Below are 57,671 nucleotides of genomic sequence, written 5' to 3' on the forward strand. Positions count from 1 at the left end.
CCTTCAGTGTCATTGCTGCCGACCGCCATCCCTGCGCGCTTGGCACCTCGCTCGACAAGGCTTTCCCTGAACTCAATGACTGGACGAGACCCGTTCTCGAATCGGGGCTGCGCGGAGAAGCTGCCAGTTTTCTCAACCGAAAGGTCAGGCTCAACCGCAAGGATCAGGTCGAGACGCTGATCCTCGATTTCTACTTCACCCCTGTCTATGAAACGGGTGAGACGCCCGGGGGCGTGCTCTGCACGATTGTCAACAACACCGAGCGCGTCCATGCCGAGACGCGCCTTGCCTCAAGCGAATCCGAATTGCGACGCGTCACTGACGCGACGCCCATGCTCGTCTCCTATGTCGATCAGGCGCATGTCTATCGCTTTGCCAATGCCGCTTATGAAACCTGGCTTGGCCTGCCGCTGGAGCGCATCGTCAACCGCCCCGTCACTGAGGTGCTGGGCGCACGCGTCTATGAAGACCGGCGCTCCGATCTCGAAGCCGCACTCTCGGGTCGATCGATCACGGCTGAAACGCTTCAGCCGCAGCCTGACGGTACGGAGCGACATACAGAGTTCCGCTATGTGCCGCATATCGATGATGACGGCCTGGTGCATGGCGTGCATATTCTTGGCATCGATATTGAAGACCGGGCACGGCGTATCGCCGAGGTTGCAGCGAGCGACCTGCGTTTTCGCACTGCCATGCAGGCGGTTCATGGTGTGCTCTGGACCAATAGCGCTGATGGCCGCATGACTGGCGAGCAGCCCGGCTGGGCGGCACTGACGGGACAGACCTACGAGGAATATCAGGGTTTCGGCTGGGCCAATGCTGTCCACCCTGACGATGCCGCCGCCACTGTTGTCGCATGGAACGCCTCTGTGAGGGCGCGCAGCATGTTTGTGCATGAACATCGCGTTCTGAGCCGTGATGGCGCCTGGCGCAATTTTGCCATTCGGGCGCTGCCGATCCTGAATGAAAAGAACGAGATCACCGAGTGGGTGGGGGTGCATACCGACATCACCCATCAGCGCGCTGCCGAGGCTGCCCTGCGCGAGCGCGCCGATGATCTGGCCCGTCAGGTGCGCCATCGCCAGCGTGCAGAGGAACAGCTTCGCGCGCTCAACGAGACGCTCGAAAACCGTGTGATCGAAGAGATCACTGAGAGACGCGCTGCCGAAACACGTCTGGCTCAGGCGCAGAAAATGGAGTCGATCGGCAAACTCACAGGCGGCGTCGCCCATGACTTCAACAATCTGCTTCAGGTCATCAGCGGCAATCTGCAATTGCTGGGCAAGGATGTGGCAGGCAATGCCCGTGCCGAGCGCCATGTCGCCAGCGCCATGGGGGGCGTGCAGCGCGGCTCGCGTCTCGCCAGCCAGCTGCTCGCCTTCGGGCGCCGCCAGGCGCTTGAGCCCAAGATCGTCAATGTCACGCGCTTCGTACGCGGCATGGATGACATGCTGCGCCGTGCCATAGGCGAAGGGATCGAGATCGAAACCATCGTTTCAGCGGGGCTGTGGAACACCTTCATCGATCCGGCCCAGATCGAGAATGCCCTGCTCAATCTCGCCATCAACGCGCGCGATGCCATGGACGGTCACGGCAAACTCACGATCGAACTCGGCAATGCCCAGCTCGACGATGCCTATGTGCGTCAGCATGACGACGTGAAAGCCGGTCAGTATGTCCTGCTTGCCGTTTCGGATACCGGCATGGGCATGACCCCGGAAATCCTCTCGAAAGTCTTCGAGCCCTTCTTCTCGACCAAGGCCGAGGGCAAGGGATCGGGGCTTGGCCTGTCGATGGTCTACGGCTTCGTCAAACAGTCGAACGGCCATATCAATATCTACTCGGAACCCGGTGAGGGTACGACCATCAAGCTCTACCTGCCCCGCGCCATGGATGCCGAGGATGTGGAGATCGATCTGAACATGGCCCCCGTCACCGGCGGGACCGAAACAGTGCTCGTGGTGGAAGACGATGACGAAGTGCGTGCGATCGTGGTCGAGATGCTGTCAGATCTCGGCTATCAGGTACTCAAGGCCACAGACGCTGCCAATGCGCTTGTCGTGATCGAAAGCGGCATGCCTATCGACATTCTGTTCACAGACGTGGTGATGCCCGGCACGCTGAAAAGCCCCGAACTTGCGCGCCGCGCCAAGGAACGCCTGCCCGATATCGCGGTCCTGTTCACCTCCGGCTACACCGAAAATTCAATCGTGCATGGTGGCCGGCTCGATGCCGGGGTCGAGCTGCTTTCAAAGCCCTATACGCGCGACGCGCTCGCCCGGAAGTTCCGGCACGTGCTCGCCAACCGCCAGCAGCGCCAGCAATCCGCCGCGTCGATCACCCACACCGCCGTAATGCCGCCCGTCAATAACGTAACGGTCTCGACACCCCCGTCACAATCGCTGTGCATGACGATTCTGCTGGTGGAAGATGATCGGCTGATCCGTCAGGCCACATCGGAAATGCTGAAGGAGTCGGGATATTTGACAGTCGAGGCCGCAGATTATGATGAAGCCCTGATTGTGCTTCAGACCATGCCTGTGGATGTGCTGCTCACTGACGTGAACCTGCCCGGCCTCTCAGGCAAGGATCTGGCAGAACAGGCGCGCAGCCTGAAACCCGATATCGGGGTGGTGTTCGCCACAGGCGACAGCCACGCGATACAGGGAGATAGCTCGGTCGAGATACTGCCCAAACCCTACGACCTCGCCCAGATGCGTGCAGCCATTGCGCGAAGCCTGCCGCGCCTTGCTGCCGAGCCTGAGAAGAGCGAGACGTCGCTGGCCACACCGGACCGACCGGCAACCGTTTGAACTTCTGCCGCGCGTCATGCTACCGATAGGCCATGGCATTCTGGGGCAAGATGTTCGGCGGCGTGGCCGGTTTCGCTGTAGGCGGACCGATGGGCGCTCTCATGGGGGCAGCACTCGGTCATGCGGCCGATCGCGGGTCGCTGCTTGAAACACCCGCAGGGGGCTGGCACGAACACTGGCGCACCAAGGGGCAGCCCGACCCCAACGGTGCGGCCTTCATGGCGGCCGCCAAGATGTCGACCCTGCTTGGCAAGACAGATCAGCTTTATGCCATCGGTTTGGTCGCCCTTTGCGCCAAGATGGCCAAGATCGACGGCCCGGTGAACAAGGCCGAAATCTCGACCTTCAAATCGCTCTTCCAGTTTCCTGCCGATAACAGCCGCGAAGTGGGTATGCTCTTCGATCGGGCACGCGACCGCACAGATGATTTCGAGATGTATGCGCGTGAACTGGGCAAAGGCTTTGCCAAGGATCGCGCACCGCTCGAAAACCTGCTCATGGCCCTGTTCGTCATCGCACGGGCTGACCTGCCCCCCGGTGCGGCACTCCACCCTGCGGAAACCGCTTTCCTGAGGAAGGTGCACGCTGCCTTCGGCCTGCCCCCCGGCGCATGGGACCGTGCAGAGACGGGGCGCTCCGGCTCGGCGAGCAATGAAAACGACGCCTATATCGAGCTTGGTCTGGCACGCTCTGCAAGCGATCAGGAAGTTCGGACACGCTGGCGCGTGCTGATCAGGGAGCATCATCCGGACGTGCTGGGACAGAAAAATCTCAGCCCCGAAGCGATGGCCAAGGCCGCTGACCGCGTGGCCCGAATCAACGCCGCCTGGGACCGTATCAAGCGCGACCGCAAGCTCTGAGAGCTGCGACAAACTGACATGATTTGATATCTATATGAGAATTGTTCTCATGTAGACTGCTGGCCAGCCCTCCTCCTTTCCTGCCCGAAGCCGGGCGGTCGATACGGGATGCACCGGTCATGCTGGTTTTTCTGCTGCTGTTCTGCCTGTCCTGCGCTGCTTTCACCATTTCCTCGGTCGCGGGCGGTGGCGCGGGTCTGGTCATCATGCCGGTTCTGGGCCTGATACTGGCAGCGCCTCAAATACCGGCTGCGCTTTCCATCGGCACGATGTGCAGCACTGTCGGCAGGATTGCGACCTTCCGGCGCGCCATAGACAGGCGCGTCGTGCTCTTTTTCCTTCCCGCGGCTCTGCCCGGCGCGGCGCTTGGCGTGTTCTGCCTGCGGCTCATGCCCCCGGTCTATCTTGAATTGCTTCTGGGCCTGTTTCTGAGCGGCAATGTGGTGCTTCTGCTCCGTCCCGCCGCCCCGATTGCGCTTGATGAGGGCGCCTGGAAGCGCCTTCCGGCTATCGGTTTTGCCGCTGGTTTCATTTCAGGCTTTACCGGCGCGACGGGCCTCTTGTTCAACCGGTTCTATCAGAAACTCGGCCTGCAGAAGGAAGCCATCATTGCAACACGTGCGGCCAATGAGGTGCTGCTTCACGCCCTCAAACTGATACTCTACGCACAGTTTGGCCTCTTCAACCGCTCGGTTCTCATCGCCGGGCTTTGCGTCGGCGCGTCGGCAGTTGCTGCGCTCAAGGTCACCAGACTGGTCCTTCCCCTCCTCACCCACGCCCAGTTCTGCCGCATCGGCCATGCCGCTGCCGCCCTTGCCGGAGTGTTCATGCTCGTCTCAGCGTCCAGACAGATCGTACAGAGAGACGCCATGTCGCTGCATTATGGGCAGTTTCATGGTGAGACGGAGCTTGCCATGACTTGGCGCAGCCATCGTCTGGCGCTGGAGATCGAACATCCGCTCGAGATTGAAGTAAAGCATCGCGTCGCTGCCTCGATCGACCCTGATACCGGGGTGAGAAGCGAGCATCTGACCGTACTGCATCTCGCAGCCGATCGCAGCGTGTTTGTCACGCATCGGGCCTTCGGGCCCGAGCATGGCCACCGGCACAAACACCGGGAGGCCTAGTGGCCTGCCCACCCTGAGCGGGTGGGCAGAAACCAGCTCAGCGCGTACCGAGCTTGAAGATGGTCGTATAGTCGAACTTCTGACCCGGACGCAGTTCCGTCGTCGGGAAGGACGGATGGTTCGGGCTGTCAGGATAGTGCTCGGCCTCGATGGCCAGCGCATCCGTCTGACGGTAGGTACGATGCGAGATGCCCGCATATTTTCCCGTCAGGGAGTTCGAGGTGTAAACCTGAACACCGGGCTGGTTTGTCGAAACCTCTAGCGTGCGGCCTGAGGCAGGGTCGTAGACCGTCACAGCCGAACGCGCGGCCTTGCCATAGGAGCCATCGACGACCCAGTTATGGTCGTAACCACGCGCATAGACCATCTGGGCGAAATCGCTGCGCAGACGGTCACCAATACGCGTCGGCTTGCGGAAATCGAGCGGCGTGCCTTCGACAAGAGCCAGCTCACCCGTCGGGATCGAGGTCGGATCTGTCGGCGTGTAACGCTCGGCGTTCACCTGCAGGATCTCGTTCTCGATGGTGCCCGAACCCTCGTCATTGAGGTTCCAGTAGCTGTGATTGGTCAGGTTGAGCACAGTCGGCGCATCTGTCGTCGCCTGATAATGCAGGCTCAGCGCGTTGTTCTCGTCAAGCGTATAGGTGATATCGGTCGTCAGCTTGCCCGGGAACCCCTGATCGCCATTCGGGCTGACCAGACGCAGTGTGACCGAAACCCCTTTTTCCGTCTTCCTGGTTCCAACCAGCGTCCAGACATGCTTGTCAAAGCCGATCTTGCCGCCATGCAGGGCATTCGGCGGATCGGTCAGATCGGTATGGTAGCTCTTGCCATCAATGGTGAAGGTGCCATGGGCGAGACGATTGGCATAACGGCCGATCATGGCGCCGAAAAACAGCCCGCCTTCAGCCGAGTCCTTTGTGTAGCCATCAAGCGTACCAAAGCCCAGAACCAGATCCTGAACATGACCGGCACGATCGGGTGCCTCGACGGACTGGATGATGCCGCCATAGGTGATGACCCGCACGGTCATGGCATGGTCATTGGTCAGGGTGACGATTTTCACGTCCTGCCCGGCAGGGGTCTTGCCCCAGGGCTGGACCGTTACAGCGGGCGCTGCCTGCGCCGCACCATCAGCCATACCGGCAAGCGCCGCCAGACAAACGGCGCTCTTAACAATTGCTCTCATGGACAAGGTGCTTCCATCTGTTGATTTGACGCCACACTGGTCAGGGAAATGATCTGTGTCAAACTACATAAAATCCATCTTCCCCAACCCTGGCCCCGCTCAAACGCTATGCTGGCAGCGTGAGTTTTTATCTACAGTCTGGCGTCTGGCGGACATCATGTTAGAAAACGACAATGCTGCGTCTCCCGGGAGACAGCGTCGGCCACTCCCCCAGCGAGGGGGAAGACGTCACGCTGCGTCTCTGGTTACGCTTTTGAGTGAGTGAGACCGGGGCTGTTCTGCAGCCTGCAACAAAACGATCGTGGGCTTGTGCGCGACTTCTGGCGCCGCCAGGCGCGCTGACACGACTTGGGGACTGCGATGACCGCACCGCTAGGTGATTCCGATAACCGGCCTGAAACCGGATCTGCCGTCGAGAGCCGGACGCAACGGCGTGGACAGCGCAAGGGCGGCCGTCTTCTTGTCGGTCTGACCGCTCTGCTTTCCCTGAGCGCCTGTGCAAGCTGGCGCAACCCGCCGCCGAAGGACCCCGAGGCGCTCGCGGACTACAAGGAAGCCAACGATCCGTACGAACCGGTCAATCGCAAGATGTATAATGTCCAGATGTGGGCCTATCATCATGCGCTGCGTCCGGTCGGCAAGGCCTGGGCCTGGGCCATTCCCAAGCCGATCCGCAACTCGATCGATAACCTGAACCAGACCTGGTACATGCCTACGGTCTTCTTCAGCGATGTCGGCGCAGGCAAGCCCCGCCGCGCCGGTGACGATTTCATGCGCTACATCATCAACATGACCCTTGGCGCTGCCGGGTTCATCGATGTGGCAACGTCACTCGGCTATCCGCATCATGACAGCGACCCAGGCCTGACGCTGGCCACCTGGGGCGTGCCGAGCGGGCCTTACATGTTCCTGCCCGGCCTTGGTCCGAACACCCTGCGCGATGCAGGCGGTTATGCGATTGCACAGGGGCTTTCCCCCATCAACTATGTGCCGCGCGGCTATGGCCTGCTGACCTTCAACTGGGCCTATAATATCGCGGGCGTTCTGGGCGGCTTCTCCTCTCATATTGACGAGATCGACCAGGTCGAGCAGGATTCGCTCGATCCCTACGCGTTCATCCGAAGCGCCTGGCAGCAGAACCGTCAAAGCCAGGTTGACGCCATACGTAATGACCACCGGGCGACCGTGCCGGACTGGTACAATTAAGGACCTCCCGACATGCTCAAAACCTGCCTTTCCTTTTCCCGCCGTACAGCCCTTGGGCTGATGACCACGGCTCTTGTCTCCGTTGCTGCGCTGAGCACAGCTGCTCATGCTGAAGATGCCCAGGGCTTTGTCACTGCTTTCGGTGGCAAGCTGGTTGGCATCATCAACAGCGACAAATCCCTCAGCGAAAAGCGTCAGGAAGTGCTGCCGCTGCTTCAGGACAATGTCGACATCGCCACGATCGGCAAATTCTGCCTTGGTCGCTACTGGCGTTCGGCAACGCCTGAGCAGCAGGCTGAATATCTGAAGCTGTTCCATCAGGTTCTGGTCAATGCGGTGACCGACAAGATTGGCGACTACAAGGGCGTCAGCTTTCGCGTGACCGGCGCCACCAACACGCCCAATGGCGAGCTTGTCAGCGCACAGATCATGCGCCCCGGCCAGCCCACGGCGGATATGGGTCTTCTGATCGCCAAGGACGGCGGGATGAAGATTGTCGACATGATTGGTGAAGGCACAAGCCTACGTCTGACCCAGCGTCAGGATTACAGCTCCTACCTTGCCCGCAATGGCGGCAATGTCGCGACACTCATCAGCGCGCTGGAGCGTCAGCTCTCGCATCGTCACTGACGACACATCCTTTTTCGTCGGGAGTTGTGACGCTCCCGACGAAAAGACCTGCTTAATGAAAATAGCCGTCCTTGCGGACATACACGGCAATCTCACGGCACTTGATGCCGTCCTGGCAGATTGCGCCCGGCACGGCGTCGACCAGCTGGTCATTCTGGGCGATCATTTCTCCGGTCCGCTTCTGCCCTTCGAAACAGCCGAAAGGCTGATCTCCCTCGCCCCGACTGCCATTGCCGGCAATCACGAGCGGCAGCTTCTCTCGCAATCATTTCATGAGATGGGGGAGTCCGACCGCTTTACCTGTCGGGCCCTCGCCCCTCATCATTTCGACTGGATGACAAGGCTCCCGGCAACGCTTCGGCTGGAGAACGATATCCTTCTCGTTCATGGCCCCCCCACCAGCGACACCGCCTATTTCCTTGAAACTGTCTCGGCTGAAGGCCTGCGTCCCGCCACGCAGGCAGAAATCGTTACCCGCGCCGAGGGCACGGACGCCCGCCTCATCCTGTGCGGTCATACCCATATCCAGCGCACGGTGGCATTCGGAGGAGGGAGACTGGCACTCAATCCCGGCAGCGTTGGCCTACCTGCCTATGAGGATAACGAACCATTCCCTCATCAGATCAGTAATGCCTCTCCGCATGCACGTTACGCGCGGCTCAACGGCGTAGATGGCAGCTGGGCTGCCAGCTTCCATACAGTCGCCTATGACTGGGAGCAGGCAGCTCAGATTGCAGAAAGAAATGGCCGGTCAGACTGGGCCAGGGCACTGCGTACGGGGCGCCTCTAGGACGGGGCGACGCGCCTGTCCTGCGTGATTTCATAGACAAGCATCAGATAGCCGTCGCGCTCGAAGCTCTCGACATGATGCATACCGATACTGCCCAGAACGATACGAGAGGGCATGTTGTCCTCACGGGTCACCCCCACCACGCGCTCGATTCCGGCATCGAGTGCAAAGCGCAGTGCGGCTCCAGCCGCCTCACGGGCAATACCGCGCCCTGCAGCCTCGGGCACGAGCGCGAAGCGCAGACCGAGTCCGCGACCATCGGGGCGCTCATGGAGCCCCGTGATCCCAACAAAGCGGTCATTTTCACGAATAGTAAAAATACCTATCCCCCGCTTTGCCCAGAAAGCGAGGTCATCGGCCATTTCATCCTCGACCTGCTGAAGGGAGCGCACCCCGCCCAGCATACGGCCGAAAGAGGCGCCATTGGTCTTGAGGCGGATCATGTCCTGCATGTCGCGCCAGTTGACCGGCTGCAGGACGAGACGCTGGGTGCGGATCTGACGACCAAGCGTCACGACCCGGCTCCAGACATGACATCAGGAGAAGAGATGTCAGAGAAACGCCACTCCGACATCCTCATCCCTTAGCGTGCGATGGGGCGGTACTTGATGCGGCTCGGCTCGGTCGAATCCGGGCCAAGGCGGCGACGCTTGTCTTCTTCATAATCCTGGAAGTTACCCTCGAACCACTCGACATGGCTATCGCCTTCAAAGGCGAGGATATGCGTGGCCAGACGATCGAGGAACCAGCGATCATGCGAGATGACCACAGCGCAGCCTGCGAATTCAGCCAGAGCGTCTTCGAGCGCACGCAGCGTGTCGACATCAAGATCGTTTGTCGGTTCGTCGAGCAGAATGACATTGCTGTCCTTCTTGAGCATCTTGGCAAGATGCACACGGTTACGCTCACCACCCGAGAGCACACCCACGCGCTTCTGCTGATCAGAGCCCTTGAAGTTGAAGGCACCGACATAGGCGCGCGACGGCACCGTGCGCTTGCCCAGCTGGATGACATCCGTGCCGCCCGAGATCTCTTCCCAGACCGTCTTGCTGTCATCGAGCGAGTCGCGTGACTGGTCGACATAGCCCAGCTTGACCGTGTCACCGATCTTGAGGGAGCCGCCATCGGGAGCGTCCTGACCGGTGATCATCTTGAACAGCGTGGACTTACCCGCACCGTTCGGCCCGATCACACCCACGATGCCACCCGGCGGCAGCTTGAAGTTTAGGCCGTCGATGAGCAGACGATCGCCAAAACCCTTGGAGAGGTTTTCGGCCTCGATCACCGTGCCGCCCAGACGGGGGCCAGGGGTGATGACGATATCAGCCGTGCCACCGGCACGCTCCTGACTGGCGGCCAGCATTTCCTCGTATTTGGTGATACGGGCCTTGCTCTTGGCCTGACGGGCCTTGGGTGAGGCGCTGATCCATTCCTGCTCGGCGGCAAGAGCGCGCTGGCGCGAGCTTTCTTCCTTCTCTTCCTGGGCGAGGCGCTTGCGCTTCTGGGTCAGCCAGGAGGAGTAATTGCCTTCGAACGGATAGCCGCGGCCACGCTCGATTTCGAGGATCCAGTTCGTGACGTTGTCGAGGAAGTAGCGGTCATGGGTGATGACCATGACGGTGCCCTGATAATCGCGCAGGGTCTTTTCGAGCCAGGCCACACTCTCGGCATCGAGATGGTTGGTCGGTTCGTCAAGCAGCAGCAGGTCGGGCTTTTCGAGCAGCAGGCGGCATAGCGCCACGCGACGACGCTCACCACCGGAAAGCATGGTGACAGGGCTGTCGGCAGACGGGCAACGCAGGGCTTCAAGAGCGATCTCGAGCTTGCGATCCAGCTCCCAGCCATCGCCGGCGTCGATCTTTTCCTGCAATTCGGCCTGTTCGGCCAGAAGAGCGGTCATCTCGTCATCGGTCATCGGCTCGGCGAAAGCCATCGAGATCTCGTTGAAACGATCGACAGCGTGCTTCAGATCGCCAAAGCCGAGCGCCACGTTCTCACCGACGGTCAGGGACTCGTCGAGCTTGGGCTCCTGCTCCAGATAGCCGATGCGCGCGCCTTCTGCGCCCCAGGCCTCACCACCGTATTCCTTCTCGATGCCGGCCATGATCTTGAGCAGGGTCGACTTACCGGCGCCGTTGACGCCGAGCACACCGATCTTGACGCCGGGGAGGAAGGACAGGGTGATGCCCTTGAAGACTTCACGCCCCCCGGGATAGGCCTTCGTCAGGTCCTTCATGACATAGACATACTGATAGGCGGCCATGACGGATCTCCTGATGAAATGGTCGGTCGGAAAAGACGAGAACGCGGCTCGAATGCGCTCCATGATGGAGCGAGACCCCTGCGCCCGGCAGGACTCGAACCCGCAACCAAGCCGTTATGAGCGGCCTGCTCTAACCAATTGAGCTACAGGCGCATAGGATAGGCTGGAAATCGCGCAATTCGGGGCTTTTTGCAAGATGACGGGGCAAAGAAATCCGTGTTCGCCCCAATTTAGCAGTGACAGGACGTCTTCGTGCTGACATGGCTGCCCCCCGGCAGGTGCCGCTACGGCTGTCAGCCCGCCTGCCATGGCTGAAGGAGCAAAATGGATGACCACCGAAACTCCCCGCCCCGTTCCGACGGAAACCCTCAGACCGCGCGTTGCCATACGCTATTGCACGCAATGCAACTGGATGCTGCGCTCTGCCTGGATCGCGCAGGAACTCCTGTCCAGCTTTGGCACCGATCTTGGCGAGGTGGCGCTTGTGCCAGATACCGGGGGGCATTTCAGCATTTCGGTCGGTGATGTCCTGATCTGGGAGCGCAAGCGCGATGGCGGCTTTCCGGGGCCGAAGGATATCAAGCAGCGCCTGCGTGATGTCATCGCCCCGGAACGCGATCTGGGTCATGTCGATCGCTAGAATAGCATCACGGAAGTAATATGCGAACGGCGCACCGTGACAATTATCACAACATGACCGGTACATAACGTTACGGCATCTGGGCAGGACAGAAATGAACGGCTAAGATCGCGCCATAATTTCAACCCCACCAGGAAATGAAGTGATGGACGTCACCAAGATCTCCCCCGGCAAGTCTGTTCCCGATGACATCAATGTCGTGATCGAAATTCCGCAGGGCTCTTCTGTCAAATACGAAGTCGACAAGGAAAGCGGCGCGGTATTTGTGGATCGTTTTCTGTTCACACCGATGAATTACCCGGCAGCTTACGGGTTCATCCCCAATACACTGGCTGCTGATGGTGATCCGGCCGATGCCCTCGTTCTGGCCCCTGGCCCGATCGTTCCGGGTGCTGTCATCCGTGCGCGCCCGATCGGCATGCTGAAGATGGAAGATGAGAGCGGACAGGATGAGAAGATCATCTGTGTGCCTCACGACAAGATCCACACGCAGTACACCGACGTGAAGACGATCAACGATCTGCCCGAAATCACGCTGAAGGCAATCGGCCATTTCTTTGAACGTTACAAGGATCTCGAGCCGAACAAGTGGGTGAAAGTCTCTGGCTGGGAAGGTCCTGAAGAGGCAAAGAAGGCTATCATCGCTGCTCTTGAAGCCGCCAAGTAAAGCCGACACGCTGTAATAAACAGTGACCGGAAAGACACAGTGTCTTTCCGGTTTTTCTATTCACAGGGCTGTGAGTGGAAAACAGGGCCTCGGCCCGTTGCCAATTCTAAATCATATGTAATAAAAAGGTCATGTTGGGATCAGGAATAACCCCCTCCTCCCATCCTGTAACGGAACTTTGCGTTTTCCATCCGACTGGCGGATTGCCCTCATGTCTCTTCCCCGTATCTCCATCAAGGCGCTGGGTGTAGTCACCACAGCTCTTGCCACGTTCTCTGCCATCCCCGCAGCCCAGGCACAGTCGCCTCTGGCTGGTGGCGCCCCGAACGGTACGGGCCTTGCTCCCGCCGTGCGCGTTTCGAGCCCGATCGGCACATATAACCTGCAGAACTCGTCAGTTCCTCCGCTGCCGCACCCCGAAGCGATCTTCGATGATCCATGGGGCTGGAACACCTGGCTGCGTGAGCATGGCGTGGCGATCCTGCTGGATACGACCAATGAATTTGCGGGCGCAATCACGAGCCCGACCAAGGGTCTGGGCCTGCGTCAGGGCAGCAGCAATGCGGGTCAGTACGGCTTTGAAAACGATATTGACTGGGAAAAGCTCGCTGGCATTCGCGGCTTTTCGACCCACGCCGTGTTCGTCGGCCGTTACGGCATTCCTGCCAGCCGCATGTTTGGTGACAACCTGAACCCCAGCCAGGAAATCTATGGCGGCGGCGGCAACGTGGTTGTCCACCTTGTCTATATCTATGGTGAAGAAACCCTGTTCAACGGTCATCTCGACATCGCAGCCGGTCGTATTCCGCTGCTGACGGATTTCTCGTCGAACCCGCTCTACTGCAACTTCATGAACAATGCTTTCTGCGGTAACCCGAAAGCATCGTCCGATAATACCAGCCATTCATCCTATCCGGATTCGAACTGGGCTGCCCGTGTACGTGTGCGTCCGTCGCAATACACCTATATTCAGGCAGGCGTGTATTTCAACACCATGGGTATCTACGGCGTCAAACAGATGCGCACCGGCTTCAAGTGGAACGGCGCGGATATCAATGGTGAAGCAGCACCGGTCGAGGCCGGATGGGAACCCATCTTTGGCAAGGACAAGCTGCCCGGTCACTACAAGATCGGTGGCATTGTCGATACGGCGCCCCATCCTGACGTGCTGTACGATATCAACGACAATTACTGGGCTGTGACGGGTCAGGCCCGCAAGGTGCATAACAACTCGTGGTCTGCCTACGCCCTGGCCGACCAGATGATCATGCGCCACAAGGGCAATGGCCCTGACGCCGGTATCACCCTGCTTGGTGTGTTCTACAACAACTCACCCGTCACCCAGACGCGTGAACGTCAGTACTCGATCGGTGTGCTGGATCGCGGTTTCTGGAAATCCCGCCCACTGGACGCCTGGGGTGTGAACTTCAGCTACATCCAGGTTTCGAAGAAGGTGAAGACCGCGCAGGAAATCCAGCAGAGCCTGGGCTATCAGACCCTGCTCAACGGCTCTTTCTTCCCGCAGACCAACGGTATGGTGATCGAAGCGATGTATCAGATCCGCGTCTGGCGCGGCATCACCTTCGCTCCTGACTTCCAGTACTTCATCCGCCCGGGTGCCCAGCAGGGTCTGAAGGATGCAGCGACGCTTGGCTTCAAGTCGCACATCGAAATCTTCTGATCCATCCCCCCTGCCCCGGCCTGCCGGGGCAGCAACACAGGTTTTACCTGCACGCCCTGAAGGCTTCCGTCAGTTGACGATGGAGCCTATCAGGGCGTCGTAGTTTGCGAGATAGCCATCAAGCGACAATTCAGCCTCGGCAAAATGCCGCGCGCCCTGCCTGAGTCTGGCGGCGAGATTGCGGTCTTCGAGAATTTCGAGAATGGAATCGGCAATACGATCCGGCTCCAGAAACGGCGCCAGAAGCCCGTTGCGCCTGTCGGTAACAAATTCCTCAACCGAGGCCGTCTGGCTGCCTACAATCGCACAGCCTGTGGCCATGGCCTCTCGCAGGGACCACGAGGCGACAAACGGGTAGGTAAGATAGACATGCGCATCGGACCGTTTGAGCGCGGTGCGGAAAATGTCGTAATCGACCTTGCCCATGAAATGCACCCGATCGAGATCGAGCCGTGAGGCCACTTCATTCAGGAACACATTGCGCCAGCTACCCGCCTCGACCGGCGGCGGGGCGCCATAGCTCGTGCCATCTCCACCAATCAGCACGACCCGGACATCGGGACGCTCAGCAAGAATACGCGGCAGGGCGCGCATGAAGCTGTGAAAGCCACGATAAGGTTCGAGATTGCGCGCCACGAAGGTGATCAGCTTGTCCTGCGGACGAATGACATGCGGACCAATCGCGACATCACGCTCGAAAATCGCCGGCTCAGGCGCACAGAGATCCAGATTTACTCCCTCGCGCAGAAGACTGATGCGGTTTTGCGCCCAGTCCGGATAGGTGCTTTTCTGGAAAAGGGTCGGGGTCTGGCCATACTGATTGAGGTTCAGCGCCAGAAGATTGATGGCGTTCTTGACACGCACATTCGGAAAGAGGTCTGGCCGGGGTGGGAATTCCGGGTCGAAATCGACGTCATTCCGGTCCGTGTGGTAGAAGAACTCGAAATAACCGAGAATGGGCGTTGTCGGAAAAACATCGACAATATTCAGCAATTCGCCCCAGCCATGATGGCCGATGATGATATCGGGTGTGTAGCCAAGCCCCTTGAGCGTCTGGGCAGCACGCGCCACCGCTTCGGCCCGGATCAGTCCCATTTCCAGTTCGCGCAAGGAGGGATGGGTATGTTGTGAAACGGCCCGGTCCTGCCGATACAACACACGCCTCACACCGGGAAGCGCTCCCTCATTGGCCTCGGAAATAAAGACGATCTCGTGCTCGCCCTGCGCATGCAGATGCCGGACCAGATGGAGAAACTGGCCGGGGAAATTCTGATGCACGAACAGGAAACGCACGACCGACAGACTTTCAATTGCTCGACATGAAAGAGCGGTCCTCTTCCTGCCGTAATTCTGGCAGCAGGTTCAAGCCCTCTGCCAGACACGCCCATGACCAGGCAGATAAGGGCTCTCATGCCATCGCTGACTGGCAGAGAGCCTCTTGATATCAGGCTTACGAAGCCTTGCGACGAGGCGAGGCCTTCTTGGCGCCCTTGCCCGAGGCAGCGGCGTTCGCGCCAGCGTCACGGGGAAGGATTTCCAGATGGAAAGCCTCAAGCGGTGCCAGTGACTCAGCTTCCAGAGTTTCTCCGCCGGACACAGGGCCAAGCCGCGTGCCATCAGTGAAGGTCGCGCTCAGAACGATGTCGAACTTGTCTTCAGCGCCATTCTTCAGGCGAACACACAAACCGAGGATCGGCAGCGCCATGCCGCGCGAGCCGCAATACTGACCCGCCTCAGCCCAGGGAGACAACCAGCCTTTGCCAAGCACTGCCTGGTATTCGATATCTTCCGGCGCGATCTGGCTCTGCGGTGCAATGCCAAAACCCTCGATCCAGTTCTGACTGCCAGGCTCACCCATCCATTCGCCAATCGAGGCAAGAACATCGCCGCGACGCTGAACATGGGCTGCGACTTCAGGCTTGAAGTCAGGATGAGGGGCCTGCGCCACGGCACCGGGCTGAGCCGCAACAGCCGCTTGCGATGCGGAAGCTGCACCCGGTGTTGCGACCGGCTCACCCGAAAGACGGGCAACCTGAATGCCCGGCGCAGGCATTGTGCTGTCGGGCGCCTGATAGGTTGTAACAAGAATCTGCGCCGGACCACGTGACACGCGCACCAGAGCGGCACCCGCTCCTGCACCATGGCTTGCGCTGATCACCCCATCATCGTCGATCGTGGTGATGGACACGACACCTGCCGGCATGTTGGGCGCCTGGGTGACCGTAACCGCCGGATAGCCATTGACGCAGTGCGCGGCACTTTCAGGCGGCAGGAAAACACAATACAGCCCCGCATCGAATGTCATCAGAGATCCATGGACCTTGAGCTGAACTACCTGATCCTGCCCCGGAGAATTCGTCGAGTTAGACATCTATACTTACTCACCACTTATTTGAGCTTGGACAAAAGATACAGGCACACCGAACCTGACCACATTTCGTTAAGAAATCTCACGAGCTATATCAGCTAATATGCAATTATTAAAGTCGCATCCTTTAATGTGATAAGTGTAGCAAGAAATTACTCAATAATGGCACAGGCATTCCGAGTGGCACCACCGCCCCCCTGCCCGACTTCTGAATACGCTCCGATTGCGCCCCCAGATCGAAACTTACGGCCCTCAATCCGGCATTCCACAAGTTGGAAAGAGCAAAGCACCAGGTCTCCGGCCAGACTGACGGAATAAGACCAAGGTCGCATTCAAAAGATTCGATCAGACGCGTCGCCTCGTCTTCACGATACTCACCCGTAATCATCACATGGCCTGTCGCCATCAGGCGGTCGTCGTCGATTGTATAACCGGCCACGACATAATCCAGCGGCAGATTGCGATTCGCCGCGTCCTGGGCCAGCTGCAACACGATCTCGAAGCCTTTCTCCCGCCCTATGGCCCCAGGCACACAGATGCGACGGCGATGGCCGTCACGGGGCCGTGCAGGCTTGAGCGGGGGGTAATGTCCTGTTTCGAGCGGTTCGAGCGTGACATCCAGCCCGGGGAAATGACGCCGCATACGTCTTTGCAAATCATGCGAACTGGCAAAGACCGCACGTGCAGCGCGCAGCATGTCATTGGAGCGCCCGACAAGCTCCGACACAGACAGATCGGAGTCAATCAGTGTGCCCTGCTGGGCCACGCAGCTCTCGCATCCGGCGAGAGAGGGCTCTCCGCAATAATGATGGTTCGGGCCGACGAGGCAGATTCGCGGACAGAACCAGACATAATCGTGCAGCACGATGTCCCATTGCAGATCGAGCGCCGACGCCAGCGTCTTCATGCCGGGAGCATGACCAAGAAGATGATGCCACTCGATACGGCCGATCTGCATGCGACGCAGGACCGTCACGAGATCGGACCATTCATAGGGAAGGCTGAAAACGAGATTGGTGACATCGCCACCGCAATCCTCGATCCGGCATCCTTTCAGATGCGGTCGCAGGATCAGCACTTGCGTGCCCTCTTTTTCTGCTTCGTCGCGCCGCTGCTGCACCACACGCTCAACCCCGCCACCGGAATCATGTGAGACCATCATGAGGCACTGCTTCATGGACCGGCGCCGGGCGAGCATACGCACCAGCCCGACATTACGCCTGACCGGCGCCAGAGGGTCGGCATCGACGAACTGCCTGACGAGGCTGTCATACCCGGGATGCAGCTTGTTGAGCATACGCAGATTGCGGTCGAGCAGCAGGGTGCGCGTCCGCCCGAACGACACCGAACCGACATGACGCACAAAGAGGTCTGTCGCCGCGATGTTACGCCAGCCGAGTTCGGCCGCACGGCAGCAGAAATCATTCTCCTCCCCATAGCCCTGTGCGAAAATCTCGACGTTCAGAAGACCCGTCTGGGCCAGACAATCCCCCCTGATCGCCATGCAGAAACCATGACCAGTCGGCAGATCGATCAATCCAGTCTGCGGCAGCGAGGCAAAAATCTGGTCAAAGCCCTGCCCGGTTTTCGGATCTGGTGTTGGGTTGGCTTTCGTCACCGACGGATAGGAGAGAATGGTCGCGTCATTGGAAAAAGGGGTGACTGTGCCTATTGCCGCGTCGCGATCAAGCCAGGCACGCAATCGGCTGATTCCGCCAACGGGCAAAAGCGCGTCGCTGTTCAGCAGGATCACGTCACGCCCCGCCGCATGGGCAAGACCGGCATTGGCGCTTACCGTGAACCCGCGATTCTGTCCGTGACGGATCAGCGTGATTGCGCCGCGTGCGGCAAACTCATCGAGGCAGAGCGAGAGTTCGGGCTCGGGAGACGCATCATCCACGACCAGACACTCGATATCGTCACCCTGCTGTGCCAGCACCGCGTCAATGCAGGCGCGTGTCAGAACCACATCGCGATAAGCTGGAATGATGACGAGACAGCCCGTGGGACGCGCCGCAACACGGGGCTTCTTTCGTTGGGTGTTTCGAGCAGGACGTGTGGTCGGCTCCTCCTTCCTGTCCAGCAGCGATATGACCGCAGGCCCGATCGGACTACCGGTCAGAGGCTGACCGTAGCGATCGAGGATACGGATCTCGCGTAAAGGAAGACTCGCCAAGGGAATGTCGAAATGACGCGGTCTGGCGAGCGGCTTCTCCAGCTTGGCCCCCTGCTCAAGCTCAGACGCCGTCAGATCGATACGCTCTGTGCCGGTATCAATCACGACTTGAGGCGTGAAATCAGGATCGGCAGGATACCAGATCCAGCCTTCCAGACGATGGTGAGCAACGGTTGCAAAACCCTGCAACGTACGGATTGCACCCAGCGCGATCGGAGCACCGTAGAGAACTTGCCCTTGCGACGACACGGTTAATTGGCTGGCATGCATCCAGCTTTCGGGTAGGGTAAACGGCAGGGCCACATCCTGCGCGACGCATTCCCCATCAAGCCATATCATTACCGGATTGGGGCACTGGCCCATGACGATGCCGTCATTGCTGGTCGCACACCACCCCGGACGACCCGAATGGGGCAGGAAACGCTGGACCCATGGGAAGGCTTCGGGCGCAGGGGCATAATTCGAGAGCATTCTCTCAAAGACTGAAACCGCTTCCGCCATCCGGCCAAGATGGGACAGGGCAATGGCCTGCCCAACCAGCGCCTTGCGCATAATAAAGCGTTCGGTGATCCAAAGCATCGCGTCATGGGCGGCCGCCCAGCGACCGGCCGACAGCAAGGCCATGCCGAAAGCGAAAATGACGTTAGGATCGTGACGGGCCATGCGAGCCGCACGGCCCAGCCAATAGAGCCCTGTGTTCTGGTCGCCTGCCTGAACGGCATCGGTCCCGCGACGATAGGCTTCCTGCGCACGCGCATCATGCCAGCGCTGCCAGTCTGCCCGGTCCTTGTCCGTTATGACATGACCGAAACCCGATCGAACAGGAGGGGGCCGCCTAGTGGGCAGGTGCCTGCCCTCCCGGGCGTGTGCCCAGCCGTCGTTCAAGCTTTGCCAGCTCGGGCGAGGCTTCATTCACGCCTTGGGCCTGCGCGCGCTCAAGCCAGATACGGGCTTCGACCGGATTGACCTCGCCTGCCAGACCTCTCTTGAGATACCGCCCCAGCATGAGCTGCCCCAGAGCATGACCCCGCTCTGCCGCGAGACGGAAGAAACGTTGTGCCTCACGCCGATCAACTGGCACGTCATGTCCTCCTCCAAGCATCGCACCGGCCGAGAACATGGCCTCGACACTTCCAAGCTGGGCCGCGTCGACATAAAGGGCAAGTGCTCGCGCATGATCCCTACCTTTTGGAACGCGCCCCGAGACAAGAAGCTGCGCAAGCAGGATCATCGCCTCGGTCATTCGGGCCTGTGCCGCTTTTTCAAGCCATTGCACGGCAGCCCCGGAATCCTCTCGCACGCCACGGCCCTCGAGATACATACGGCCCAGCCAGTACTGGGCATTGACGACGCCATCTGCCGCGCGCTGCATCCAGTAGGCGGCCTGCGCATCGTCGCGCTCTGTACCGACACCTTCGGCATAGCAGACGCCAACATTGAAGGCGCCGACCAGATCGCCGTTTTCTGCGGCCTGCAGGAAGCGCTTCTGCATGGCGACCCGGCCTTCTTCCGACCCGATGCCCGTCAGGGCCAGATTGCCAAGATCGGCGTCAGCCACACGATCGCCGCACTCTGCTGAAACACGGAACCATCTGGCGGCCTCGTCCGGGTCGCGATGCACCCCGGTGCCGGTCAGATAGAGCAGCCCCAGACCTCGCGCCGCAGCGCCGTGCCCCAGCTCGGCAGCGACCTGATACCAGGTGGCTGCCTCAAGATAATTCGGAGCCATTTCTTCGCCCCGGATATGCAGATCGCCGAGCAGGGCCGCCGCCTCTGCATCGCCCCCCAAAGCAGCGCGACGCAGCCAGGTTTCGGCGCGATCCGGCCGACGGGCCAGCCCCTTTCCCTGCAGCAGATAAAGCGCAAAACGTGTCTGCGCCTGAACGATGCCGCGCTCGGCAGCTTTCTCGAAATAGCGGGCTGCCGCAGCGAGATCCTGCGCCTGACCGATACCCTGTTCGTTGATCCAGGCCAGAAAATAGAACGCTGTCGCCAGACCAGCGTCAGACGCCAGCAGCAGTTCGACCGTGCCACGCGCGAGATCTTCAGGTGATTTCGGGTCAGAATGCAGGGCCATACCGAGGCCGAGATGCCCCTGGGCCGACCCGGCAGACGCGGATTTCTCATACCATTCCCGCGCCTCAACGAGATCGCGCGATGATTCAGGGCCATTCGTCAGCACATAACCGAGAAGGGCCTGTGCGTCTGGCTGCCCCTCATTGGCGGCGAGACGGCTCCAATGGGCAGCCAGCTCCAAATCGGGAACGCGCTTGCGCTCCTTTCCATCACGCATGATGGTGGCGCGGTTTTCATCGAAGCCTTCAGGAAAGCCTACGAGATAAAGCGTGGCAAGCGTCAGGCGCGCCTGGACATGCCCGGCCTCCGCCGCCTTGCGCACCCATCTCGTGCCATCTTCGAGACTCGGTGGCGTACCCCAGCCTTCGAGATAGGCCTTCCCGGTTCGGTACTGCGCTTCGACATTGCCCTGCTGGGCAAGCTGGCCCAGGGCCTTGAAGCCCTTGACCGCATCATCTCCGGACTCGAGCTGCGCGATTGCCTGCCTGAGACGAGCATCACGCGATATAACCGAGGCCAGCTTTTCCTTCAGAGCCAAACCACTCTCCTTCTCGCGGATATGCCGCCCTTGCCTAGCTGGGTTCGCGCATCCCGTTGGTAGCGGCGGGGATCACCTTGCTGAAGAGATACTGGAGCACGGTGCGCTTGCCGACCTGAATATCTGCCGTAACCGGCATGCCCGGCGTAGGATGGAAGAAGGTCGGCACACCATGCAGTGTATAGCGATCGATGCGCAGCCTGACGCGATAAAAGCCGCTCTGGGACGGATCGTCATCCCCCATAGGCACTTCACCCGACGCCGCGCTTTTCATGTCTGCCGGGCTGAAACTATCGGCGCTGATAAGGCGGACAGTGCCTTCGGCACCGCCATACTGGGTGTAGGGGAAGGTGGAGAATTTCAGCAGCGCATGATCACCAAGCTTGACGAAGCCTGCGTCATTGCCCCGCAACACTGCCTCCATCTCGAGTGCTGCGCCGGTCGGCACGATCGACATCAACATCTGGGCAGGCGAGATAATCGAACCAACCGACAGCTTGGCAATATTGAGAATGACACCGTCATCAGGCGCCGTAAGCACGACCAGCTTGTTGCGCAGAGCCGCCTTCTCATATTCCCCAACCGATTCATCGAGGTGATGCTGCACTTCGGTCAATTGCGTGTAAACCTGCCCCTTCCAGTTCTGGACATACGCATCGCGTTCCGCCTGAGTCGCAGCGAGTTTGGCTTTGGTCGACGACGCCGTCTGTTGTGCCTCAATCTGGGCCCGTTCGGCATCCATCAATTCGCTTTGCGCAGCAAGCGTCGAGAGTTTGCTGCCAACCTGATCCGCCTGCAGGCGACGACGCATCTGAAGCACTTCGTTCGCTACGCGACCACGACTCTGATGCATCGCAGCACTGGCCAACGCGCCCGTCATCTGACTTTGAAGAGCTGCCACTTCCTGATCGAACTGATCGATCTTGGCCGTGTACTCTGCATGTCGCCGCTCATATGACGCTGCTTCACGAACCGAGTAGCTGTCGTTCAGATCCGGCGTATAGGGCTTGCCATCTGCTTCGGCACGAAGACGTGCCAACGTTGCCTGATAGGAATCGCGCTGCGCCTTCAGATTGACGATATCGGCCTTGGAAAGGGTCGGATCGAGATGGGCCAGAACCTGCCCCTTCTTCACATACTGACCAAGCTCAACGTCGATAGAGCGGATGATCGACATCTCAAGCGGCTGAATAACCAGATCGCGATCCACCGCGACCAGTCTGCCCGGCGTGCTGACAACCTTGTTCAGCGGGAACACCGCCGCCGCAACAAGCCCGGACATGAACAAAGCGCCGACAATCCAGATGATATAGCGTGCCGTCGCCGTTGGCGGCATGTTGACCATCGCCGCACTGGGAGAATGGAATTCAAGCAACGCAAGCGGCATGCCCTGCTGGGCAAACGGATCATCGGCCTGACGTGGCACATGAGCCTGAACCTCACGGCTTTCGTCCTTCCCGTTTTCGGGAACAATATCCTTGTTGCTCACGGCTTATTCCTCATCCATCAGCATGGGATCGTCATTCTGGTCGTTCCGGTTGGACTGGCCGCCGTGATTGCTATGTTCATGGCGGTTCTGCTGTATCCAGAGCATGCGATAGATCTCACAGCGCTCGAGCAGCACCTCATGAGGGGCCACATCGACAACCTTGCCCTTGTCCATGACGCAGATCTGATGGCAGTCAACCAGCGATGACAGGCGGTGAGAGACGATCACCATCGTGCGGCCCTTGCCGATACGCTGCAGATTGGCGTTGACCAGCGCTTCACTCTCCGGATCGAGGGCGGACGTCGCCTCGTCGAGAATCATGAGCTTCGGATCGCTGATCACAGCACGCGCAATGGCAAGACGCTGCCTCTGGCCACCGGAAATATTGGTCGAACCCTCTTCAATCGGCGTGTCGTAACCCGCAGGCATGCGATCGATGAACTCTTCCGCACCAGCAAGACGGGCAGCACGAATGACATCATCCATCGTATAGCCGGGGCGACCCGCAGTGATGTTGTCACGCACCGAGCCACGGAACAGGAAGTTGTCCTGAAGTACGACGCCGAACGAACGACGCAAATGGCTCAGATTGATTTCACGCAGCTCGACACCATCAAGACGCAGATAGCCAGTGTAGTTACGACTGACGCCCTGCAGCAGACGCGTGACGGTCGACTTGCCCGACCCTGAGCGCCCGACCAGCCCCAGCATCGTGCCTGCAGGAATTTCGAAATTGACGTCGTTGAGCGCCTTGATGGTCGATCCCGGATAGCTGAAATCGACCTGCGAGAAAGAAAGCGCCCCCTTGACAGGAGGGCGCAGACCCGAGGTGAGGGCCTTGGTTTCGGTCGGCTGGTTCAGCACAAGTCCGGCTTCGCCAAGCGACGTCAGGACCTCGTTGACATCTTCAAGGATCTTGGCGAGGCCGACGAGGGGCTGCGCCACACGACCGCCCAGCATCATGAACGCCATTAGTGCACCCGGCTGGATCGTGCTCGATCCAGAGAGAATGAGATAGGCGCCGACGAGAATGATACCGCGATTGATGAACAGATCGAGTGGCATCACCAATGTGCTGGGCCAGTTCTGCATACGCCCTGCTGCCAGCTTCCATCGAATGACGTCAGCCGTTGTCTCGTCCCATTTTTCACGACGCGTAGGCTCAAGAGCCATCGTCTTGACGGTACGAATACCTGCGACCGTTTCGTAAAGAATGGAACTGCGTTCCATCTCTGCAAAGACGAGCTTGTTGTAGACCCGCGTCATGGGCGGAAGAAAGATCACGATGATCAGGCCGATAAGACCGGCGCAGGCAACGGTCATCCAGGCCAGCGTGGCGCTCATGAAGAAGAGCAGCGGCAGAATGACCACGAGCGTGAACATGTCGAGAAATGTCGACATCAGCTTGCCGGTCAGGAAGTCACGAACCTTGTAGATGGCCATGTAGCGACCAAGAATACGCCCCGTCTGCTCGCGCTCATAGAATTCGAGCGGCAGCGCAAGAAGTCGATTGAAGGCGTGCAGCGAAATGCGTGTATCGACACGTGTGGTCATGACCAGCGTGAGTTCACGTCGCCCATAATTCAGAAGTGTTTCATAGAAACTCAGGACCACGACGATGGCCGTAATGGAGACGAGCGTCGACATCGAGTGGTAATTCACCACGCGGTCGATCACCTGCATCACGATCAGGGCCGGAAAGATCTGGAGAATCGACAGCACCATCGACGCGAACAGAATGTCGCGCAGCGACTGCTTTTCGCGCATCACGACCTTGACGAACCACATCATGTCGAACGGCGCATCGGCCTCTGAAAGATCGCGACGACGCTTCACCAGAAGGATATCGCCTGTCCAGACCTGTGACAGACGCAGTTCGTCGACAGCTACCGGGATGCTTCCCTCATCGCCGAGCGGATCGCGCAGCCACACGATGTTTTTCTCGGGATCAGCGCGCACCATCAGAGCGGCGGAACCATCGCGGAACATAAGAACAATCGGCGGCGTATTCTGCATACGCACGAGGAAGCGCCATTTGATGCGCATTCCCTTGGCAACGGCACCGTTATCATTCAGCCATCGCGCCAGAGCAGCCGGCGAAGGCGAATCTTCACCAGGCTCGGCTGCAAAATCCCGGATATCGAGATCCAGCCCGTGAAACTTTGCAGCCGCCATCGCGGCCCGCAGGCGGATATAAACGGGGTTCTGGGTTTCGCTGTTCGCAGCGAGGCCATCACGATGCTTCACGAAGCTTCCTCTTGTGTTCCACTTAGCCGCTCAGACTTCAGGCCGCCCGAATAGCGCGAAAACCCCTCCCCCTGTCGAGCAGGAATCTCCGTTTCTCATCTCAAGTCATCGAAATTGCCGAACTTCGCAACAAATCTCTTCATATTCCTTAACTGATATTGTGTAAATTCCTGACGAGGCTCGCTAAAAATACGTAATATCTAAAATATGTAACGTGCCTTGGCCAAAACATCACTTTCAAGCATTTGTCTGATCTGCCCCTGAAGGTTATCCGCACATAAAACCACGACGAACGAGAATAACGGGCACTTCCCCCGCACACGATCAAGAAACAACTGGTTCAGCGCCGACAGAACCGGGTTCTGCCCGGCACAGCAGGCGCAGGAGGGCGTATGCCCCATCCAGGAAGCCCGTGCTGGCGCGACATCACGACTGACAAGCCACTCTCCAGCGAAGCCACCGACAGGCACAAGGCGCAAAAGGGCGCCACGCCTTGGATCCTGAGACGAGGTCGCGCTGACCGCCTCTCCGGCTTCCTGAATCAACAGGGGTATACGCCCCGTTCCCGACATGGCTTTTCCTTCCTGACGCAGCGCAATGCACAGTATAGCAATCGACTGCTACTCTGGACATAATCGGACGCCTCTGAAAAAAGCAGGCTGCTGTGGCTTTTCCTGCCCCAGAACCCCGATCGTGCCTGATCCTGACGACGAGACCAATAGCCATCATGACACGCCCCCATCTGCTCGATGCCCTGCGCGACCATGTCCTGCTTTGTGACGGGGGCATGGGCTCGCGCATCCAGATGCTCGATCTGGAAGTGGAGCGCGATTACTGGGGGCAGGAGAACTGCACCGAGATTCTCACCCTGTCACGCCCGGAACTGATCCGCGAGATCCATCGCGGTTATTTCGAAGTCGGCGCCGACATGGTCGAGACGAACACCTTTGGTGGCTCGATCGTGACCCTTGCCGAATTCGGTCTGCAGGACAGGGCGCGCGAGATCAACCGACGTTCGGCAGAACTGGCGCGCGAAGCCGCCGAAACCTTCTGCGACGGGCGCCAGCGCTATGTGGTGGGCTCCATCGGGCCAGGCACCAAACTGCCCAGCCTTGCCAATATCGATTATGACACGCTCGAAGCGGGCATCATCGAACAATGCCGCGGGCTGATCGATGGAGGGGTCGATGCCTTCCTGATCGAGACCTGTCAGGACACGTTGCAGATCAAGGCTGCCGTCAATGCGGTCAAGGCTGCACGCCGCGAACTCGGCTCAGATGCGCCGATCTTTGTTCAGGTAACGGTCGAGACGACCGGTACATTGCTGGTCGGCCCGGATATCGCCGCAGCCGCTACCACCATTCATGCCCTCGACGTCCCCCTGATCGGCATGAACTGCGCCACCGGCCCGCAGGAAATGGCCGAGCATGTCAAATGGCTGTCGGAAAACTGGCCGGGCCTGATTTCGATCCAGCCCAATGCAGGCCTTCCCGAACTGGTCAATGGCACCACCCATTACCCGCTCTCGCCAGGTGAGATGGCAAGCTGGGTTGATCGCTTCATTACAGAAGACGGGCTAAACCTCGTTGGCGGCTGCTGTGGCACCTCGACCCCTCATATCCAGGCTCTGGATGATATGCTGCGCCGTCGGGGCGGCAGCACCAGCCATCGCCCTGCCCCGGTCAAGCGTCTGCACCACTGGGTGCCGTCCGTGGCGAGCCTCTACAGCCAGACGCCGCTGCGTCAGGAAAATTCCTATTTCTCGATTGGTGAGCGTTGCAACGCCAATGGTTCGAAGAAATGGCGTGAATTGCAGGAAGCCGGTGACTGGGATGGCTGCGTGGCTGTAGGCCGCGAGCAGGCCGCTGAAGGGTCGAACGCGCTCGATCTCTGCACCGCCTTTGTCGGTCGCAACGAAATCGCCGAGATGAACGAGGTCGTCACGCGCTTCACCTCCTCCGTAAATGCGCCGCTGGTGATCGACTCAACTGAAACACCGGTCATCGAGGCAGCTCTCAAGCTGCATGGCGGCAAACCCATCATCAACTCGATCAATTTCGAGGATGGCGAGGGACATGCAGAAGACCGCATGATCCTGGCGCGCAAATTCGGCGCTGCCGTCATTGCGCTCACGATCGATGAAGTCGGCATGGCCAAGACGCCGGAAGACAAGCTGCGCATTGCCGAGCGCCTGGTCGATTTCGCCTGCGCAAAGCACGGTCTGCCACAATCCGATCTGATGATCGATCCGCTGACCTTTACCATCGCCACGGGTGTGGAAGACGATCGCAAGCTGGGTGTGTGGACGCTGGAAGGCATCCGGATGATCCGCGAGCGCTTCCCCGATATCCAGATCATTCTCGGCCTGTCGAATATTTCTTTCGGCCTCAATCCGGCTGCGCGTGCCGTACTGAACTCGGTCTTTCTGGATCACGCCGTGAAAGCGGGCATGACGGGCGCCATCGTGCATGTCAGCAAGATCCGCCCGCTGCATCTGATCGCCGCCGAGGAAGTAAAGGTCGCGGAAGATCTGATCTTTGATCGCCGCACCGAGAATTACGATCCGCTGCAGAAGCTGCTCGAGCTTTTTGCCGGTCGCAAGGCAGCCGATGCCGTGCAGAAGCGTCGTGCCGAGACCCCGGCTGAACGCCTGAAAGACCGCATTGTCGATGGTGACCGCAAGGGCATCGAAGACGATCTGGCAGCCGCAATGGAAGAAATGCCACCGCTCGACATCATCAATACCGTGCTGCTGGATGGCATGAAGGTGGTGGGCGAATTGTTTGGCGCCGGCAAGATGCAGCTTCCCTTCGTTCTGCAATCGGCTGAGACCATGAAGACCGCCGTAGCCTGGCTCGAACCCTATATGGAGCGCGTCGAAGGTCAGGCGCGTGGCACCATGGTGCTCGCCACGGTCAAGGGCGACGTGCATGATATCGGCAAGAACCTTGTCGATATCATCCTGACCAATAACGGCTATCGCGTCATCAATCTGGGCATCAAGGTGCCTCTGGCTGACATGATTGCCGCCACGAAAGAGCATAATGCCCATGCCATCGGCATGTCGGGACTACTGGTCAAATCGACCGTGATCATGCGCGAAAACCTCGAGGAAATGGCCCGTCAGGGCATCGATGTTCCGGTGTTTCTCGGTGGCGCCGCCCTGACACGTAATTATGTCGAAGAGGAATGCGCCCGCTCTTATGGCAGCGACGCCCCCGGTCGTGTGGCCTATGCCCGCGATGCCTTCGACGGTCTCTCTCTGATGGACAAGGTCGTGAACAACCAGTTCGACGACTATCTGACCGCCATCCAGACAAGGCGCGCAGGCAAGAGCCAGAGAAAGACCGAACGCGCCCCTGAAATTGCGGAGACACGCGGCTTTACCCCCATCGACCCGGAGCAGGCCCGCGCCCGTCGCGCCCGTGTTGCAGGATCGGTCCCCGTATCGACCCCGCCTTTCTGGGGCGCTCGCGTCGTGGAATCAGCCCCGGCTGCGGTTCTGCCCTTTCTGAATGAACGCTCGCTCTACCAGTTCCAGTGGGGCTTCAGAAAACAGGGCCGCTCGCTCGACGAGTTCATGACCTATGCCAAGCAGGAGCTGCGCCCGGTTCTGAAGCGGATGCTCGCTTTGTGTGCCGAAGAGCAGATCCTCAAGCCTCAGGCCATTTACGGCTACTGGAAAGCCGCAGGTGATGGCAATGATCTCGTCCTGTTTGAAGAGGACGGCACGACCGAAGCCGCACGCTTCACCCTGCCGCGCCAGCCTCGCGAGGATGGCGAGTGCATCGCCGATTTCGTGCGTGATATCGGCGAGCAGGAGCGCGACGTGATCGGGTTGCAGGTCGTCACGGTAGGCCAGAAGGCCTCAGATCTTGCCCGTGACTGGTTTGAGGCCAATCGCTATCAGGATTACCTCTATCTGCACGGTCTCTCGGTCGAGATGGCCGAAGCCATGGCGGAATATACGCATAAGCGCATTCGCGCCGAGCTTGGCTTTGCTGCCGAAGACGACCGCGACATAGAAAAAATGCTCGCACAATCCTATCGAGGCTCGCGCTACTCCTTCGGCTATCCGGCCTGCCCGCGTCTGGAAGACCAGGAACCGATCCTGAAGCTGCTGGGGGCCGAGCGTATCGGCGTCTCCCTCTCGGACGGCTATCAGCTGCACCCGGAGCAATCGACATCCGCGCTCGTCATCCTCAACCCGAGGGCAAAATATTTCACGGTCTGACCGGATGGTGATGCCGGGTTCATCCCCGTCATCGGCAATACTGTTCCCCCACTGAATAACGGGCGCAATCAGACACATCACTGCCCTGATTGCGCCGCCCCTTGCGAGGGGAAAGAGCCAAAATAAAGGGATCGCGATGTCGGAGAGGTTTGCAGAACTCTATACCCCTGAAGTCAGGGCGCGTGCCGATCGCATCGCTGAGTTTCTGGCCCTGACCAGTGTGGATGACGCTCCAAACAGGATCGACCTCATCTGCCTTGCCGGTAATGGCGTTCTCGCCTGTGTCGATCATGCTGCCAGCCTTGCCCGCCATCATGGCTGCCTTCTGCTGATAACAGGAGGCGTCGGACATTCGACCCCGCCTCTGATGGCCGCTCTCGCTGCGAGGCTGGACTGCGCACCATCCGCCCTTGCGGGACTTTCAGAAGCCGAGCTGGTCTCGCGTCTCATCACGGCTGACGCCCTCGTCCCACGCGATCAGATCATTCTGGAAACCCGTTCGACCAATACAGGCGAAAATGCTGCCTTCACGCGCGACACGCTGGATGAGCTCGGTCTTACGCCCCACCATATCGAGCTGATCCAGGATCCGCTGCTTCAGCGACGTACCGAAGCGACGTTCCGCCATGTCTGGCAGGACAAGCAGACACGCTTCTTTTCCTCTCCCCCCTTTGTGCCACGGCTCGGTGAGGCACTGACAACAGCATCATGGACGGAAGAGCGCTATCTGTCCCTGTTGCTGGGTGAGATCCCCCGCCTGCATGATACGCCCGAGGGCTATGGTCCGAACGGCAAAGGCTTTATCGGCCATGTCGAGGTACCACAGGATATTCTGGTGCAGCATCAAGCTTTGGCGGAAATTTTCAGCGGCCAGTCTGGCCGCTGATCCGGATGGGGGGCACGCGATCAGGCGTCCCCCAAGCGGTTTTCAGTAGGCGTAAGCCAGACCTGCACGCAGGGTCAGGCCATTCTGTATGCCGCTGGATGTAGCGTTCCCAGTAACAAGACCATCAACAACATTCTGATAGCTATAGCGGTCTGAATCATGACCGTAAGAGGTATAGGCATAATCCCCTCCTGCGGTCAGATGCCAATGACGGGTTACACGATAATCCGCGCCAAGACTGCCTTCCCAACGTGGACGAGTAGCCGATGTGGTCGTGCGGAACGCCAGAGTATTGAGAATCTCGGCCCAGCCGAAACGACCACGAAGAACAAGTCGATCGGTCAGGGCATAATCGGCATTCAGGCCAAGGCCCACGAAAAACGCGTTCTGCCCCCCGAAAGACGAGTAACCGTAACTGTCATAACCTCCCTGCACGAAAGGTGTGACAAGTGCCTTGTCATTCAGGAACAGAAACCCTTTACCGATCTCGCCACGTGTATAGGTCGAACGCGCATCATCTCCTCCGCCCACCCGCCAGGAATCCTGACCGTAGGAGGAGGTGTAGCTATGGGCGTATTTATCGTTGCGCGTCCCAGATCCGAGACGAAAAAGTGCTGAGGCATACACATTTTTGACGCGCCCCAGATCAATCATGCCCGAGGCATCGAGCTGAAAGCCGGGAACCCAGCCGATACGCCGCGAGCGGGACTGCGAGCTGGAGTTGTATGGGCGATACCACTCGCTGCCAGTCGTTTGAGACTGTGAACCATAGCCGCCAACGAGATTGTCGAAAATGCCTGCCATCGAGAGACCAACCTCGCGATTGACCGCAACAACCGGAAGCGGATCAGCAAGCGCTGTCGAGACAGTCAGACAGGACGCAAGAGAGAGCATGAGGCCAGAGAGTTTGCGCATGAAAGTTCCAGAGAGAAACAAAATGTATCTCCCTGAAACTCAATGGCTGCGCCTCGTCAATATCCCGCAGGCAGCATCAGGTAAAAGTCATGATTCGTTATAAAAAGGATAATTCGTATATCCTTCTTCACCCCTGCTGTACCAGGTCTTGATATTGTCCTGCTCGATAGGAAGATTTTCCTCTAGTCGACGAGGAAGATCAGGGTTTGCAATGAATTTACGACCAAAGGCGATAGCGTCTGCCGTACCATTTGCTACGGTTTCAATCGCCTCTTCTCTGGTATAGTCCTGATTCAGGACCAGAGGGTTCCTGAATACCTTTCGGATCGCCCCATGCAGTTTTGGCTGATCTGTCTTGCCGAAAGTCCCATTCGGGCCGGGTTCGCGCAGTTCGAGGAAGCCGATTCCCAAATCATTAAGCGTCTTTGCCGCCGGGACAAAAACGGACTCAGGGGCGCTGTCGATGCATCCCTGCGTATCGCCGTTGGGTGAAAGGCGCACCGAAGTCCGGTCTGCTCCGATCGTCGCAATAACGCGCTCGGTGACTTCACGCAGGAAGCGAATGCGATTTTCGGGTGAACCACCATACTCATCGTCACGATGATTGGTGCCGTCACGCAGGAATTCGTCGATCAGATAGCCGTTGGCGGCGTGAATCTGCACGCCATCGAACCCGGCCTCAATCGCATTGCGCGAAGCGACTTCGTATTCGCCCAGAATACGCGTGATATCATCCTTCGTCAGCGCTCGCGCCTGCTCAGGATCCTGCTTGCCGTCATAGGTATGAAGCGGGGCTGGCGCCGAAGTAGGCGAACTCGAGACAGGCTGCTGACCTGTCACGCTGGAATGCACCATACGCCCCATATGCCAGAGCTGAACGACAATCTTGCCGCCCTTGTCATGCACCGCCTTGGTGATCGGCTTCCATGCCTCTACTTGCTCGGCGGACCAGATGCCTGGGGCGTAAGGCCAGCCAAGCCCCTCTCGGCTGATACCCGTCGCCTCGGAGATGATAAGTCCTGCTGTGGCACGCTGCGCATAATACTCGGCCATGATCGGCGTCGGCACGTGCTCGCGTGTACCGCGACCGCGCGTCAGCGGCGACATGAGTATGCGGTTCTTCGCGTCGATAGCGCCAAGCTGGATCGGATCGAACAGAGTTGTCATAATGCTGTGTCCTCATGAACCCGTGGGGGGTTTAATTCGACTTTGATCGAACAATATCAGGAATGGGGATGCGTCTGTCTCAAGACAACCCCTCCCCCGCTTTTTTTGGAACCGGACGACGCCGATGGCTGACTATGACCACCCCGCTTCGGAAAGCCTGACCCTGCTGGGAGTCCTGCGCGGTCTGGCCGACCCGATCCGTCTTGAAATCGTTCAGCACCTCGGTTCGGTTCCCGAAGCCAGTTGCGCTGCACTGCTTGGTGATCGCCCCCGATCGAGCATGTCGCATCATTTTCAGGTACTCAGGGAGAGCGGCCTGCTGCATACGCGCATCCAGGGCGTGCAGCATTTCAACTCGCTGCGTAAAGCAGATCTCGATCTGCGCTTTCCTGGCCTCATGGAGGCCATTCTGGCGGGATAAGCGCCTGCCAGCCCCATAATAAGAACAACAGGCGCCCAGGCGCGAAAGGCCCGAGTGAATGCCCCGTTTCCTGCTTTCCTGGCACGGCACGATCCTCTGTCACGAGGAGGCCCGTCTTTTCTGTGCCCCTCTGCCAGATGTCGCGAGCGGGCGCGCACGCCCCGTCCTTGCCAGCCAGTGCAACGAGATGGTCGAAGGGCCCTGTTCACTTACGGTCGATACCGATGTCGTGTCCGATCCTGCAGGCGTCGTCGCGCTTCGCGCGGGGCAGACCTATCTGACTGCCAACCCTGATAACAACATGCGCCTGAGCGATGCCTGCGACGACTGGGAGCATTATCTGCCTGTGCCTCTCGAGACGCTCGAGACGCTCGATGCCCTTACCTCCCGGCGCTGGCTGGACGATCAGACGCGCATCATCCGACCCCGCCTCGACTCTTTCAAAATATCAATCGGCGATGTGCCTTGTGACCCGCGCGGCTTCACCATGGAGCTCGATGGGGCAATACATCACCCGTCAATACCACACCCTCTGCGCCCCTGGCCGAATGCCATGGCCGGTCGAGCCCTCTCTGCCGTCCTCTCGGCTCTGGCAAAAGGAGACACAGGGCGAAAGGGAATCTGGGCGCAATGGCCAGAACTGGCACGACAGGTTACACTGACGCTCGCTGAGCCCGATCATCCAGCCCATCTCTATTATCTTGCCCGCCTCTGTACGTTGCTGGGCCTTCTCGATGAAGCCGATCTCTGCCTTCAGGCCCTGTCTGGTGCCATGAATGAGGCGGATCGCCTCTGGGCAAGCTCGATCGTGGCGGCAGCCGCAGACGACGATGAGAAAGCAGCTCAGCTTCTGGGTGAAGCCTTCACAAGGGCGGCCGGGACACGTCACGACACGGCTGCCATCGCCGATCATACCGCTCGAATCCTTGCAGGCAGCCTCACTCATCGGTCGTTACTGCACGGATCAGGAACGCTGTTTCAGGCAAGGTTCGACGGGGCTTTCGATCTGGCCCTCATGCCCGGCAAGCTCCCCCCCGATGCCGATTATCACCTTCGTGCGGATTATTATCATGCACTGGAAGAGGCCTGGTCCGCCTGCCCGCAAGCCGGGCGTGAGGGCTTTCTTGCCCAGGAAGCGCGCCTGAATGGTGTCTCACACGCGCTGCTGGTCATTCAGGGGCACAATCACTGGCTCAAAGGCGCGTGGGAAGCAGCAGATGCCTGCTACGATCAGGCCCGACTGCGTGCCATCGAAGACGGTTTCAGCTTCATCCACTTCAACTGCGGTGCCTATTCATGGCTGACCGATACAGAACGTCCCCCCGAGCCCGAGCCCCTCAGCGTCGATAACTGGCAGTGGCATCATGCCGCCAATTCGGCTGAGCCGCAGCTTTGCCTCGTCGCAGGATGCGACGCCGCGTATTTTCGCTTCGTGCCCAAGCTTCTGGCATCCCTGATCAATGCGCTGGAGAAGGCACCTACCCCTCCCCGCATTCATCTCGTGCTCGGCCTCTCAAGCCCTACCGGTAAACAACTGGATTTCCTGACCCAGTGCAGCACCTCGCTGGCGGCGTCGGGCAGTTCTCTGGCGCTGAGTTTTGCCCATGGGCGGCTGACCCATCCTGACGGTGCCAGTTACGCCAGCCTGCGTTATCTGCTCATGCCGGAGATTGTGAAGCGTCAATCATGCCCCGTTCTGACGCTCGACATAGACGCGATGATCCCGTCAGATTTTCCGGATCTCATTGCGACGCTGCAGTCGGATTTCGATTATGGCTTTCGTCTCTATGCTTTCGACAGGGCCGGCCAGCAGTATTTTGGCGAACCATGGGGCTTTGGTGCCGGCGTTTCCTATTTCGGCGAGACGGATCATCTGCCGGTGATTGCACAGGCGCTACACGACTACCTCGTGAAGGCCTATCGCTCGGCAAATCCCACCAACTGGTGCGTCGATCAATGCGCCCTGTCAGCGGTTTATCATCGCCACATCGCCCCGCGATGGAACAGCCTGCGCATTCGTTTCATGGATGACGATCCGGCCATCGTGATTATGCCGCATCATGTCGGCATGGACAAAAGAAGCTTTGGCGCCTGGGAAGGCATTGTCGACATGGACCCTGTTTTCACCAGGCTGGACATTAACCCGGACCATGCCCGCCTGCTGGGGCGCCCCGCCTGAGCATGCGAATGCCCGCCCTGAAAGCGATCAGGGGGTTAGGGTGAACTGTGCCGTGACCTGGTTGCTTTCCGGGTTCCAGATCACGATCCGGTCGCCCTGAGGCCCGTTTATCTGTACTGCAACAGACCCGTCCGGCCTGACGGCTTCAGCAACAATCCGGCCACCCCCGCCATAGATGAAGCGGGGGGCTTCTCCCGGGGCATGAGCGGCGGCCATAACCGAAGCAGAACCTTGTGCAGCCATCACCGGCTGGTGGTGCCCCGGTGCCATGGCGCGATGTACGATCACCCCGATCAGGCCTGCCGTACCCAAAACGATCAGCACGCCCATGATAATGACAGCCGCCATGAGTGTGCGAGAAACCTTGGGCGAAGGCGTATCCATGGCGACAGACGATCCTGTTTGCTAAAGGGGCGCATGACCGATGCCAGCGCCAACATGCCCACCCGATTCGATTTCATCGTGACGCCTGAACAGGCGGGGCAGCGCCTCGACCGTTTTCTGGCCGATGGCATCGGTTCCCTCTCCCGCTCGCGCGTCAAATCCCTGATCGAAGCCGGGCAGGTTTTCTGCGATGGGGCCATCATACGCGAGCCTTCGGAAACCACCAGAGCAGGGCGGCAATTCACCCTTATCGTGCCACCGGCTGCCCCTGCCCGCCCCCAGGCCGAAGACCACGCCCTGCCCATCATTTTTGAAGATCGCGATCTGATCGTACTCGACAAGCCGGCAGGGCTGGTCGTGCATCCGGCGCCCGGCAACGAGACCGGCACGCTGGTCAATGCGCTGCTCGGCCATTGCGGCGATGATCTTGAAGGTATCGGCGGCGAAAAGCGCCCGGGAATCGTGCATCGCCTCGACAAGGATACCTCAGGGCTGATGGTCGTCGCCAAGACGCCGATGGCCCATAACGCACTGTCGGAAGCCTTCGCCGCGCGCGATATCGACCGCTCCTATCTTGCCCTCGCCTGGGGGCTTCTGCCGTCGGAAATCAGCTATGATGGCGCCATCGGACGTGACAAGCGTGATCGCAAACGCATGACCGTAGTGACCCAGGGCGGCAAACATGCCCTGACGCATGTGCGCTGCCTTGAGGCCCTCGACGCGGCTGTTAGCCTGGTGAGCTGCAAGCTTGCGACCGGGCGAACGCATCAGATCAGGGTTCATCTTTCCCAGGCCGGCCATCCGCTTCTGGGCGATCCGGTCTATCTGCGACGCATTCCCGCAGCCTCGCGGGGGCTGGGTGAAACCGCACGCCGCGCAGCGCTCGATTTTCCCCGTCAGGCGCTCCACGCGGCACGGCTTGGCTTTACCCATCCACGCACGAAGGAAACGCTGCTTTTTACCTCCGAACCCCCTGAGGATTTTCAGGGTCTGCTGCGAACCCTGCGTGGGGGTTAATTAGGAGTAATGTGGTACGTTTTCTTGACAGCAAAAACGGGGTATGATCTGCTCATAGTCAATCCGACGAAGTGACGCGCCGCCGGAATGGACGTACCGCCTGGCATCGCTCATGCTGAGGGTGCTGCGCGGGGACGAAAATCCTTCCCTAACCAAGCGTCACCCGGTGACGGGAACTCTGACGGGCACGCCCCGTAGATAGTGTTCCACTTTGCACCGGGCGAAAGGAGTTGCAGCCCAATGGCCTCTTCCGCCGTTTTGTCCCTTGGTCCTGAGAGCAATCTGACACGCTATCTTCAGGAAATCCGTAAATTCCCTATCCTGACCCAGCAGGAAGAGGGCGAACTCGCACGTCGCTGGCGCGACCATGAGGAAGATGCCGCAGCCCACAAGCTCGTCACTTCTCATCTTCGTCTCGTCGCCAAGATCGCCATGGGCTATCGTGGCTATGGCCTGCCGCTGAACGAACTGATCAGTGAAGGCAATATCGGCATGATGCAGGCAGTCAAACGCTTCGATCCTGACCGTGGCTTCCGTCTCGCTACTTATGCGATGTGGTGGATCCGCGCGGCGATGCAAGAGTATATCCTGCATAGCTGGTCGCTTGTGAAAATGGGCACCACAGCATCCCAGAAGAAACTGTTCTTCAATCTGCGTCGCCTCAAGGGGCAGATGCAGGCCATTGATGACGGTGACCTCAAGCCGGAACAGGTCGACAAGATCGCCACGACGCTTGGTGTACCCGAGCAGGATGTGGTGTCGATGAACCAGCGTCTCTCTGCGCCCGATCACAGCCTGAACGCCCCTCTTCGCAGCGATAGCGAGGGTGAGTGGCAGGACTGGCTGGTCGATGATCAGGAGAGCCAGGAAACCACTCTGGGTGAAGCCGAGGAAATGAGCGGCCGTCAGGCGCTCCTGACCGAAGCCATGAAATCCCTTAATGAGCGTGAGCGTCATATCCTGACCGAGCGCCGTCTGAAGGATGACCCTTCAACGCTCGAAGAGCTCTCCCACGAATATGGCGTCTCGCGTGAGCGTATCCGCCAGATCGAGGCACGCGCCTTCGAGAAACTGCAAAAGGCCATGGCAGCTGAAGTCGAGCTGCGTCGCCGTCAGGACGAAGGCATTTCGCTTCGCGATCCTGTGACCAATTGAGATGAGGACGGGGCATCACCGACAAAGCTGGTGGCCCGCCTCTCGCCTTGAGCTGAGTTACCTTGGCCGAGATCCGGCCGCGTGACTTGGAGGGCTCTGCTCTGGGCTGAAATGCTGGCCCTTTTTGCTGGCGGTCCCCTCGTCGTTCTGGCTCTCAGACGACCGGGCATTCTGCTCGCAGCCCTGTGGCTTGGCGCCCTTCTGGCCTTGTTCGTAACGCGCCATCAATTGCCTCACCCTCACCAGCCAGGGCGGGAAGTAAAGGCGATCCTTCTGCGCTTTGGCCTGCTTGGGTCAGTCCTGACATTCTGTGCGTGGTGGTTCTGGCCGACCCATTTTCTCGACCTACCGCGCCACAGACCCGGATTCTGGCTGCTGATCCTGCTGCTCTACCCGTTGCTCTCGGTCTGGCCACAAGAGATGCTATATCGCGCCTTTCTGTTTACCCGTTACGCCCCCGTGCTGCGCACGGCCCCGGCGCGCATTGCCGCCAGCGCCGCCGCTTTCGGCTTTGCCCATGTCATTTTTCTGAACTGGATTGCCATCGTCCTGACGGTGGCTGGCGGGGCGCTTTTCGCGATGGACTACGAGCGCCATCGCTCCCTGCGCCTCTCCTGTCTTGAGCATAGTCTTTATGGATGCCTGATCTTCACCATCGGCGTGGGGCGGTTTTTCTATACCGGCGCTGCCTGGCACCATGGCTGATGGCGTTCACCCCGGCTTAAGCCCTGCCTCCTGACGCACACGTTCCTGCAGCACCACGAAATCGCGCTCTGCATCCCCCGCACTGATGGCCCCGATCAGACGGTCACGCATGATCGAAGCGATAGGCAGCGGGACGCCCTGCTCGCCCCCGGCTTCGAGGAACATTTTCACATCCTTGAGGCCCAGCGTGACAGGAGCACCCGGATGATCGTAGCTTCGATCAATCATCAGCCTGCCGTAGTTCCGGTGCACCGGGGCTGTGTAGAAGCTGTTGGTCATGATCTCGAACACCAGACCAGGGTCGGTGCCCAGCTTCTCGTTGACTGTGAACACCTCAGCCATCTGCTCGATCGTGGAATAGATCATGAAATTCAGCGATAACTTGACCAGATTGGCCTGGACCGGATCGGAACCTGCATTGAATGTTCTTTGCCCAAGGCAGGCAAAGAGCGTGCTGGCCCTTTCGATCTGATCGGTAGCGCCAGAAGCAATGATGAAAAGAGAGCCGTCTGCGGCCGCTGGTGGCCGACCGAGAACATTTGCGCTGATATAGGCCTGCCCGCGCTCTAAGTGGCCGTCACGCAGGCGCCTTGCCTGCGCCAGGGAAAGCGTGCTGCAGCAGATATGCAGACCGTTTTCGCGCAGGCCCTCGGCAATGCCCTGATCGCCGAATGTCGCGCTCTCTGTCGTGGCATCGTCAAACAGCATGGAGAAAACGATCTCCGAGCGGCGCGCCACTTCGGCAGGATTCTCTGCCCGAAAGGCTCCTTTGGCAACGAGCGCATCTGCCTTGCTGGATGTCCGATTCCAGACGCTCAGACTATGCCCCTCGTTCAGAAGGCGGGTGGCCATGGCCTGACCCATGGCGCCCAATCCGATAAACCCGATTTCCATGGCGTGTCTCCTTGCTGCGCCGACGCTTCAGATGCGTAAGATCATGCGCCAAGGAAGGTTTTATCGGACTGCGCTCTGGCATTCTTGCGCCTCTGCGCCATAGATCGACTCATGTGCGCCAATCTCTTCATCACCCCACCTGACGCGGCTCGCGACGATTCCAGGTTCTGGCTGCATGGTGGCAGCCTCACGCAGGACACGCGGCGGATCGCACCACGCCATCACCATGCGCGCGGGCAGATTCTGGGCCTTGCAAGCGGCGTGATGGTGTTTCGGACAAACCGAGCCTGCTGGTCGGTCGGCCCGGGGCAGGTGCTATGGCTGCCTCCGGATCTGCCTCATGAAGCCCGCTCACATGGCGCGATGGCCGGATGGACGCTCTATCTCCATCCCTGCCGCTGCACCAACCTGCCCGACACGCCTTTTCTTGCCGAAGGCACGCCTCTTCTCAATGCCCAGGCAGAGCGCCTTGCGCAGACCACTCAAGAGGGAACGACCAGCCTCGTCACAACACGTCTGGCCGAGAGCTTCTGGGATGAGTGGATCGCCCTGCCTCGACGCCTTTCCGGGTTGCCGATCCCCTCTGACCCACGACTGCGACGTGTGACCGACCATCTGGAAATGGCACCCGGTGACAGACGCTCCCAATCCGAATGGGCGGCGCTTGCCGGCATGTCGCTGCGCTCTTTCGTCCGGCATTTCAGAGCGGATACCGGGGCTGGCTTTGCCGTCTGGCTGCAGAAAAGACGCATGATCGACGCCCAGCAGAGACTGGCGCGTGGCGAGCGCGTGACCGATGTGGCGCTTGCAGTCGGGTATGAAAGCATCGGTGCCTTTTCGGCCAGCTTCAGACGCAGCACCGGCTGCCGACCCAGCCGGTTTGCGGTAGCGCAGGCTGTTCCCCCTGACGACAAGCGAACATCCGGGTGAGGCCATGCCGCGACGCCCCGCCTGTCGCGGCATGATCCAGTCAGGTAGCCCCAGCCAAACCATCCACCGCCATGGCGCTCTTCAGAAGAGCGCAACAGCGTTCCATTGAAAAGATTTCCCTATCACACAAATCAGAACGATCTGTTTTGCTTTAATAAAGCGCCATGACAGGGTGACCTTGCTCTCACTGAGATCAAGATTTTTCGGAGACAGGTTCATGGCAAGAATAGACTCATCCATTCGTCCCTTTTCAACCGACGCCTATTGCCGCGGTAATTTCCTGACCGTTTCAGATCAGGACCTCAAAGGAAAATGGTCCGTTGTTTTCTTCTACCCGGCTGATTTTACCTTCGTCTGCCCGACGGAACTTGAAGATCTGGCTGACAACTACGCCGAATTCCAGAAGCTGGGAGTGGAAATCTATTCGGTATCGACCAACAAGCATTTCACTCACAAGGCATGGCACGACACTTCGCCAGCCATCGGCAAGATCGACTATGTCATGCTCGCCGACCCGACAGGCACCATTGCGCGCAATTTCGACGTAATGATCGAAGAGGCTGGCGTTGCAGACCGGGCAAGCTTCCTGATCAACCCCGAGGGGCGCATCCAGTATATCGAGATCACCTCGGGCGGGGTGGGACGCAGCGCGACCGCACTGCTCGACAAGATCCGGGCCGCACAATATGTCGCCGCCCATCCTGGCGAAGTCTGCCCGGCGAAGTGGAAAGAAGGCGATCAGTCACTGGCGCCCTCGCTCGATCTCATCGGCAAGATCTGATCCGCTTTTACGACACCACGCCCTCTTTCACTTTCCGGCGCCACAGAGATTGCGGCGCGGCGTGCCTCGCGCACGCCCCGCAATCCGGGGCTTCACCCGTCGCCTCTTTTCAGGACAGAATTCCATGCTCGACACGACGATCAAGGACCAGCTGCGCAGCTATCTGACCAATCTGCGCCACGATATCACGCTTGAAGCCTCGCTCGATGACAGCGCCAAGTCACAGGAAATGCACGCGCTCGTCGAGGATATCGCAGCCCTTTCCGACCGCATCACCGTCAGGCTGGTTCCGGATGCACCGCGCGCACCCGCTTTTCGCATCCGTCGGACAGACGGCGAAGAGGCGGTAAGTTTCGCGGCTATTCCGATGGGCCATGAATTCACGTCACTCGTTCTCGCCCTGCTGCAGATCGGTGGCCATCCGCCAAAGATCGAGGCGGAAACAGCCGATCAGATCCGCAGCCTGAAAGGCCCGCTGCGCTTTGAGACCTACATGTCGCTGTCGTGCCAGAACTGCCCGGATGTCGTGCAGGCACTCAACGCCATGGCCGCGCTCAACCCGGCTATCGACCATACGGCGATTGACGGCGCGCTGTTCCAGAAGGAAGTCACCGAGCGCAATATCATGACCGTGCCGCAGATCTATCTGAATGGCGAGCCTTTTGCTTCTGGTCGTATGGATGTCGAGGCCATCATCTCGAAGCTCGACACAGGCTCGGCCTCGCGTAAGGCCGAACAGCTCTCAGAGAAAGCGCCTTTCGAGGTGCTGATCGTGGGCGCCGGTCCGGCCGGTGCAGCGGCGGCTGTCTATGATGCCCGCAAAGGTATCCGCACAGGCATCGTCGGTGAGCGCTTCGGCGGTCAGGTGCTAGATACAATGGCCATCGAGAACTACATCTCGGTGCCGGAAACCGAAGGGCCGAAGCTGGCTGCGGCACTGGAAAAACATGTGCGCAGCTATGAGGTGGACATCACGACGGGCCAGCGCGCCTCAGCCCTCATTCCTGCGGCTGAGCCGGGCGGCCTGCATGAAATCCGGTTCGAAAGCGGGGCCGTGATGCGCAGCCGCTCGATCATTCTGGCACCGGGTGCTCGCTGGCGCGCCATGAACGTGCCGGGTGAAGAAGCGTATCGCAACAAGGGGGTCGCCTATTGCCCGCATTGTGACGGCCCGCTTTTCAAGGGCAAGCGTGTGGCCGTGATCGGTGGTGGCAATAGTGGCGTCGAAGCGGCGATCGACCTTGCCGGCCTGGCCTCGGAAGTGACTCTGCTCGAATTTGCCGATGTGCTGCGTGCCGACTCAGTGCTGCAGGACAAGCTGTTCAGCCTGCCCAATGTCCGCGTCATCATGAATGCCCAGACCACCGAGGTCGAAGGCGATGGCACGCGCGTCACAGCTTTGGCCTATCGTGACCGCCCCACGGGCACGCCGCACAAGATCGCGCTGGAAGGGATTTTCGTCCAGATCGGTCTGGTGCCGAACACCGAATGGCTGCAGGACAGCGTGGTGCTGAGCGATCGCGGCGAGATCGTTGTCGATACGCATAACGCCACCTCCGTTCCCGGCATTTTTGCCGCCGGAGATGCCACGACGACGCCGTTCAAGCAGATCATCGTCGCCACTGGCGAAGGGGCAAAAGCCGGCCTGTCAGCCTTTGACTATCTGATCCGACTGCCTTCGGCAGCACCAATCGCCGCTGCCGCGGAATAGACATAAAAAAAGCGGGCCTTTCGGCCCGCTTTTTTCGTCTCAATCCTCGAAAGGATCGCGCATCAGAATAGTGTCGTCGCGCTCGGGGCTGGTCGAGAGCAGCGTGACCGGCGCCTCGATCAGTTCCTCGATACGGCGAATATATTTGATCGCAGCAGCAGGCAGATCGGCCCAGCTACGCGCACCGAAAGTCGTTTCCTGCCAGCCGGGCATGGATTCGAAAACCGGCTTCAGACGGGCCTGGGCAGCGGGGCTGGAAGGGAAGGACGTGATCGTCTGGCCGTCGAGTTCATAACCGACACAGATCTTCACTTCCTCGAACCCGTCGAGCACATCGAGCTTGGTCAGCGCGATGCCGTTCACACCACCCACACGGGCAGCGCGACGAACGAGCACGGCATCAAACCAGCCGCAGCGACGCGGACGGCCCGTTACGGTACCGAATTCACGCCCGCGTTCGCCCAGCTTCTGGCCGACATCGTCGAAAAGCTCGGAGGGGAACGGTCCCTCACCCACGCGGGTCGTATAGGCCTTGGCAATACCCAGAACGAAACCAACCGTTCCCGGACCGACGCCGCTGCCACTGGCCGCAACGGCGGCAACGGTGTTCGAACTGGTCACAAAGGGATAGGTGCCATGATCGACATCGAGCATGACGGCCTGCGCGCCCTCGAACAGGATGCGACGGCCAGCACGACGCGCCTCATCCAGCCGCTCCCATACCGAGCAGGCGAAAGGCAGCACACGCGGCGCAAGCTTTGCCAAATGATCGAGAATTTCCTGCTTGGTGAAGGTCGCAGCACCCAGACCCGCGAGAAGCGTGTTGTGATGCAGAAGCAGTTCATCGAGCTTCCAGTCGAGCGTTTCAGGCTCGGCCAGATCGCACAGCCGGATGGCACGACGGGCTACCTTGTCCTCATAGGCCGGGCCGATGCCACGGCCGGTCGTGCCGATCTTTCGATCGCCACGCGCAGCCTCGCGGGCGCGATCTGTCGCAACATGCAGCGGCAGGATGAGCGGCACGTTATCGGCCACCCAGAGCGTTTCGGGATTCACGACGAGCCCCTGGGCCGACACGCGGTCGATTTCGGACAGCAGCGCTTCGGGATCAACCACCACGCCATTGCCGATGACGCCGGTCTTGCCGCGTACGAGGCCGGAAGGCAGCAGGGAGAGCTTGTAGACCTGATCGCCCACCACGAGTGTATGACCGGCGTTGTGACCGCCCTGGAAGCGGACGACGATATCCGCACGGCTGGCCAGCCAGTCCACGATCTTTCCCTTGCCTTCGTCACCCCACTGGGTGCCGATGACGGTGACGTTGGACATGCTCTTATCCCTTTACAGCGTGATGAGTTCGTCAGCGACGAAAATGAAAGTGCAATTGAGGCGACGGGCCTCGGCAGGCAGATCATCGACGGTGTCGAGACCGGCTACCGTGGCATAGCCCTCTGCGCGCAGGCGGGCCGCGCCAGCTGAGTCCTGCATTTCAGCGGCCACATAGACGCGCGGACGCAGAACGATCGGCCGGGCGGCACGAAGCAGGATTTCAGGACGGAAGGTGAGACCGCAAGCCGGTTCCTCACCCTGTGCCTGATACCGTCCGCCACGCCCCAGTTCTTCACGCTGGCTTCTGGCGAAAACGGTCATGCAGATACCGGTGTGATACTGCCAGCCGCGAAATTCGGCAGGATCGACCGTCAGACGCAGTTGCGGCGCACGCAGATGCAGGGCGCGCACAACGGCGACCAGCCGATCGGCGTGCAGCCTGATTTCAGGAGGCAGATCGATCGTCTCGAGAATGGCCAGTGCCGCATCCGAAGGACCACATGCCTCGACAAGGGCGGTCAGCACCGAAGCCACCGGCCCGCCAAGCTCGGCAACAGCAGCAATGTCCTTGCGATCAAGCGCATGCACCAGCGCAGCCCGACGGGCCCCTGTATATCCCGACAGGCCGACCAGTGCCTGAACCAGCGCCGGGCAGGAGAGATCGAAGGAGTATTCCTCGACACCCAGCTTCTCGAGCGCCTCTGCGGCAATCAGCACAACTTCGCAATCGGCTTCGACGGAATCGGCACCGATCAGCTCGATCCCGGCCTGACTGATCTGGCGCTGGCCTTCACGGCCTGGCGTACCGACCAGAATGCATGACCCGGCATAGGAGAGGCGCAGCGGGCGTGCCGTTGCCGCCAGACGCGTTGCGGCAATGCGCGCAATCTGTGTGGTCATGTCCGGGCGCAGCGCCATCATACGACGCGATTCCGGATCCATCAGGCGAAAAGTCTGTTCCTCGAGCGCCTGACCGGCACCATGCAGCAGCGATGTCTCGAATTCGAGCAAGGGCGGGCGTACGCGCTCATAGCCATGAGCGGCGAACACTTCCATCACGGATTCGATCCCCTGCGCCTCGGCCTCAGCTTCGTGCTGCAGCAGGTCGATAAACCCCGAGGGGAGAAGGGCTGTATCGGGCTCGTCGGTCAGTTTCATACGCTGTATTCCATCCTGACGCTTTCATAGGCCCAGTCGAGCCACGGGAGAAGCGCCTCGATATCGTCAGTTTCGACCGTGGCTCCACCCCAGATCCGCAGGCCCGGCGGCGCGTCGCGATATGAGGCGAGATCGAAACCCGCCCCTTCATCCGCAATCAGACCAGTCAGAGTCTTCACGATCGTCTGCTGGTTTTCGATATTCTGTTCGGCAAACCAGGGGGCGACGATACGCAGACAGATCGACGTGGTCGAACGCTGGCTGGGCTCGGCGGCAAGGAATTCCACCCAGTCGGTCTGCGCGACCCAGCGCGCAACGGCCTCGAAATTGGCCCGGGAGCGAATCTTGAGCGCCTTGAGACCGCCAATGGCATCGGCCCATCTCAGCCCGTCCAGCGCATCTTCGACACACAGCATCGAGGGCGTATTGATCGTGTCGCCCGAGAAGATCGCGTCGATCAGCCCCTTCTTGTTGGTGAGGCGAAAGATCTTGGGAAGCGGGCGTGGCGAGGCCTGTTCGAGCCGGGCAACAGCACGGGGGCTGAGCGCGATCATGCCATGAGCAGCCTCTCCGCCCAGCGCCTTCTGCCACGACCAGGTCACGACATCGAGACGATCCCATGGCAGGTCCATGGCAAACGCTGCCGAGGTCGCATCGCAGATCACCAGTCCGTCGTGCTGCGCCGGAATGGCATCTGCCCCCGGCACACAGACGCCAGAAGTGGTGCCATTCCAGGTCAGGACCACGTCATGCGACCAGTCGACCGCCGATAGATCAGGCAGCGCCCCATAAGGCGCTTCATGCACCGTTAAGGCGTCGAGCTTGAGCACGTCGCGCAGATCCTGCGCCCAGAGCCCGGAGAAACTCTCGAATGACAGCACATCGACGGGGCGTTCGCCCGCCAGGGCCCAGAGGATCATTTCGACGGCACCGGTATCCGATGCAGGCACGATCCCGATCTTCCAGTCGCCCGGGGCCTCAAGCAGGCTATGCGAGCGGTCGATGACTTCCTTGAGCCGCGCCCTGCCCTCAGGCGCGCGATGCGACCGCCCGAGCAGCGCGCCATCGAGCGCGTTCAGCGTCCAGCCCGGGCGCTTTGCGCAAGGGCCTGACGAAAAGAACGGTCGGGCGGGTTTTCTGACAGGGCGTTGGGGCATGATGAGTCCGGCAAACTGAAAGAAAGTTCGCGAGATATGCCGGAGGCAGGCCCAAAGGCGCAAGTCATGGCCCGGTCAATAGCATGTTTTCGATGAAAAATATGGTACGAGAGGGGGGATTCGAACCCCCATGCCTTGCGGCGGTCGATTTTGAGCCGACTACGTCTACCGTTCCGTCACTCTCGCATGATGGGCGAATTGTTAGCGAGGTTCAGGAAAAAAGGCAACGGATACCCGGCAGGATCACAAATCGAAACGCCTCGACCCGGCCAGCAGGCGCGCAAACCCTGTTGAAGCGACCGGAGATGAAAACAGAAAGCCCTGACCTGTAGGGCAACCGATGCGGCGCAACAGGGCAAGCTGGGCCTCGGTCTCGATCCCCTCGGCCACCACATCGACCGATACCGCCTCACCAAAACGAATGATCGCCTCGACAATCACCTCCATGGATGATTCCGAGCAGATCTTGCGAATGAAGCTGCGATCGATCTTGATGGACGAGACGGGAAAATCTCTCAGGAAGCCGAGAGACGAATAGCCCGTACCAAAATCATCGAGCGTGATCCGCACGCCTGCCCGGCGCAACAGCGCCAGAGCACGATGAATATAATGCTCGCTGTTCTGGTAGAGAACATGCTCGGTCAGTTCGAGCTCGATCAGTCTGGCAGACAGTCCGTGACTATCGAGCCGCGCCAGTAGCTTTTCGGCGTAATCGTCCTGCATGAATTCGACCGGCGCGACATTGATCGAAATCGGCGGCGGCATGAGCCCCGCGCTGCGCCACAGGGCGATATCCTCGAAAACACATTCCTGCACACGCGCCGAAACACGGCTCGCCAGATCATAATTGCGGAAAATCTCTGGAAAGGCGTCAGGACCGCTGGGGAGATCGCTGCGTCCATGCCAGCGCATCAGGGCCTCGGCCCCCGTGATGTGACCGTCGGACAATCTGACTTTTGCCTGATAGGCGGGGTAAATCTGGTCCTGATCCAGCATCTGTCGCACAGAATTGGTCTGGGCAGTCACGCCATTGCCGCGCTGCGCCATGCCTGCATGGTAGAGGCGAAAACCGCCCCTTCCATGCGCCTTGACATCGTTGAGCGCGAGCAGGGCTGCCTGCCTCAGTTGCGAGACCCCCTCGCCGTCCTGGGGATAAAGCGCCGCACCGATGCTGAGGCCGAACCTTACCTGCCTGTTGCCAAGCCTGAGTGGCAGATCGATGAAACTGAGCAGGGCCTGGGCATGACCGGCCAAGGTCGATGCGGAGACCTCGCCTGTCAGAAGCGCTGAAAACTCGTCATCACCCGTACGCGCTGCATCGCCTTCATGCGCAGTTACGAGGCTGAGCCGGTCAGCAACGAGCTTGAGCACCTGATCACCAACATCGCGCCCGTAGAGATCGTTCAGATCGCCCAGATAATCGATATCGACGATCAGAAACCCGAGAGCCCGCCCCTCTGTCACAGCCAGAGCCATCGACTGCTCGAGGCGAGTGTCGAAAGCCTGGCGGTCCAAAAGCCCGGTCAGACCGTCCTTTCCCTCTCGCGCATCGACCCGGGCCGCCATCTCCCGGCTAAGCGTACGAAAAGCCCTGCGCGCCGTATAAGAGGCGGATTGAGCCGCAAGAACAGATGACACGTTCTTTTTCCTGCGGACGGAATGCTTCGCGTTGACCGGTTCGGAACCAAGGCTACTGCTCACCCGAGGCTGAAACAGCTCAGGGCGCGTGGGAAGCGTGTCCAGCCCAGTATCGATCTGGACGCCAGATATCGCCTTGGCCGAAGGAGCTTCTGGCGTTTCACCCTGGGGAAGGCTTGGAAGAAGAAGAGGAAAGTCGGTTTCCGGGTGACAAAACAAAATCCAGCCTCCCCCCTCCGTGCCACCCATTTTCTGCCAGTGCAGATCCGTCCTGACCGGCGCCCCGCCTGGATGCCTGAGCGCCACGCTGCTGTGAACAGAGCAGCTTGTTGGGGCCTGGCAATGTTCGGGCAGACACGAAACTTGTCCCGGATTTTCAAGCAGATCTGTCCAGACAACGGCGCCGCATTTTGGATCGATTCCGGAAAACCGCTCCCAGCTGCGATTGAGATAGGAGATTCTCCCATCGGCCTCGACGTGGCAGACGAGCAGAGGGAGCCAGTCGAGCACATGCCCGGCGCGATCCGGTCTTGTCTGCCCAGTCACTCCTCTCATATGCGCCATGCCCTTTCGACCCATTCGAACCGGACCCGTCGCCCGAGAGAAAGCCTTTAGGGACTATAGGTCTGGATTGATGACCAGAACGTAACTTCCGAAGCGCCACCACGTGGCGATTAACGCCTTGTTTTCACTGCGCTACCCGCGACATACCGTAAAAAAAACACCAACGCACCCACTCTTTGGGAAATATCTCCCGCATCAGGCAACATATTGATATCGCGGGAGTTCTCTTCCGGTTGCCTCAACCGATCAGTCTTTGATGCCCCCCATAAGGCGGATGTTCTGCAAAGCGGCACCAGCAGCGCCCTTGCCCAGGTTATCGAGGCTGGCCGTCAGCAGCACATGCCGCCATTTCTCGTTGCCATGCACACGCAGCGCCATCTCGTCGCGATCGGCCAGAGCTGCGGCGTCGAGACGGGTTAGATCGGCCGAAGCCAGAGAGACGTAGTCCGATCCTTTGTAATAGGCGCGCAGGCAAGCCTCAATGTCGGAGACGCGCACATAGCCCGGCAAATCGGCCAGCTGCAGCGGAATCGAGACGATCATCCCCTGCGCAAAATGACCGATCGAGGGCACGAAAAGCGGACGGCGTTTCAGGCCCGCATACGCCATGATCTCGGGCACATGCTTGTGCTCGAGCCCGAGCCCGTACAATTCGAAAGCGGGGCCACCATGCGCTTCATGGGCCTCGATCTCGCTGCGACCGCCACCGCTATAGCCGCTGACGGCATTGATGGTGATCGGGTGATCGGCAGGCACCAGTCCGGCATCGACCAAAGGACGCAGCAACCCGATCACACCGGTCGGGTAGCATCCGGGATTGGCAACATGACGGGCCGAAGCGATACGGTCGGATTGAGTCGAGTCGAGTTCGGGAAAGCCATATTCCCAGTCTGCCGCCACACGATGAGCGGTGCTGGCATCAAGGATTTTCACATTATCGAGACCGGCAGCCAGTGCCACTGCCTCGCGCGCTGCATCATCGGGAAGGCACAGCACAACGATATCGGCTGCCTGCATCATCTCGAGGCGTGCCTGCGGGTCTTTGCGCTTTGCAGGATCGATGGAGAGAACCTCGACTGGCAGGGCGCGCAGGCGGTCCCTAATGCCCAGCCCGGTCGTTCCTGCCTCACCGTCGATGAAGACCCGTGTCATCAATTCATTCCCTCACTAAAATATTCCATCTGGACGAAGTAAGCATTTACATGGCTTTGTCCAATGCATGATGGATAAAGATAAACTTTCACCCCAAGGTTTTTCTCAAGTAGGTGAGCCACCGCTCCTGCATGGTGGCAAGCTCAAGGACCGCCATATTGCCATGATTGCCCTCGGCGGTGTCATCGGCGCGGGTCTTTTCATAGGCAGTTCTGCCGCTATCGCTGCTGCCGGGCCTGCCATCCTGCTCACCTATATGGGCACCGGCCTTCTGGTTGTCATCGTGATTCGCATGCTGGGCGAGATGCTGCTGGCGCGTCCCGGTATCGGCACGTTCATCGATTGCATTCGCACGGCTCATGGCAACTGGGCAGGGTTCCTGTCCGGCTGGCTGTACTGGCTGTTCTGGGTAGTCACGATCGGCGCCGAAGCCATTGGCGGAGCCATCGCCATGCAGGACTGGGTCAATCTGCCCGTCTGGGTTCTGGCGCCTTTTCTCATCATCGCCGTCAACCTGATCAATCTCGTTTCGGTGCGCGTATTCGGCGAATGCGAATTCTGGCTTTCTCTCATCAAGGTGGCCACCATTATTGCCTTCTGCGCGCTCGGCCTGCTCAGCCTAAGCCATTTCGTCGGGCCGCATCCGAAGATTATTCATAATGTCTTCAACCACGATGGGCTCTTTCCGCATGGCTGGGGAGCCATTCTCGCAACGGTCCCGACCGTGCTGTTCTCGATGATCGGCTCTGAATCCGCGACGGTTGCTGCTGCGGAATCAGAGAATGCGGAAGAAAACCTTGCCCGCGTGACCCGCACCATCGGCGTGCGTGTCACGCTTTTCTATCTACTCTCTGTCGTGCTCATCCTGACGCTCGTGCCATGGACCTCGATCGAACCCGGCTATTCGCCCTTCGTGACCGTCATGCGTCATATCGGCGTACCCGGCGCGGCAACCCTGATGCAGATCGTGGTTTTTACAGCCATTCTCTCCTGTCTGAATTCGAGCATCTACATCACGTCGCGCACCCTTCTGGGCCTCGCGGAACTGCACGACGCCCCCAAATGGTTCGCAACCCTGTCGCGCAGCCATGTGCCTCAGCGCGCCGTCACTTTCTCGAGCCTTATCGGGCTTGTGGTCGCCTTCTGCTCGATCCTTTCTCCCAAGCTGATCTTCGCCTTTCTGCTTGGCGCAACCGGCGCGGTCATGCTGCTGATCTACGGGCTGATCGTGTCGTCCCATCGCGTCTTCCGTCTGGCCGACCCGCAGAACCGCGTCTTCACCCTGCCCTTCGGCACAGTGCTCAATCTTGGCACGCTTGCAGCCATCGGTCTGGTGGTCATTGCCATGCTGGTACAGGCGGACGGACGTCAGACCATCATTGCCAGCCTCGTCAGCGTTGCGGCCATCCTTGGGCTGTATGCCTTGTGCCGCAAAGGCAGATAAGCCAGAGTTCCGTTTCCCCTTTCTCAGGATGACCGGTATGATACCTCGTTCCACCCTCGCCCTCATCCTGACAGGGCTGGCCCTGACGCCAGTCGCCGCAGTGCATGCGCAAAGTGCGTCTGACGCGGCGACGGCACTGCCATCGGCTGCAATTCTGGCCTCGCCTGCCCGCCCCGATGCCGATCGCGCCAAGGATGCCCAGCGCAAGCCTTTCGATCTGCTCGCCCTCACGCCGCTGCCCAAGGGCGCGGCAGTTGCCGATCTGATGCCCGGTAGCGGTTACTTCACCCGGCTGCTCAGTCTTGAACTCGGCGCGTCAGGCCATGTCTATGCGGTCATTCCCGCCGAGATGGTGGCGCGCCATCCGCAGATACCGCAAATGGCACAGGCCATTGCCGCCAATCCTGCTTTTGGAAATGTCTCGGTGGTTGTCACACCGATCGTCGATTTCAAGGTGGCCCAGCCCCTCGACCTCGTCTGGACCTCGCAGAACTACCATGACGTCTATGGCGGGATGGGGCCTGCAACAGCACTGCATATGGATCAGGCGATCTATCAGGCTCTCAAGCCGGGGGGGATTTTTATGGTGATCGACCATGTTGCCCTGGCTGGCACAGGCACTACCGCCCCCACAACACTGCATCGCATCGACCCTGATCTCATCGTCAAGCAGGTTGAGTCGGCCGGTTTCCGTCTCGTTACCAGCAGCCCTGCGCTGCGCAACCCTGACGATACCCACACCCTGCCGGTCTTCGACAAGTCGATCCGCGGGCGTACCGATCAGGTTGTGCTGAAATTCCAGAAGCCTCTGAAGCAGGATCACGATAACTGAGCCGAAACCCTTCCAGGGCAGGTGGCCTGCGGAACGGGCGCGGCCTATAATCTGCGTCGTCCATTCCGAGACCGGAGCCTGTCTTGAACGCTGCAGAAGAACTCGACCGCCTTCTCTCCATCATGATCCGTTTGCGTGACCCGCAGACAGGTTGCGCATGGGACAGGGTCCAGACCCACGAAACCATTGCCCCCTTCGCCATAGAAGAAGCCTATGAGGTCATGGATGCGATCGCCCGGGAAGACTGGCAGGCGCTTCCTGACGAACTCGGCGATCTGCTGCTTCAGGTCGTCTATCAGGCGCGAATTGCCGAAGAGGCGGGACGGTTCGATTTTGCAGAAGTGGCGCGTCAGATCAGCGACAAGATGGTGCGTCGTCATCCTCATGTCTTTGCCGAAGCCGAACTCGATGCCGATCTGTGGGAGCGTAACAAGCAGGCCGAGCGCGCAGCAAAGGCGGAATATGGGCTTCTTGCCGGTATCGCGCCTGCCCTGCCCGCCCTGATCAGGGCCGAGAAACTGGGCAAACGCGCCGCACGCGTCGGGTTTGACTGGGATACGCCCGAGCAGGTTCTCGAAAAGATCAACGAAGAGCTTGAAGAAGTACGCGCCGAACTCCCCCTTGGCGACAAGACCCGTCTCGAAGATGAGATCGGCGACGTGCTCTTTACGGTCGCCAGCCTGGCCCGCAAGCTCGGTCTCGACCCGGAAGCCTGCCTCAGGCAGGGCAATGCCAAGTTTACCCGGCGTATCGAGACCATGGAATCCGTTCTGGCCGAAACCGGCAGCACTCTTGCCGATCTTGACCTTACCGCGCAGGAAGCGCTCTGGCGCGAGGTCAAGATCAGGCTTGCCCAGGCAAAAGCCAGCTGAAGACCGATCTCAACGGGGGGCATCGGCACCGCAGAAAAAAGCAGGATCGGGCACGCAGCGCGCGGCAGAACCTGCTCAAAAGAGGCGTCCCTTTCGCAGGATGGCCCCATGACCGATGCCGATGGCAAAGCCCGCTCTCATTACCTCGCCCGTATGCGTCGGGCGCGTGACCATATCGACAGCCATCTCGACGAAGCGCTCGATCTCGACACAATCAGCGCCGTGGCGTCATTTTCACCCGCCCATTTCCATCGACAGTTCAGGGCGCTTTTTGGCCTCACTCTGCATCGCTATATCCAGCTCGCACGCTTCAAACGCGCTGCCACCCGGCTTGCCTATGGCAGTGAAAGCATCACGCGGATTGCGCTTGAGGCCGGATATGAAACACCGCAGGCTTTCTCCCGCGCCTTTCGCCTTCGTGCGGGACAGATCCCCTCTTCCTTCCGCAAGACCCCCGACTGGGCCGCGTGGGAGACGAGTTGCACGGCACTTGATGTCGCAAGAAGCACCCTGATGACTCAGCATTATACGCTCGATGCCGTCACCATCCGGGAGGTCGCTGCAACACGCATTGCGGTCATGACCCATCAGGGGGCGCCAGAGGGGCTCGGGCAGACCATACAGCGCTTTATCGCCTGGCGCCGTGCCAATGGCCTGACCCCGCGTAACAGTGCCACCTATACGCTGTTCCCTGACGACCCGGAAACGACACCGCCAGATCATTATCGTGTCGGGCTTTGCGTCGGCACAGACAAAGCGATTTCTGCTTTTGATGAGGCAATTGAGATCAGCAGCCTGCCCGCGGGGCGCTGCGCGGTGTTGCGTGTCACCGGCATAATTGACCATCTGGAAGAGGCCGCCTCAGAACTCTATCGGCAGTGGCTGCCGGAAAGCGGGGAAGAGACGCGCAGTTTTCCGCTCTATTGCCAGCGTATCGCGTTCTTCCCGGAAGTGCCTGAGCACAAGTCAGTTGCCGAACTGTATTTGCCGCTCAAATGACAGGCGCCCCGAGAGGCGCCCGTCTCCGCGGCAATATCAGGCCTCCAGGGCCAGAGCGATGTTCTTGGTGACCACGTCTGTCGAGATCAGTTTGGAGCATTCGAACTGACGGTCGGTATTAGCGTGACGGGGGCACCACAGAAAATTATTGTGATCGAACATGTAGCGCGGATCGTTCCAGCATGAATTGCAGGCATGCCATGAGATGACACGCCATGGCGTGTGGAACTCGTTATTCGGGTGGGTGAAGCCCGAGATCATAATGCTTTTCGTTCCAGTCGCCCAGGCGAGCCAGGTAAGACCGGAGCTCAGCCCGATAAACAGATCGGCATGCTTGAGCCAGCGCGCGCGTTCGCTCAAAGGACGATTGCCCGTCTCATCTTCAGCACCGTGGGGGATCTGGTTCCAGACAATACCCGCGCCGCTATATGGTTTTTGATCGATACAGATCACGCGATAGCCGCGCTTCTTCAGATAGGCGATCACGCCAAGCCAGCCGCCCGGGTTGTTCCAGTATTTGCACTGCGCCGAAGCCTGGGTCGCGATGCAGACATAGGGCTCTTCGATCGGCCGCGTGTCATCCTCGATCACGATTTTCGGCGGCTCTTCTGTCGGATCAACGCCCAGAATATAGCCCGCCGTGCGATGCAGCCCGACATAACGGAAATCGCAGGGCTGATGGATGTTATCGGTGTCGTCGAAAAACAGACCGATATTATAGGTGGCGTAAATCTGCGAACGCAGCGGGCTTTTTTCCAGCTCTTCTCGCGTCGTAAGCTCGATCTCAGGATAGGCCTTCGCGAAAAGCGGAATGAAGACGCCTGCTAGGGAACAGATTACACGTGCCCCGCTCTTGGCAGCAAAGCGCGCCACATAGGGAAACCAGCCAAGCGTACCGACCGGAAGCTGCACCAGCACAATCTTGCCACGCGCATCAAACTCATGGTGCAGGACGACAGTTTCCGTGCCGTCATCGGCAATGCGCTGTACATCGACCGCAAACCGAATGAAGAATTTTTTCGTCGAGGAGAGATGCCCCTCTTCGAGTTCGCCCTGAAAGATGATCGTCGAATTATCGAGATCGGTCAGAGTGGCGCGCCAGCGGCCGCCGGGTTTTTTCGGCAGAAGGACACGCGCGCCCCAGTTGAAATCGAAATGAATACCCTGCCCCGCGTCATTTGTGGGCAGGTCGGGCGGCAGAACATAGGGATTCGGCATCGGGGGGCCCGCAGGAGCCGTCTGAGTCTCTGAGGTCGGGGCGTTGGCAGAGCTATCTGTGGACATGGGCCGCGTTTACGCCTTCTTAGCTGTTTCCATGAGATGAACGCAGACGGATACATCCCGGGTCGATTTTTTCCCCGTGATCCGAATAACCAACCCGTGTTCCGAACGGGCAGAAAGGGGTGGCTCTATCTAAAACCCCGTTTGCCATTCTACAACGTAAGAATCTTTTTACACTCTTTCAAATCATATCGTTCAGGCTCATTCCTCCGCGCTTATTGTTACTGTTGCACGACGTTTTTGTTTTGTGTCACTGCTTGAAAACAGACAGGGCCATATGGCCAATTTCGATCAGCTTTTCACGACTGGCCCCATCACGTGCCTGAATGCCGAGCCCCTGCATCACCGTGCTGAAATACCCGGCCAGAGCATCGAGATCGGTGGTGGGCGCCAGATCACCAGCCTTGACGCCAAGGGCGAGGCGCTGCTTCATGGCGTCTTCCGCAAGGCGTCGCTGATCGATCATCAATTCCTTCAAGCGACTTTGAGCAGGCGAGCACTGGGTCGCAGCACTCGCGATCATACATCCTGAAGGGCTGTCACAACGCGTGAAGGCACAGGCCGCCGCTTCGAAAAGGGCGCGAAAGGCATCCGCCGTGGTCTGTCCCGTCTCGAGCGCCGCGACAAACCAGGCACTTGCCTGTCTGGCATAGGCGTCGATCGCCTCATGATAGAGCGCCTCCTTGCTGCCGAAACTGTTGTAGAAACTGGAGGCGCTGATACCCATGACAGCGGTCAAATCGTCAAAGCTCGTGCCTTCATAGCCACGATCCCAGAACAGACGCATGGCCGCCATGAGCGCAGTCTCACGATCGAAGGAAGACGGGCGCCCACGCGCCTTGCGCTGTGTCTGGATATTTTTTGTAACCATCGCTCCACAAATCCTTGAAACCGCCCGAACGCTTCTCATATGCATGATGTTGGAGCGATCACTCCACAAATAAAGTTGTTCTTTCTCTCTCTTTTCTCACCCTTGCGCGTTCCCTGCTCAGGCAGTTGAGACGGACCCGCCACAAGACAGGTATCAGGATCATGAGCAAGCTTTCAGGAAAAGTCGCTGTCGTTACCGGTGCCTCCAAGGGGATCGGCACCGAAATTGCGAGAGCCTTGGCCGAGGCAGGCGCCTCTGTTGTCGTCAACTACGCGTCGAGCCGCGAAGGCGCCGACCAGATCGTCGCAGCCATCGGTGCTGCGGGCGGAAAGGCCGTGGCGGTCCAGGGGGATGTTTCCAAAAAGGCAGGGGCTGCGGCCATTATTGACAAGGCCATCAGCACATTCGGACGGCTGGACATCGTGGTCAACAACTCAGGCGTCTATGAATTTGCCGGGATAGAAGACATCACCGAAGAGCATTTTCATCGCCTGTTCGACATCAACGTGCTGGGCACGCTGCTTGTGACGCAGGCCGCAAGCCCGCATCTCCAGGCAGGCAGCAGCATCATCAATATCAGCTCCGTTGTCTCGCGCATCACCCCGCCGAACAGCGCCGTCTATACAGGGACCAAGGGCGCCGTCGATGCCATTACCGGCTCTCTGGCAAAGGAGCTTGGTCCCCGCCAGATCAGGGTGAATGCCATCAATCCGGGTCTGATCAAGACCGAGGGCACGCAGACCGCCAGCGTGATCGGCTCGGAAATGGAGCAGGCTATCATCGCCCAGACACCGTTGGGCCGCACGGGAGAGGTGAAGGATATCGGTCCTCTTGCCGTGTTCCTCGCCTCGGAAGACTCACGCTGGCTGACAGGTGAGACGCTCATCGCGTCGGGTGGCCTGCGCTAAACCATTCAGGGCCGGTCACGGATGTCTTGTTCCGTGACCGGCCTGCCGGCCTCAACCGGCGCGCTTACTTTCGGTTTCGATCCAGTTTTTCACGCGCTCACGCAGCAGGGCCAGAGGCATTGCCCCCTCGTCCAGAACCAGATCGTGAAAACGTCTCTCGTCGAATTTCGCCCCGAGGGCTTTCTCCGCCTGATGACGCAGATCGAGAATGGTCAGCTCACCGATCTTGTATCCCAGTGCTTGACCCGGCCATGAAATATAGCGGTTGGTCTCGTTCTGGATGTTCTTCTCGGCCAGCGCGGTATTGTCACGCAGGCAGGAGAGCGCCTGGTCACGCGACCAGTTCTTCCAGTGAATACCGACATCCATGACCAGTCGGCAGGCACGCCACATTTCCATCGAGAGCTGGCCGAAACGATCGTACGGCGTCGGATAGAGTCCGATTTCGCTCACAAACTGCTCGGCGTAGAGCGCCCAGCCCTCGACAAAAGCCGTCGTGGCATAGTCGCGGCGAAAACCGGGCAGATCGGTCATCTCCTGCGCCAGGGCAATCTGAATATGATGACCCGGCACCCCCTCATGAGCGACCAGGGACGGCAATTCGTAAAGCGGACGCTGGTCGAGATGCGAGGTGTTGATCATCAGCCCGCCGGAAATACCCAGAGCCGGGCTGCCCGGATCATAGCGACCCGTCGTGTATCCTTCTTCGATCGCACGCGGCACTTCGCGTACGCCATAGGTAAGGCGCGGCAGTTTGCCGATGACCCGTGGCAATTCACCGTCGATCTTTTTGGCCAGAAAACTCGCCTTTTCCATCAGGGCCTGACGGCTCGTGACGTAAAAGCGGGGATCCGCCTTGATGGTGGCGACGAAAGCCTTGAAATCACCGTGGAAACCAACAGCGTCCATCTGGCTCTGCATTTCCTTGTGGATACGCGCGATTTCCGACTGGCCCAACGCGAAGATCTGATCGGGGGTGAGCGTCGTGGTCGTCTCGCTTTTGACGAGATACGCATAATAGGCGCGCCCGTCAGGCAGGGAAGAGGCGCCGAGGCTTGTGCGACTGGCGGGCAGATACTCTGTTTCGAAAAACCGGGCCAGGGCCTGTTCGGCAGGCTTGATCTTCTCATGCACGATGCGCGCGCCCTCTGCCCGCAGCGACTGGCGCAGTGCTGCGGGCATGGCGGCAGGCAGCGTGTCAAAAGGACGCAGAGCCGGATTTTCATTTTCCGGCAGTGCCGCCTGCGCCCTGACGGCACGCAGCGCAATCTCGGCGATGAGACGCGGCTGAACGAAATGCGTGGCGATGCCGCGACGCATGTTTTCT

The 57,671-nt window shown here is 59.6% G+C and carries 46 protein-coding genes and 2 tRNA genes (2 of these 48 cut by a window edge); 25 read left to right on the plus strand and 23 right to left on the minus strand.

Annotated features, from left to right (window positions below; genetic code table 11):
- The 3 genes from IEV53_RS07430 to IEV53_RS07440 all read left to right on the plus strand — a co-directional run.
- A protein-coding gene (locus IEV53_RS07430) for a hybrid sensor histidine kinase/response regulator (RefSeq protein ID WP_229719747.1) crosses the window boundary here: on the plus strand, nucleotides 1–2,813 show its 3' portion. Its footprint begins 349 nt before the window's first position; only the last 2,813 of its 3,162 coding nucleotides appear in the window; its start codon lies off the left edge, out of view; its stop codon occupies nucleotides 2,811–2,813.
- A gap of 32 nt (nucleotides 2,814–2,845) precedes the next feature.
- Nucleotides 2,846–3,673 carry a TerB family tellurite resistance protein gene (locus IEV53_RS07435; protein ID WP_188426140.1) on the plus strand — a complete coding sequence of 276 codons (828 nt, stop codon included), beginning with the start codon at nucleotides 2,846–2,848 and terminating at the stop codon, nucleotides 3,671–3,673.
- A 119-nt stretch (nucleotides 3,674–3,792) separates the two neighbouring features.
- On the plus strand, nucleotides 3,793–4,800 hold the full coding sequence (locus IEV53_RS07440) for a sulfite exporter TauE/SafE family protein (RefSeq protein WP_188426141.1): 1,008 nt from the start codon (nucleotides 3,793–3,795) through the stop codon (nucleotides 4,798–4,800).
- A gap of 37 nt (nucleotides 4,801–4,837) precedes the next feature.
- On the opposite strand, the gene IEV53_RS07445 is transcribed toward IEV53_RS07440, so the two are convergent.
- The gene (locus IEV53_RS07445) at nucleotides 4,838–5,989 is read right to left on the minus strand and encodes an aldose epimerase family protein (protein ID WP_188426142.1); all 1,152 of its coding nucleotides are present in this window, start codon (nucleotides 5,987–5,989) and stop codon (nucleotides 4,838–4,840) included.
- A gap of 360 nt (nucleotides 5,990–6,349) precedes the next feature.
- Between IEV53_RS07445 and IEV53_RS07450 the strand changes: the two genes are divergently transcribed.
- Genes IEV53_RS07450 through IEV53_RS07460 form a run of 3 tightly spaced genes read left to right on the plus strand, consistent with a single transcriptional unit; the run spans nucleotide 6,350 to nucleotide 8,615 of the window.
- Nucleotides 6,350–7,195: an MlaA family lipoprotein gene (locus tag IEV53_RS07450; protein ID WP_188426143.1), complete on the plus strand. Its 846-nt coding sequence runs from the start codon at nucleotides 6,350–6,352 to the stop codon at nucleotides 7,193–7,195.
- 12 nt (nucleotides 7,196–7,207) lie between these two features.
- Nucleotides 7,208–7,825, plus strand: coding sequence for an MlaC/ttg2D family ABC transporter substrate-binding protein (locus IEV53_RS07455; protein ID WP_188426144.1), 618 nt, complete (start codon nucleotides 7,208–7,210; stop codon nucleotides 7,823–7,825).
- 55 nt (nucleotides 7,826–7,880) lie between these two features.
- Nucleotides 7,881–8,615: a metallophosphoesterase family protein gene (locus tag IEV53_RS07460; protein WP_188426145.1), complete on the plus strand. Its 735-nt coding sequence runs from the start codon at nucleotides 7,881–7,883 to the stop codon at nucleotides 8,613–8,615.
- Here the strand turns inward: IEV53_RS07460 and IEV53_RS07465 are convergent.
- The 3 genes from IEV53_RS07465 to IEV53_RS07475 all read right to left on the minus strand — a co-directional run bounded on the left by IEV53_RS07465 (nucleotide 8,612) and on the right by IEV53_RS07475 (nucleotide 11,031).
- Complete coding sequence (locus IEV53_RS07465) at nucleotides 8,612–9,130, minus strand: GNAT family N-acetyltransferase (RefSeq protein WP_188426146.1); 519 nt, start codon at nucleotides 9,128–9,130, stop codon at nucleotides 8,612–8,614. The two genes, IEV53_RS07460 and IEV53_RS07465, sit on opposite strands and share 4 nt — an antisense overlap.
- A 68-nt stretch (nucleotides 9,131–9,198) precedes the next feature.
- The gene (gene ettA / locus IEV53_RS07470; RefSeq protein ID WP_188426147.1) at nucleotides 9,199–10,878 is read right to left on the minus strand and encodes an energy-dependent translational throttle protein EttA; all 1,680 of its coding nucleotides are present in this window, start codon (nucleotides 10,876–10,878) and stop codon (nucleotides 9,199–9,201) included.
- Nucleotides 10,879–10,957: 79 nt separating this feature from the next.
- A tRNA-Ile gene (locus tag IEV53_RS07475) sits at nucleotides 10,958–11,031 on the minus strand.
- 175 nt (nucleotides 11,032–11,206) lie between these two features.
- Between IEV53_RS07475 and IEV53_RS07480 the strand changes: the two genes are divergently transcribed.
- The 3 genes from IEV53_RS07480 (at nucleotide 11,207) to IEV53_RS07490 (ending at nucleotide 13,866) form a co-directional block, all read left to right on the plus strand.
- Nucleotides 11,207–11,518, plus strand: coding sequence for a SelT/SelW/SelH family protein (locus IEV53_RS07480; RefSeq protein ID WP_188426148.1), 312 nt, complete (start codon nucleotides 11,207–11,209; stop codon nucleotides 11,516–11,518).
- Between the two features lie 145 nt (nucleotides 11,519–11,663).
- The gene (gene ppa, locus IEV53_RS07485) at nucleotides 11,664–12,185 is read left to right on the plus strand and encodes an inorganic diphosphatase (protein WP_127100618.1); all 522 of its coding nucleotides are present in this window, start codon (nucleotides 11,664–11,666) and stop codon (nucleotides 12,183–12,185) included.
- Between the two features lie 211 nt (nucleotides 12,186–12,396).
- A complete protein-coding gene (locus IEV53_RS07490; RefSeq protein WP_188426149.1) occupies nucleotides 12,397–13,866 on the plus strand; it encodes a carbohydrate porin in 1,470 nt (489 codons plus the stop codon).
- A gap of 69 nt (nucleotides 13,867–13,935) precedes the next feature.
- On the opposite strand, the gene IEV53_RS07495 is transcribed toward IEV53_RS07490, so the two are convergent.
- The 6 genes from IEV53_RS07495 to IEV53_RS07520 form a co-directional block, all read right to left on the minus strand.
- Nucleotides 13,936–15,159, minus strand: a complete 1,224-nt coding sequence (locus IEV53_RS07495; protein ID WP_188426150.1) for a glycosyltransferase family 4 protein — start codon at nucleotides 15,157–15,159, stop codon at nucleotides 13,936–13,938.
- A gap of 157 nt (nucleotides 15,160–15,316) precedes the next feature.
- Nucleotides 15,317–16,171, minus strand: a complete 855-nt coding sequence (locus IEV53_RS07500; protein ID WP_229719748.1) for a hypothetical protein — start codon at nucleotides 16,169–16,171, stop codon at nucleotides 15,317–15,319.
- 190 nt (nucleotides 16,172–16,361) lie between these two features.
- Nucleotides 16,362–19,322 (minus strand): glycosyltransferase, encoded by a 2,961-nt coding sequence (locus tag IEV53_RS07505; protein ID WP_188426152.1) that lies wholly within the window; start codon nucleotides 19,320–19,322, stop codon nucleotides 16,362–16,364.
- The gene (locus IEV53_RS07510) at nucleotides 19,246–21,024 is read right to left on the minus strand and encodes a tetratricopeptide repeat protein (protein WP_188426153.1); all 1,779 of its coding nucleotides are present in this window, start codon (nucleotides 21,022–21,024) and stop codon (nucleotides 19,246–19,248) included. Before IEV53_RS07510 ends, IEV53_RS07505 begins: the two co-directional genes overlap by 77 nt.
- A 34-nt stretch (nucleotides 21,025–21,058) precedes the next feature.
- A complete protein-coding gene (locus IEV53_RS07515; RefSeq protein ID WP_188426154.1) occupies nucleotides 21,059–22,513 on the minus strand; it encodes an HlyD family type I secretion periplasmic adaptor subunit in 1,455 nt (484 codons plus the stop codon).
- 3 nt (nucleotides 22,514–22,516) lie between these two features.
- A complete protein-coding gene (locus IEV53_RS07520; protein ID WP_188426291.1) occupies nucleotides 22,517–24,688 on the minus strand; it encodes a peptidase domain-containing ABC transporter in 2,172 nt (723 codons plus the stop codon).
- A 464-nt stretch (nucleotides 24,689–25,152) separates the two neighbouring features.
- On the opposite strand from IEV53_RS07520, the gene IEV53_RS07525 reads away from it, so the two are divergent.
- The 3 genes from IEV53_RS07525 (at nucleotide 25,153) to IEV53_RS07535 (ending at nucleotide 29,880) form a co-directional block, all read left to right on the plus strand.
- Nucleotides 25,153–25,395 carry a hypothetical protein gene (locus IEV53_RS07525; protein WP_188426155.1) on the plus strand — a complete coding sequence of 81 codons (243 nt, stop codon included), beginning with the start codon at nucleotides 25,153–25,155 and terminating at the stop codon, nucleotides 25,393–25,395.
- An 89-nt stretch (nucleotides 25,396–25,484) separates the two neighbouring features.
- On the plus strand, nucleotides 25,485–28,994 hold the full coding sequence (metH, locus tag IEV53_RS07530; RefSeq protein WP_188426292.1) for a methionine synthase: 3,510 nt from the start codon (nucleotides 25,485–25,487) through the stop codon (nucleotides 28,992–28,994).
- Nucleotides 28,995–29,130: 136 nt separating this feature from the next.
- Nucleotides 29,131–29,880, plus strand: a complete 750-nt coding sequence (locus IEV53_RS07535) for a YdcF family protein (protein WP_188426156.1) — start codon at nucleotides 29,131–29,133, stop codon at nucleotides 29,878–29,880.
- A 42-nt stretch (nucleotides 29,881–29,922) separates the two neighbouring features.
- On the opposite strand, the gene IEV53_RS07540 is transcribed toward IEV53_RS07535, so the two are convergent.
- Both IEV53_RS07540 and IEV53_RS07545 read right to left on the minus strand, forming a co-directional pair.
- Complete coding sequence (locus IEV53_RS07540) at nucleotides 29,923–30,795, minus strand: hypothetical protein (RefSeq protein WP_188426157.1); 873 nt, start codon at nucleotides 30,793–30,795, stop codon at nucleotides 29,923–29,925.
- Between the two features lie 87 nt (nucleotides 30,796–30,882).
- Nucleotides 30,883–31,962: an alkene reductase gene (locus IEV53_RS07545; protein WP_188426158.1), complete on the minus strand. Its 1,080-nt coding sequence runs from the start codon at nucleotides 31,960–31,962 to the stop codon at nucleotides 30,883–30,885.
- A 124-nt stretch (nucleotides 31,963–32,086) separates the two neighbouring features.
- Here IEV53_RS07545 and IEV53_RS07550 point away from each other — a divergent pair, with 124 nt between their 5' ends.
- Nucleotides 32,087–32,383 (plus strand): ArsR/SmtB family transcription factor, encoded by a 297-nt coding sequence (locus IEV53_RS07550; protein WP_188426159.1) that lies wholly within the window; start codon nucleotides 32,087–32,089, stop codon nucleotides 32,381–32,383.
- Nucleotides 32,384–32,441: 58 nt separating this feature from the next.
- Nucleotides 32,442–34,562, plus strand: a complete 2,121-nt coding sequence (locus tag IEV53_RS07555) for a hypothetical protein (RefSeq protein WP_188426160.1) — start codon at nucleotides 32,442–32,444, stop codon at nucleotides 34,560–34,562.
- Nucleotides 34,563–34,589: 27 nt separating this feature from the next.
- On the opposite strand, the gene IEV53_RS07560 is transcribed toward IEV53_RS07555, so the two are convergent.
- Nucleotides 34,590–34,946: a hypothetical protein gene (locus tag IEV53_RS07560; protein WP_188426161.1), complete on the minus strand. Its 357-nt coding sequence runs from the start codon at nucleotides 34,944–34,946 to the stop codon at nucleotides 34,590–34,592.
- Nucleotides 34,947–34,979: 33 nt separating this feature from the next.
- On the opposite strand from IEV53_RS07560, the gene IEV53_RS07565 reads away from it, so the two are divergent.
- The 3 genes from IEV53_RS07565 to IEV53_RS07575 all read left to right on the plus strand — a co-directional run bounded on the left by IEV53_RS07565 (nucleotide 34,980) and on the right by IEV53_RS07575 (nucleotide 37,823).
- Nucleotides 34,980–35,963: an RluA family pseudouridine synthase gene (locus IEV53_RS07565; protein ID WP_188426162.1), complete on the plus strand. Its 984-nt coding sequence runs from the start codon at nucleotides 34,980–34,982 to the stop codon at nucleotides 35,961–35,963.
- 240 nt (nucleotides 35,964–36,203) lie between these two features.
- Complete coding sequence (rpoH, locus tag IEV53_RS07570; RefSeq protein WP_188426163.1) at nucleotides 36,204–37,118, plus strand: RNA polymerase sigma factor RpoH; 915 nt, start codon at nucleotides 36,204–36,206, stop codon at nucleotides 37,116–37,118.
- Between the two features lie 81 nt (nucleotides 37,119–37,199).
- On the plus strand, nucleotides 37,200–37,823 hold the full coding sequence (locus tag IEV53_RS07575) for a CPBP family glutamic-type intramembrane protease (protein WP_229719749.1): 624 nt from the start codon (nucleotides 37,200–37,202) through the stop codon (nucleotides 37,821–37,823).
- Nucleotides 37,824–37,829: 6 nt separating this feature from the next.
- Here the strand turns inward: IEV53_RS07575 and IEV53_RS07580 are convergent, their stop codons facing one another.
- The gene (locus tag IEV53_RS07580; protein WP_188426164.1) at nucleotides 37,830–38,717 is read right to left on the minus strand and encodes an NAD(P)-dependent oxidoreductase; all 888 of its coding nucleotides are present in this window, start codon (nucleotides 38,715–38,717) and stop codon (nucleotides 37,830–37,832) included.
- A 111-nt stretch (nucleotides 38,718–38,828) separates the two neighbouring features.
- On the opposite strand from IEV53_RS07580, the gene IEV53_RS07585 reads away from it, so the two are divergent.
- From IEV53_RS07585 to ahpF, 3 genes are all read left to right on the plus strand, one after another.
- Complete coding sequence (locus tag IEV53_RS07585) at nucleotides 38,829–39,647, plus strand: AraC family transcriptional regulator (protein WP_188426165.1); 819 nt, start codon at nucleotides 38,829–38,831, stop codon at nucleotides 39,645–39,647.
- A gap of 217 nt (nucleotides 39,648–39,864) precedes the next feature.
- Nucleotides 39,865–40,428 (plus strand): alkyl hydroperoxide reductase subunit C, encoded by a 564-nt coding sequence (gene ahpC / locus IEV53_RS07590; RefSeq protein ID WP_188426166.1) that lies wholly within the window; start codon nucleotides 39,865–39,867, stop codon nucleotides 40,426–40,428.
- A 124-nt stretch (nucleotides 40,429–40,552) separates the two neighbouring features.
- On the plus strand, nucleotides 40,553–42,139 hold the full coding sequence (ahpF, locus tag IEV53_RS07595) for an alkyl hydroperoxide reductase subunit F (RefSeq protein ID WP_188426167.1): 1,587 nt from the start codon (nucleotides 40,553–40,555) through the stop codon (nucleotides 42,137–42,139).
- A gap of 39 nt (nucleotides 42,140–42,178) precedes the next feature.
- On the opposite strand, the gene IEV53_RS07600 is transcribed toward ahpF, so the two are convergent.
- From IEV53_RS07600 to argC, 6 genes are all read right to left on the minus strand, one after another.
- Nucleotides 42,179–43,468: an adenylosuccinate synthase gene (locus IEV53_RS07600; RefSeq protein ID WP_188426168.1), complete on the minus strand. Its 1,290-nt coding sequence runs from the start codon at nucleotides 43,466–43,468 to the stop codon at nucleotides 42,179–42,181.
- A gap of 12 nt (nucleotides 43,469–43,480) precedes the next feature.
- Nucleotides 43,481–44,626 carry an ATP phosphoribosyltransferase regulatory subunit gene (locus IEV53_RS07605; protein WP_188426169.1) on the minus strand — a complete coding sequence of 382 codons (1,146 nt, stop codon included), beginning with the start codon at nucleotides 44,624–44,626 and terminating at the stop codon, nucleotides 43,481–43,483.
- Nucleotides 44,623–45,783, minus strand: a complete 1,161-nt coding sequence (locus IEV53_RS07610; protein ID WP_188426170.1) for a phosphoserine transaminase — start codon at nucleotides 45,781–45,783, stop codon at nucleotides 44,623–44,625. Before IEV53_RS07610 ends, IEV53_RS07605 begins: the two co-directional genes overlap by 4 nt.
- Before the next feature lie 102 nt (nucleotides 45,784–45,885).
- Nucleotides 45,886–45,969: transfer RNA gene (locus IEV53_RS07615), tRNA-Leu, on the minus strand.
- 57 nt (nucleotides 45,970–46,026) lie between these two features.
- Nucleotides 46,027–47,976, minus strand: a complete 1,950-nt coding sequence (locus IEV53_RS07620; RefSeq protein WP_229719750.1) for a sensor domain-containing protein — start codon at nucleotides 47,974–47,976, stop codon at nucleotides 46,027–46,029.
- A 255-nt stretch (nucleotides 47,977–48,231) separates the two neighbouring features.
- Nucleotides 48,232–49,137, minus strand: a complete 906-nt coding sequence (gene argC / locus IEV53_RS07625; RefSeq protein WP_188426172.1) for an N-acetyl-gamma-glutamyl-phosphate reductase — start codon at nucleotides 49,135–49,137, stop codon at nucleotides 48,232–48,234.
- 67 nt (nucleotides 49,138–49,204) lie between these two features.
- Between argC and IEV53_RS07630 the strand changes: the two genes are divergently transcribed.
- The 4 genes from IEV53_RS07630 to IEV53_RS07645 all read left to right on the plus strand — a co-directional run bounded on the left by IEV53_RS07630 (nucleotide 49,205) and on the right by IEV53_RS07645 (nucleotide 53,284).
- A complete protein-coding gene (locus tag IEV53_RS07630; protein WP_229719751.1) occupies nucleotides 49,205–50,581 on the plus strand; it encodes an amino acid permease in 1,377 nt (458 codons plus the stop codon).
- Nucleotides 50,582–50,618: 37 nt separating this feature from the next.
- Complete coding sequence (locus tag IEV53_RS07635) at nucleotides 50,619–51,413, plus strand: class I SAM-dependent methyltransferase (protein ID WP_188426173.1); 795 nt, start codon at nucleotides 50,619–50,621, stop codon at nucleotides 51,411–51,413.
- 83 nt (nucleotides 51,414–51,496) lie between these two features.
- A complete protein-coding gene (gene mazG, locus IEV53_RS07640; protein ID WP_264784126.1) occupies nucleotides 51,497–52,285 on the plus strand; it encodes a nucleoside triphosphate pyrophosphohydrolase in 789 nt (262 codons plus the stop codon).
- 108 nt (nucleotides 52,286–52,393) lie between these two features.
- On the plus strand, nucleotides 52,394–53,284 hold the full coding sequence (locus IEV53_RS07645) for an AraC family transcriptional regulator (protein WP_229719752.1): 891 nt from the start codon (nucleotides 52,394–52,396) through the stop codon (nucleotides 53,282–53,284).
- 36 nt (nucleotides 53,285–53,320) lie between these two features.
- On the opposite strand, the gene IEV53_RS07650 is transcribed toward IEV53_RS07645, so the two are convergent.
- Together IEV53_RS07650 and IEV53_RS07655 are read right to left on the minus strand one after the other, a co-directional pair.
- A complete protein-coding gene (locus IEV53_RS07650) occupies nucleotides 53,321–54,568 on the minus strand; it encodes an autotransporter strand-loop-strand O-heptosyltransferase (protein ID WP_188426174.1) in 1,248 nt (415 codons plus the stop codon).
- A gap of 247 nt (nucleotides 54,569–54,815) precedes the next feature.
- Nucleotides 54,816–55,436: a TetR/AcrR family transcriptional regulator gene (locus IEV53_RS07655; RefSeq protein ID WP_229719753.1), complete on the minus strand. Its 621-nt coding sequence runs from the start codon at nucleotides 55,434–55,436 to the stop codon at nucleotides 54,816–54,818.
- A 161-nt stretch (nucleotides 55,437–55,597) separates the two neighbouring features.
- On the opposite strand from IEV53_RS07655, the gene IEV53_RS07660 reads away from it, so the two are divergent.
- The gene (locus IEV53_RS07660; RefSeq protein WP_188426175.1) at nucleotides 55,598–56,344 is read left to right on the plus strand and encodes a glucose 1-dehydrogenase; all 747 of its coding nucleotides are present in this window, start codon (nucleotides 55,598–55,600) and stop codon (nucleotides 56,342–56,344) included.
- Nucleotides 56,345–56,395: 51 nt separating this feature from the next.
- Here IEV53_RS07660 and IEV53_RS07665 read toward each other — a convergent pair whose 3' ends face one another.
- Nucleotides 56,396–57,671: the 3' portion of a DUF885 domain-containing protein gene (locus tag IEV53_RS07665; protein WP_229719754.1), read on the minus strand. It continues 509 nt past the right edge of the window; only the last 1,276 of its 1,785 coding nucleotides appear in the window; its start codon lies off the right edge, out of view; its stop codon occupies nucleotides 56,396–56,398.

The organism is Asaia siamensis, assembly GCF_014635085.1.
Classification (GTDB): Bacteria; Pseudomonadota; Alphaproteobacteria; order Acetobacterales; family Acetobacteraceae; genus Asaia; species Asaia siamensis.

Excerpts from the sequence above, each read along its gene's own strand:
- ettA (WP_188426147.1), bottom strand. The coding sequence starts at position 10,878 with ATGGCCGCCTATCAGTATGTCTATGTCATGAAGGACCTGACGAAGGCC.
- IEV53_RS07460 (WP_188426145.1), top strand. The coding sequence starts at position 7,881 with ATGAAAATAGCCGTCCTTGCGGACATACACGGCAATCTCACGGCACTT.
- IEV53_RS07610 (WP_188426170.1), bottom strand. The coding sequence starts at position 45,783 with ATGCCCCAACGCCCTGTCAGAAAACCCGCCCGACCGTTCTTTTCGTCA.
- ahpF (WP_188426167.1), top strand. The coding sequence starts at position 40,553 with ATGCTCGACACGACGATCAAGGACCAGCTGCGCAGCTATCTGACCAAT.
- IEV53_RS07605 (WP_188426169.1), bottom strand. The coding sequence starts at position 44,626 with ATGAAACTGACCGACGAGCCCGATACAGCCCTTCTCCCCTCGGGGTTT.
- IEV53_RS07630 (WP_229719751.1), top strand. The coding sequence starts at position 49,205 with ATGATGGATAAAGATAAACTTTCACCCCAAGGTTTTTCTCAAGTAGGT.
- IEV53_RS07440 (WP_188426141.1), top strand. The coding sequence starts at position 3,793 with ATGCTGGTTTTTCTGCTGCTGTTCTGCCTGTCCTGCGCTGCTTTCACC.
- IEV53_RS07550 (WP_188426159.1), top strand. The coding sequence starts at position 32,087 with ATGGCTGACTATGACCACCCCGCTTCGGAAAGCCTGACCCTGCTGGGA.
- IEV53_RS07545 (WP_188426158.1), bottom strand. The coding sequence starts at position 31,962 with ATGACAACTCTGTTCGATCCGATCCAGCTTGGCGCTATCGACGCGAAG.
- IEV53_RS07585 (WP_188426165.1), top strand. The coding sequence starts at position 38,829 with ATGTGCGCCAATCTCTTCATCACCCCACCTGACGCGGCTCGCGACGAT.
- IEV53_RS07480 (WP_188426148.1), top strand. The coding sequence starts at position 11,207 with ATGACCACCGAAACTCCCCGCCCCGTTCCGACGGAAACCCTCAGACCG.
- IEV53_RS07555 (WP_188426160.1), top strand. The coding sequence starts at position 32,442 with ATGCCCCGTTTCCTGCTTTCCTGGCACGGCACGATCCTCTGTCACGAG.
- IEV53_RS07565 (WP_188426162.1), top strand. The coding sequence starts at position 34,980 with ATGACCGATGCCAGCGCCAACATGCCCACCCGATTCGATTTCATCGTG.
- argC (WP_188426172.1), bottom strand. The coding sequence starts at position 49,137 with ATGACACGGGTCTTCATCGACGGTGAGGCAGGAACGACCGGGCTGGGC.
- ppa (WP_127100618.1), top strand. The coding sequence starts at position 11,664 with ATGGACGTCACCAAGATCTCCCCCGGCAAGTCTGTTCCCGATGACATC.
- IEV53_RS07635 (WP_188426173.1), top strand. The coding sequence starts at position 50,619 with ATGATACCTCGTTCCACCCTCGCCCTCATCCTGACAGGGCTGGCCCTG.
- IEV53_RS07660 (WP_188426175.1), top strand. The coding sequence starts at position 55,598 with ATGAGCAAGCTTTCAGGAAAAGTCGCTGTCGTTACCGGTGCCTCCAAG.
- IEV53_RS07490 (WP_188426149.1), top strand. The coding sequence starts at position 12,397 with ATGTCTCTTCCCCGTATCTCCATCAAGGCGCTGGGTGTAGTCACCACA.
- IEV53_RS07620 (WP_229719750.1), bottom strand. The coding sequence starts at position 47,976 with ATGAGAGGAGTGACTGGGCAGACAAGACCGGATCGCGCCGGGCATGTG.
- IEV53_RS07525 (WP_188426155.1), top strand. The coding sequence starts at position 25,153 with ATGCCCCATCCAGGAAGCCCGTGCTGGCGCGACATCACGACTGACAAG.
- IEV53_RS07500 (WP_229719748.1), bottom strand. The coding sequence starts at position 16,171 with ATGACATTCGATGCGGGGCTGTATTGTGTTTTCCTGCCGCCTGAAAGT.
- IEV53_RS07600 (WP_188426168.1), bottom strand. The coding sequence starts at position 43,468 with ATGTCCAACGTCACCGTCATCGGCACCCAGTGGGGTGACGAAGGCAAG.
- ahpC (WP_188426166.1), top strand. The coding sequence starts at position 39,865 with ATGGCAAGAATAGACTCATCCATTCGTCCCTTTTCAACCGACGCCTAT.
- IEV53_RS07655 (WP_229719753.1), bottom strand. The coding sequence starts at position 55,436 with ATGGTTACAAAAAATATCCAGACACAGCGCAAGGCGCGTGGGCGCCCG.
- IEV53_RS07445 (WP_188426142.1), bottom strand. The coding sequence starts at position 5,989 with ATGAGAGCAATTGTTAAGAGCGCCGTTTGTCTGGCGGCGCTTGCCGGT.
- IEV53_RS07520 (WP_188426291.1), bottom strand. The coding sequence starts at position 24,688 with ATGGCGGCTGCAAAGTTTCACGGGCTGGATCTCGATATCCGGGATTTT.
- IEV53_RS07580 (WP_188426164.1), bottom strand. The coding sequence starts at position 38,717 with ATGGAAATCGGGTTTATCGGATTGGGCGCCATGGGTCAGGCCATGGCC.
- IEV53_RS07450 (WP_188426143.1), top strand. The coding sequence starts at position 6,350 with ATGACCGCACCGCTAGGTGATTCCGATAACCGGCCTGAAACCGGATCT.
- IEV53_RS07535 (WP_188426156.1), top strand. The coding sequence starts at position 29,131 with ATGTCGGAGAGGTTTGCAGAACTCTATACCCCTGAAGTCAGGGCGCGT.
- IEV53_RS07560 (WP_188426161.1), bottom strand. The coding sequence starts at position 34,946 with ATGGATACGCCTTCGCCCAAGGTTTCTCGCACACTCATGGCGGCTGTC.
- IEV53_RS07645 (WP_229719752.1), top strand. The coding sequence starts at position 52,394 with ATGACCGATGCCGATGGCAAAGCCCGCTCTCATTACCTCGCCCGTATG.
- IEV53_RS07455 (WP_188426144.1), top strand. The coding sequence starts at position 7,208 with ATGCTCAAAACCTGCCTTTCCTTTTCCCGCCGTACAGCCCTTGGGCTG.
- IEV53_RS07650 (WP_188426174.1), bottom strand. The coding sequence starts at position 54,568 with ATGTCCACAGATAGCTCTGCCAACGCCCCGACCTCAGAGACTCAGACG.
- rpoH (WP_188426163.1), top strand. The coding sequence starts at position 36,204 with ATGGCCTCTTCCGCCGTTTTGTCCCTTGGTCCTGAGAGCAATCTGACA.
- IEV53_RS07540 (WP_188426157.1), bottom strand. The coding sequence starts at position 30,795 with ATGCGCAAACTCTCTGGCCTCATGCTCTCTCTTGCGTCCTGTCTGACT.
- IEV53_RS07505 (WP_188426152.1), bottom strand. The coding sequence starts at position 19,322 with ATGAAGCCTCGCCCGAGCTGGCAAAGCTTGAACGACGGCTGGGCACAC.
- IEV53_RS07435 (WP_188426140.1), top strand. The coding sequence starts at position 2,846 with ATGGCATTCTGGGGCAAGATGTTCGGCGGCGTGGCCGGTTTCGCTGTA.